Genomic DNA, 54,330 nt, shown 5'->3' with positions numbered 1-54,330 from the left:
CGGTTTAGCCGGAGTGGTCTGGTGCGTCTGGAAACTAGCGAAGCGATTCCTGCCTGCCGACCTGCCGGTTCCGCGCGCGCCTTCCGGCATGCTGTTGCTGTTTTCAATAGCTGCTCTGGTGCTGACAGGCTGGTTCATTCCGCGCAGCGGCAGCGATGCTGCCTTCGGCCTCAATCGAACGCTCGGCTGGCAGATTCTTACAGGATCGCTCGATCTTGCGAGCGATGTGGATGGCGATGGCTACGGCTTGTTTGCCATCCAGCATGACACTGCCCCCTTCGACGGCGCGCGTCACCCGCTGGCGCTGGATATTCCCGGCAATGGCGTGGACGAAGACGGCTTTGGCGGAGACTTGCAGCTCGTCGCGCTGCCTGCCGCATTGCCGGCGCTCGCGATCCCGGACGGCGCGCCGCACGTGGTGGTCGTGGTGATGGAATCGACCCGGTTCGATGTGCTGGGCAAGCGGGTCGGCGGAAAGCCCGTCGCACCCAATCTGGAACGGCTGGTAGTTGCCGGAGACGCGGTAGCCCCCGCTTACAGCCATGTCGGTTTCACGACGGAGAGCTTGAAATCTATCTTTTCGGGCCAGCTCGCTCCGCGCGAAGGCGACCCGTCGCTGTTCCGAGACCTTGATGCGGCGGATTACCGGATCGGCGTCTTTTCCGGGCAGGCGGAAGACTTCGGCGGTATTGCGGAAACCGTGGGAATGCGTGAAACCGCAGACACTTTCGTCGATGCAAAAGTGCTGCGTGAAAAGCGCGCTTTCGACTTCGCCGCAGAGGGCTCGTTGCTGGTGGACGAGGCGCATTTGCTGGATGCTTTCGACAGTAGCCTTGGCAAAAACGATTGGGACAAGCCGCATTTCGCCTATTTCAATTTCCAGAGCGCGCATTTCCCCTATCATCATGATGGCGTGGACATGCGGGTTGCCGAGACACCCGTCGCCCGCGCTGATATCCGCGCCAGCAATGCGCAAGCTGTCCGCACGACCTACTGGAATGCCGTCGCCAATGCGGATTACTGGCTCGGCGAAGTCATCGCCCGGCTCAAATCGAAGGGTGTGTGGGACGACACGGTCCTGATCGTGACCGGCGATCATGGGGAGGATCTGTTCGAAAACGGATTCCTCGGCCACGGGCATATCGTCAACCAGCGGCAATTCGGCACGTTTCTCGCCACGAACCGACCGGACAGCCTGCCCGGTGGCCCGTTGGCGCTATCCGATTACCGGGCGATCGTCGCTGCTATGCTGACGGGCTCCCGGCCGGATACCCCGGACGCGCCGCCATTCCTGCATATCGGCCCCTTGGGTGCTCCCACCGCGATCGGGCTGGCAGGGCCTGGGCGCGAACTGACGAGCTTGCGGCTCGATACGGGTGAGGCGTGTCTGCTCGAAAAAGGCCGCTGCATCCCGCATAAACAGTTGCGGGGTAAGGACGCGCAGCGGGTTGCTGCGCTTGTGGCGCGGTGGGGTTCCGAACGTTGGCGCGACCATCTTCGCGACTGACGCGGCTTTTGCTTGCTTTTCGGGTGCACGCGCCCTAATTGCCCGCGCTTCACTGACACGTGATTCCAAGAAGTCGGCCTGGCCGTTAGGGCTGCCAGGGCTGACTGGACGTGTTCCGTAACAGGAGACAAAAATGCCCAAGCTGAAGACCAAGAGCGGTGTGAAGAAACGCTTCAAACTGACCGCAACCGGCAAGGTGAAGCATGGGGTGGCCGGCAAGCGCCACCGCCTGACGCATCACCGTGCGAAATATATCCGCCAGAACCGCGGCACCGACGTGTTGGCGAAAGCCGACTGGGCTGCCGTGAAAAAGTGGGCTCCATACGGGCTCAGCTGAACTGGTAACCGGCCGCTTACGCAGCGGCCGACTTTCAAAAGGATAATTTCACATGCCACGCATCAAACGCGGCGTTACCACGCGCCAGAAACATAAACGGCTTCTCGAACAGGCCAAGGGCTATCGCGGTCGCCGCAAGAACACCATTCGCGTTGCGCGTCAGGCCGTCGAAAAGGCCGGCCAGTACGCCTATCGCGATCGCAAGATCAAGAAACGCAATTTCCGCGCCTTGTGGATCCAGCGCATCAACGCTGCGGTTCGCGCGGAAGGGCTTACCTATTCGCAGTTCATGCACGGCGTGAAGCTTGCCGGGATCGAACTCGACCGCAAGATCATGGCCGACCTCGCCATGAACGAAGAAGCGGCGTTTGCCGGTATCATCGCGCAGGCCAAGAAGGCCTTGCCCGCGTAAACCGCACGCCATAGCGACAACCGGAAAAGCGCCATTCCCGCCAGCCGGGGGTGGCGCTTTTTCTTTGTCCCCCTTAACGACCGCAGGCATCATGGCAGACGAACTTCAGACCCGCACGGACACCACCTTGGCCGACATTGCCGCCGCACCCGACGGCGAGGCGCTGGAGGCGTTGCGCGTTGCCGCTTTGGGCAAGAAGGGCTGGGTCAGCGCGCTTCTGAAAACACTTGGCGGGATGACCCCCGAACAGCGGCAGAGCGAAGGTCCGAAAATCCAGGCCGTGCGCGCTGCGGTCGCCGATGCCATCGCGGCGCGCAAGGCAGCGATCGATGCGGCAGAGCTGGATGCGCGGTTGGCGAACGAAACACTCGACCTGACACTGCCTGCACCCGAAACCCCGCGCGGCAGCGTCCATCCGGTAAGCCAGGTGATGGACGAGCTGGCGGAGATCTTCGCCGACTTGGGCTTTGCGGTTAAAACCGGCCCGGAAATCGAGGATGATTGGCACAATTTCACCGCGCTCAATATGGCCGAAAGCCATCCGGCGCGCGCGATGCACGATACGTTCTATTTCCCTGACACGGATGCAGAGGGGCGCAAGATGCTGCTCCGCACGCATACGTCGCCGGTGCAGATCCGGTCGATGATGGCGGAAGGCGCGCCGATCCGCATCATCGCGCCAGGCCGCGTCTATCGAAGCGACAGCGATGCCACCCATACGCCCATGTTCCACCAGATCGAAGGGCTGGTGATCGACCGCGACATTCACCTCGGCCACCTGAAATGGACCCTTGAGACGTTCCTGAAAGCGTTTTTCGAAACCGACGATATCGTGCTGCGGCTGCGGCCGTCCTACTTCCCTTTCACCGAACCCTCGGTCGAGGTTGATGTGGGCTTCGCTGTGAATGATGCTGGCAAACGCACTCTAGGCGGAAGCGGCGATGCGCCGGGGCACGGATGGATGGAGCTGCTCGGCAGCGGCATGGTCAACCGGCGCGTGATCGAATTCGCCGGGCTGGACGCGGACAAATATCAGGGCTTTGCCTTCGGCGTCGGCGTGGACCGGCTGGCCATGCTGAAATACGGCATGGACGATCTGCGCGCCTTCTTCGATGGTGATAATCGCTGGCTGGCGCATTACGGCTTCAACCCGCTGGCCCAGCCGACGCTTTCCGCCGGTGTAGGAGAGCGGGCATGAAGTTCTCACTCACATGGTTGAAGGACCACCTCGAAACCGACGCCAGCGCGCAGGACATTTCCGACGCGCTCAATCGTATCGGGCTGGAAGTGGAAGGGCTGGACGATCCGGCGGAGCGCCTGGACGGCTTCTGCGTCGCCGAAGTGCTGACAGCGCAAAAGCATCCCGATGCCGACAAGCTGCAAGTGCTCACCGTCGATACCGGAGAGGGCGATCCGCTGCAGGTCGTCTGCGGCGCGCCCAATGCGCGGGCCGGTATGAAGGGCGTGCTGGGCCTGCCCGGCGCGGTGGTTCCCGCCAATGGCATGGAGCTGAGGAAGAGCGCCATTCGCGGCGTGGAATCGAATGGCATGATGTGTTCCGTGCGCGAGCTGGAGCTGGGCGACGAGCATGACGGCATCATCGAATTGCCGGCCGATGCGCCTGTGGGCGAAAGTTTTGCACGATATCAGGGCACATCGCCGGTGTTCGACGTCGCGATTACGCCGAACCGGCCGGATTGCATGGGTGTGTACGGTATCGCGCGCGATCTGGCGGCGGCGGGGATTGGCAAGCTCAAGCGGATCGCCATGCCGGATTTTGCGGAAAGTGGAGAAAGCGCGCCCACCATCCGTACGGACGATCCGGAGGGCTGCCCCGCGTTTTACGGACGCACGATTACCGGCGTGCACAACGGCGCTTCACCGGACTGGTTGAAGCAGCGCTTGCTTTCGGCAGGCCAGAAACCGATCTCGCTGATCGTCGACCTCACCAATTACCTTATGCTGGCCTATGGGCGCCCAGCGCATGCCTACGATCTGGCGAAGCTAGATGGTGCGGTTGTCGCTCGGCGCGCAAAGCAGGGCGAACAGTTCACCGCGCTTAACGAGAAGACCTACACCCTCGACGACAGCATGACCGTTATTGCCGATGATCAGGGTGTTCACGATATCGCCGGGATCATGGGCGGTCTGGGTAGCGGTTGCGGGCCGGACACGACCGACGTGCTGCTGGAAATCGCCTATTTCGATCCTGAACGCATCGGCACGACCGGCCGGAAACTGGGCCTCGCCAGCGATGCGCGCACCCGGTTCGAACGCGGCGTCGATCCTGCGTTTCTCGATGATGGGATGGACCTTCTTACCGGACTGATCGTGGAGCTGGCTGGCGGAACCGCATCAGCAATCGCCCGCGCTGGATCGCCGCCCACCGCACCGATGGTCGTCGCGTTCGATCCCGCTCTCACCCAGCAATTGGGCGGGGTCACGATTGCCGAGGATGACCAGCGCCGCATCCTGACCGCGCTTGATTTCGCCGTGTCGGACGATTGGCAGGTGACCGTACCTTTGCGCCGCCACGACATCGAAGGGCCAGCCGATCTGGTGGAGGAAGTGGTCCGCATCCACGGTCTCGACAATATTGCCAGCGTGGCTTTGCCTCGCGCCGAAGGCGTTGCGCGCCCGACTGCCAGCCGCGAACAGCAGCAGGAGCGCCGGCTGCGCCGTGCCGCTGCGGCTCGCGGGTTGAACGAGGCCGTCACCTGGTCATTCCTGCCTCTATCGCAGGCGGAGCATTTCGCCGCCGACGGGCAGCACTTGTGGGTGCTGGAAAATCCGATCAGCGAAGATATGAAGGCAATGCAGCCATCGCTCATCCCCGGCCTGCTTTCCGCTGCGAAGCGCAACGCGGATCGCGGCACGGACAGCAGCCGTCTGTTCGAAATCGGGCGGCGCTATTTTCGCGCCAAGGATGGGTCGAGCAACGAAAAACCGACGCTTGGCATCGTACTGGCGGGCCATCGCAAGGCGCGCGGCTGGCAAAATGGCAAGGCGCAGGGCTTCGATGCCTATGATGCCAAGGCAGAAGCAATGGCTTTGCTGGGTGAGGCAGGCGCGCCGGTCCAGAACCTGATGGTGATGGGCGAAGCGGGCGCGCAATTCCATCCCGGCCAGTCGGGAACCTTGCGCCTTGGCCCAAAAAACGTGCTCGCTCGGTTTGGCGCGTTGCACCCCGCGACTTTGGCGGCGTTCGATATGGACGGGCCAGTCATGGCGGTGGAACTGTTCCTCGATGCAATACCGGTGCCCAAGGGCAAGTCCGGCTTCGCTCGCAGCGCCTATGCACCGCCCGCGTTGCAGCCCGTTACTCGCGATTTCGCGTTCCTGTTCGATGCGGACAAGCCAGCCGCCGACTTGCTGCGTGCAGTCAAAAGCGCTGACAAGCAGGCCATAACCGATGCGCGCATTTTTGACGTGTTCGCTGGGCAAGGCGTGGCTGACGGGAAGGTGTCCATCGCGGTGGAAGTCACACTGCAACCGGGCGAAAAAAGCTTCACCGATGACGAGTTGAAAGCGGTGTCGGACAAGATCGTCGCCGCTGCCGCGAAACAGGATGCGGAGCTGCGCGGCTGACCATGTCTGGCTCCACTGACAATTCGGTGAACAGCCGCCGTACCTTTGCGATCATTTCGCATCCCGATGCCGGTAAAACGACGCTGACGGAAAAGCTGTTGCTGCAGGGCGGCGCGATCCATCTGGCGGGCGAGGTCAAGGCGCGCGGGGCCGCGCGGCGTGCGCGGTCGGACTGGATGAAGATCGAGCAGCAGCGCGGCATCTCGGTAACGTCATCCGTCATGACGTTCGAGCGCACCGATCCGGATGGCAACACCATCACCTTCAACCTGCTCGACACGCCGGGGCACGAGGATTTCTCCGAAGACACCTACCGCACGCTGACGGCTGTCGATTCTGCAATCATGGTGCTGGACGCCGCCGCCGGGATCGAGCCGCAGACGCTGAAACTGTTCGAGGTGTGCCGGCTGCGGTCGGTCCCCATCATCACGCTCATCAACAAGATCGACCGCGAGGGGCGCGACGCGTTCGAGTTGCTGGACGAGATTGCGGAGAAACTGGCGCTGGATGTCAGCCCGATGAACTGGCCCGTCGGCATGGGCGGATTGTTCGAAGGGGTGTTCGATTTCGAGGAGAACAAGCTGCGGCTGCCCGAAGGCGACGGCAAGGAATATCGCGGCAAGGTGGTTTCCGTCGAGGGGGCGAATGACCCCAAACTGGCGGAATTCCTTTCGCCCGAAGGCGTGGCACGAGTGGCCGAGGAAGGGCTGCTGGCCCGCGAAGGCTATGCGCCGTTCGATTACGAGGCGTATCGCAATGGCGATCTGACCCCAGTGTATTTCGGCAGCGCCCTCAAGCAATTTGGCGTGACCGAGGTGATCGATGCCATCGCCAAATATGCACCCCCGCCGCGCCCGCAGCCTTCGGACGATGGTGAAATCAGCCCGGAGCGCGATGAAGTGACCGGCTTCATCTTCAAGGTGCAGGCCAATATGGACCCGAACCACCGCGACCGGATCGCCTTCATGCGGCAGGTTTCGGGCACCTTCAAACGCGGCATGAAGCTGACGCCGTCAGGCCTTGGCAAACCTATCGCGGTGCATTCGCCGATCATGTTTTTCGCGCAGGACCGGGAAATTGCCGACACAGCCCAGCCGGGCGACATCATCGGCATTCCGAACCACGGCACGCTGAGGGTTGGCGATACTCTGAGCGAGAACAACGACGTCCGCTTCACCGGTCTTCCCAACTTCGCGCCCGAAATACTGCGCCGTGTCATCCTGAAGGATCCGACCAAAACCAAGCAGCTGCGCAAGGCGTTGGACGACCTGTCCGAAGAGGGCGTGATCCAGGTGTTTTACCCCGAACTGGGCGCACAGTGGATCGTCGGTGTGGTGGGCCAGTTGCAGCTGGAAGTGCTGGTTTCGCGGCTGTCTGCGGAATACAAGGTGGAAGCCGTGCTGGAACAATCGCCGTTCTCCACCGCCCGGTGGGTGTTGGGTCCGGAAGCCCCGCTGGCCGAGTTCGAACGCTTCAACAGCGCGAACCTTGCGCGCGACCGTGACGGTGACATCGTCTTCATGGCGAAAAGCCCTTGGGACGTGAATTATCAGGCGGAAAAGCATACCGACCTGACCTTCAGCGCGACCAAGGAACGCTGATGTTGCAGGCCGCGCTGCATTGCAGCATGAAGGCCGCATGACCGGACCGACCTCCCAGACGTTTTTCTCCCAGCGCCTTCGCCTGCATTATGTCGATTGGGGCAATGCGGACAAACCGCCGCTGCTGCTGATCCATGGCGGCAAGGACCATTGCCGCAGCTGGGACTGGACAGCGGAGGCCTTGAGCAAGGACTGGCACGTCATTGCCATGGACCATCGCGGGCACGGCGATAGCGAGTGGGTGACCGACGGCATCTACGAGGCGCAGGACATGGTCTATGACGTGGCGCAGCTCGTCCATCAGCTGGGACTGGCGCCGGTTACCATCATCGCGCATTCGCTGGGCGGCAATGTCGCGCTGCGCTTTGCCGGAATATTTCCCGAACAGGTCCGCCGCATCGTGGCGATTGAAGGGCTGGGACCGTCGCCGAAGACTTTGGAGGAGCGGCAGGCGAAGCCCTATCCCGACCGCGCGCGCGAATGGATCGAGAAGAAGCGCAAGGCGGCAGGTCGGTTGACCAAACGTTATGTCTCATTGGCGGAGGCGCAGGCCCGGATGCAGGAGGCCAACAGCTATCTGACGGACGCTCAGGCTACCCATCTGACCCTGCACGGCGTCAACAGGAACGAGGACGGCACTTTCAGCTGGAAATTCGACCCGCATCTCAACGTCTGGCCATTCGAGGATACGCCCCGCGACACCATGCATGCGATCTGGGGAAACATAATCGCGCCAGCCCTGTTGTTGTACGGTGCCGATAGCTGGGCCAGCAATCCGGAAGGCGACGGGCGGATGGAACATTTCAACACCGCGAAGGTCATCGAATTCGACCGCGCCGGGCACTGGCTGCACCATGACCGGTTCGACGATTTCATCGACACCGTCACGGATTTCATCTGATGGAATTTTCGGACGCAATCGACGCCAAACACCGGGCCATGATCGAGGCGCAGCCGGTGTTCTTCGTGGCGACTGCGGCAGCGAGCGGGCGCATCAACTTGAGTCCCAAAGGTTATGATGCCTTTCGCATCCTCGGTCCGAACAGAGTGGCTTATCTGGACCTTGGCGGATCGGGCAATGAGACCCACGCCCATGCCCTCGCCAATGGGCGCATCACGGTCATGTTCTGCAACTGGCAGCAACCGGCGCTGATCCTGCGATTGTATGGCGCGGTTACGCCGGTCCTGCCGCAGGATGGCGGGTGGGACGCACTGGCTGCCCACTTCACGCTGATGCCGGGGACGCGGCAGATCTTCGATATCGAGGTGGACAGCGTACAGACCAGTTGCGGATGGGGCGTGCCGGTGATGGAGCTGGATCATGAACGCAAGACCCTGCTCAAGGCTCATGCCAATAGCGAGCCGGAGCAGTGGGCGTCCAAGATGAGCAGCCGCACATCCAGCATCGATGGACTGCCGACCCGCGCGACCGACCGATATATCGAGGGCGAATTCCCACCCGGGCTCGAATGAGCGGGGCCGTACACAGACCGCACGGATCGCACAAACCGCATGGCCCCACCGGCCGGATCCGGGTTGCAACCTACAACATCCACAAGTCCATCGGCACGGACGGGGTGTGCGATCCCATGCGGATCATTTCGGTACTGCGCGAGATGGATGCCGATATCGTCGCCTTGCAGGAAGCTGACCGCCGCTTCGGTAGTCGAGCGAGTACTCTTCCGCTTGTCGCTCTCGACGATACGCCATGGCGGCCACTCGACCTAGGGCGCAGGCCACGCAGTATCGGCTGGCACGGTAACGCCTTGCTGGTGCGGCGGGGGCTTGAAGCGAGGGCCGTGCACGCGCTCGACGTACCCACGCTGGAGCCGCGCGGTGCCGTTTCCGCCGATATTGTAACGCACGGCGGCGCGCTGCGCGTGGCGGGTATGCATTGTGACTTGTCGGGCTTCCGCCGCCGCGCGCAGTTCCGCGCTGTGCTCGACCATACCGAAGCGCAGCGGCCTAATTTGCCAACGGTCCTGATGGGTGACTTCAACCAGTGGGGCGTGGCGAGCGGAGCGATGCGCGCGTTCGGCAATGGATGGCAGGTGCTGACCCCTGGGCCCACCTTTCCCGGCCGCCGCCCCGTGGCGCAGCTCGACCGGATCGTCATTACCCGAAACCTGCATTGTGTCGCTTCAGGAGTCCATCACAGCGGGTTGGCAAGCATCGCATCGGACCACCTACCGGTCTGGGCGGATATCGAACTGCCTAACTAATAAGCTCTTGCCTAATCATTAGGCACATCTGCCAGGCTTTTTGTTGGGCCTGCGAACAAAAGCCTCCAGTTTGCGCCGATAGATGCATCTGGCACGCCCATTGCTAGGCAGTGGCTGCCGGCATCGGGATCGGCCAATCCAGCAGGGGGGATCGATGAAATTCATCATCGCCATTATCAAGCCATTCAAGCTCGACGAAGTGCGCGAGGCGCTGGCCGCCATCGGCGTTGCCGGCATGACCGTCACTGAAGTGAAGGGGTTCGGCCGCCAGAAAGGCCAGACCGAGATTTATCGCGGTGCGGAATACACCACCAACATGCTGCCCAAAGTGAAGCTGGAAATTGCCGTGGCCGAAGGGTTGGCTGCGCAGGCGGTGGAAACCATCCAGCAAACCGCCGGCACCCAGAGCATCGGGGATGGCAAGATCTTCGTGCTCGATATCGCGTCCGCAATGCGCATCCGCACCGGCGAAACGGGCGACACCGCGTTGTAAGCGCCCGTCATCGAACAGAGGGACCAAACATGCTCCAAACGACATTTCGCACAGGACTACGCAGCAGCCGCAATATCGGGGCCTTCGCTGCCACCGCATTCGCCGCGTCATCTGCGTTCGCACAGGACGTCGCCGAGGCCGCCTCTCCCATCGCCGCCCCTCCGGTGGAAGCCGCGGCCGAGGTCGCTGCGGTCGCCAATCCGGGCAACAACGCGTTCATGATGATGGCCACCATCCTCGTATTGTTGATGATCCTGCCGGGCCTCGCGCTTTTCTATGGCGGGCTGACCCGGTCCAAGAATATGCTCAGCACGTTGACACAGGTTGGCGGGGCGGCATCGCTAGCGATGCTGATTTGGGTGATGTGGGGCTATTCCACCGCATTCGGGCCGGAAGGCAATGCGTTCTTCAGTTGGGGGAACCTGTTTCTGAGCGGGGTTACACCGGACAGCACGGCGGCCACATTCAGCGATGAAGTCATCAGCGAATATGTGTTCGTCAGTTTCCAGATGACCTTCGCTGCGATTACCGCCGCGCTCGTGGTGGGCGCCACGGTGGAACGGATCAAGTTCTCTGCCGTGATGCTGTTCACCGCAATCTGGCTGACGATCGTTTATTTCCCCATTGCCCATATGGTCTGGGCCGAAGGCGGGCTGTTGTTTGACATGGGCGCGCTGGACTTTGCCGGCGGCACGGTGGTCCACATCAATGCCGGTGTATCGGCGCTGGTCCTGGCGATGTTCCTAGGCAAGCGAAAGGGCTATCCCACTGAACCCATGCCGCCGCACAGCCTGGTCATGACGATGATCGGTACGGGTCTGTTGTGGGTGGGCTGGTTCGGCTTCAACGCCGGGTCCGAACTGGAAGCGGACGGCACCGCCGGGCTCGCCATGATCAACACCTTCGTCGCCACGGCGGCGGGTGCGCTGACATGGATGCTGATGGAACGGTTCGCCGGTCATAAGGGCAGCGCGCTGGGCTTCTGCTCGGGCGTCATCGCCGGCTTGGTCGCGGTGACACCGGCTGCCGGCAACAGCGGACCGTTTGGCGCGATCGTGCTGGGTATCCTTGCCTCGGTCGTCGCCTATTTCGCGGTCGCGAAGCTCAAGGCGAAGCTTGGCTATGATGACGCGCTCGATGTGTTCGGCATCCACGGAGTGGCCGGTATCGTCGGAGCGATCGGCACCGGCATCGTCTACCAGCCGGGGCTTGGCGGACCGGGTGACGGTTCGGTCGCAATGGGCGAGCAGGTGGTGATCCAGATCATCGCCGTCGCCGTTGCCATCGCCTGGGCTGCCATCGGCACCGCCATCGTCGCGGTAATCGTGAAGGCTCTGACCGGCCTGCGCGTCAGCGAAGATGTCGAACGCGAAGGCCTCGACATCGGCGAACATGGCGAGCGGGCGTATAATTGATTTCAAGAATTGGCGGGACGGGAGCGATCCTCTCCCCGTTTCCGACCCGCCAAACCATGTTCCTCCTGCGAACAACACCTCGACCCGGAGCGCGGCACCCGCGCTCCGGGTTCTTTTATCGAAGCGCCGCGCTTACGAAATCGGCGGCACGTTCGCCGATCATGATGCTCGGCGCGTTGGTGTTGCCGCTCACCAGCCGGGGCATGATGCTGGCATCGGCCACCCATAGCCCTTCTACGCCGCGCGCCTTCAGTGTGGTGTCGACAACCGATCCGTCGTCGTTTCCCATGCGGCAGGTACCGACCGGGTGATAGACGGTGTCGGCGCGGCTGCGGATCAGATCATCCAGCGCCGCATCGTCTTCCAGATCGATCGGATAACGGTCCTTCGGGTTGTGATTGGCAAGCGGAGGGGCTTCCACGATCCGGTGGGTCAGCCGCACGCCTGCGCGCAAGGCCGCAATGTCGCGATCATCGTCGAGGAAGTTGGGATCGATGACCGGCGCGGCGCGCGCGTCCTTGCTGGATAGCGTCACCGTTCCGCGGCTTTCCGGACGCAGCACGCAGGCGTGGATGGAAAAACCATGGCCCTTCACCTTCTCGCGGCCGTGATCCTCGAGCAGACCTGGAACGAAATGCCATTGGATATCGGGCGCTGGCGCATCGGGCATGACTTTCCAGAAACCGCCGGCTTCCGCGTAGGGCGTGGTCATGATGCCGGTGCGCTTGCGGCGATGTTCGACGATCGCCTTGGCCATGGCCAGATTGCCCTTCATCGAACTGCCGATGAACTCCTTCGATTCGGTTTCGAAGCTGGAAACGTAGTCGATATGGTCCTGCAGGTTCTGGCCGACATCGGGCGCATCGACTTTTACCGAAATGCCCTGGTCCTGCAGATGCCCACCCGGACCGATCCCCGAAAGCATCAGGATTTGCGGGCTATTGAAGGCACCGGCGCTCAGCACAACGCCGCCGCGCGCTGTTACCGTGCGCTGCTTATTGCCGACACTATAGGTTACTCCGGTGACCCGTTTCGTGCCGCCGGTGTCGTCGATTTCAAGCTTCTGGACAGTCACTCCGATACGGACATCCAAGTTCTTGTTGCTGCGCAGTGGCTCGATATAGGCACGGCTGGCAGACCAGCGTTCGCCGTCTTTCTGGGTAACCTGGTAAAGGCCAAAGCCTGCCTGGTCCTCGTCGTTAAAATCGTCGGTGGTCGTCAGTTGCAGCTGCGCAGCGCTGTCGACGAATTCGCGGCTGCCCTTGAAGGCGTAATGCTGATCCGAAACGTGCAGCGGGCCGTCCGCGCCGTGATAGTTATCGCGGCCGCGTTCGTTGTTTTCGGATTTCTTGAAATACGGCAGCACATCGTCATAGGCCCATCCGTCGCAGCCCATTTCGGCCCAGTTGTCATAGTCCCAGCGATTGCCGCGAATGTACACCATCGCGTTGATGGCCGACGATCCGCCCAACCCCTTGCCGCGTGGCTGATACCCGACGCGGCCGTTCAGGCCCTTCATCGGGACGGTGTCGAACCGGTAATTCTGTTTGCCGCGCAGGAACGGCATGAAGCCCGGCGTCTTAACCAGCATATCGTTGTTGCGGCCGCCCGCTTCCAACAGGCAGACGCGCTTGCCGCGTTCGGCCAGCCGTCCTGCGACCGCGCTACCCGCGCTGCCGCCGCCGACCACGATAATGTCGAACTCGTCCCAATTGTTCTCAGCCATGCAACTCTCCCAAGTTTGTGCGGGAGGTTAGGCGGGGCGGCTCCCCTCCGCAATCGCGTTTTCGTCTGAAACCGATTCGGTCGGAGGATTGGGGCGCGAACCGGCGGACTGTCGGCTCTGCCAGCGGGCACGGATGGTACGGGAGGTTTCGCGGCTGCCATCGTGACTCCACCCGGGCTCGCGCCATACGTAGGACAGCTTGTGCCGCCACGGCGCGCGCCACACATCCTGCGCCATGCCGATCCATTCGTGGAACACCGCCCATAACAGGTTAAAACTACCCAGCTGCTTCACGATGCCATAGCGGATCGGCTCGCCATCGGTTTCTGGCTCGTATGTACCGAACATCCGGTCCCAGACGATGAAGACGCCGGCATAATTGCGGTCGAGATAGCGGGGGTTGGTGGCGTGATGCACACGGTGGTGGCTGGGTGTGTTCATCACCGCTTCGAACCAGCGCGGCATCCGCTTGATCGCTTCTGTATGGATCCAGAACTGGTAAACGAGGTTCAGCCCGCGAACGAATGCGATCATCAACGGATGGAAGCCAAGCAGCGCCAACGGCAGGGCAAAGATAAAGGATAGCGCCAATGGCCCGGTCCAGCTTTGCCGTAGCGCGGTAGAGAGATTGTAATGCTGGCTGGAATGGTGGTTCACATGGGCCGCCCAGAACCAGCGCACCCGGTGTGCGGTGCGGTGAAACCAGTAATAGGCAAAATCGTCGAGCACGAAGGCCAGCGGCCATGCCCACCACACCCAGCCGAACTCGAACACTCGCCATTCATAGAGCCACATGGCAGCCGCCAGCGTTGCCACGCCGAACACCGCGCCTGCCACCGTACTGCCCAAGCCAAATGCCAGGCTGGTCAGGGTATCGCGGGTTTCATAGGCCTGCGGATTGCGGAACTTGGCCCAGACGATTTCTGCCAGCACGAGGATGACGAATAGCGGCACGGCATAATCGGTAGGAGAGAAATCGGGCATGGATCAGGATGATAGCGCAGCGATGCGCTGTTCCCAAATGCGGGCGGCGTCCGGCGGCTCTTTCAGTGTCAACACGGCAGCACCAAACTGCGCCTCGCCGGTATGTATGGTCAGGGTTGGCCCGTCCCGGCTGACGCGGGCATTTGGGCCGAGCAGCCGGCCCGCCCATTGCGCGCCATGGAGGCGCAGCAGCATGATTCTGCCTGCATCATCCATCAGTAGCGCAGCCGTGCCGTCGAAACTGCGGGCAATGGTAACCGGTTCGAAGCCACTATCGGCCAGTCGCGCCTCCTCCATCGCGAAAGCGTCGGTTTCGAGCGTCGGCGCTGTACCCAGCCGCAAACGGTATACGCCATAAGTCAGCAGCAGGATCGCTGCGAGCGAGCCGCCGAACTGCAACGCCTGTTCTATCATCGCGCCTGATCGGTTGGCACACGCACTTCGGCACTCACTCAGCTATTCTGGGTGTTCGCGGCCAACATATCCATCATGGGCCGAATCGGAGTTACGTCGTAACCTGCATCGGCGGCTGCTTTCGCCGTTTCTGCGGGCGCATGCCCGGTTTGCGATTGCGCCAGCGACCACAGGAATGTCGACCGTGTTCCCGACCGGCAATAGCCCAGCGCCGGACCATCGGCCTCGGCGAGCGCCGCGATGAACGTGGCAATCTGCGCTTCGCTGAAGCCGGCTTGCGTGATTGGGATCGCAAGATAGTCCATCCCGGCGGCACGTGCGGCTGCTTCGATCTCGGCGCCATCGGGTTGCCCCGAATCCTCGCCATCGGGACGATTGTTCACGATCAGTGTAATGCCGCGATCCGCTGCGGCGGCGATGTCCTCCAGCCCGATCTGCGGGCTTACATACATCATGTCGGACAGGCGGCGGAAGTCGGGTTCTGTGTCGCTCATGGGAAATCCGTGCTCTAGGTTGCGTGGAAGGTAAGGCCACGTATTTGTGCTGCCGATGCGGTCTTATGGCGTGTATCTGGCAAGTCGCACACCTCGCTCGATCTGTCCTATAAGCAGCAGCAGGCGATCTAAACCTAAATTATTCGCGCATTATCTGATTTTACGCTATGCAGGGGCCTTGCCATGAAGGCGAGCGGCAAAACCGCGCCCTTCGGACCGGCGAGTCGGAGCCGTCGACGACTCGCTGAAAATATCATGCGGACGGCAACACGAAGGTTTAAGTTTCAATATGGGTTACGACAGAGGCCGGAAGGGCCGCGGGCGCGACAAGCGCGATGGGTTTGGCGAAGACAGTTTCGATCCGTTTGGCGGCCCCGGTGGCGGCGACAGTTACGGCGGCTCCGGCGGAGGCGACCGATTCGGTGGCGGCAATCGTGGCGGTGGTGACCGGTTTGGCGGCGGCGGAGGCGGCGGAGATCGTTTCGGCGGTGGTGGCGGCGGTGGTCCCCGTAGCGGTGGAGGCGGCTTCGGCGGCGGTGCAGGTGGACCTGGCGGCGCTGCTGGCGGCGGCAACCGTATGCCGGCCCAGGTTGTCGGTACCGGCAAGGGTACGGTCAAGTTCTTCAATTCCGAAAAGGGCTTCGGCTTTATCGCGCAGGAAGGCGGCGGCGAGGACGTGTTCGTCCATATCAGCGCTGTCGAGCGTGCCGGCCTGTCCGGTCTTGCCGAAGGGCAGGAGCTGGAATTCAACCTCATCGATCGCGGCGGCAAGACGTCGGCGCAGGATCTGCAGGTCGTCGGCGATGTTATCGAAGCACCGGCCAAGGCAGCGCCGCCGCAGCGCGAGCTGACCGGCGAAAAGGCGACCGGTACGGTCAAGTTCTTCAACGCCACCAAAGGCTTCGGCTTCCTGGTGCGTGATGATGGCCAGCCCGATGCCTTCGTGCACATTAGCGCCGTCGAACGGTCCGGCCTGTCGACCATCAACGAGAACGAACGCTACACGTTCGACATCGAGATGGACCGGCGCGGCAAGCATTCGGCTGTCAATCTGGTGCCTGCACAGGATTGATCGGCGCTGCTTGCATACCCTTTATTTGACCGGGTATGCACAGTCTGACATCACCATGATGGCGGCCCCATATGGGGCCGCCATTCTTGTTTCCGGTCGGCGGCAATCGCTCAATTCCGGTCCCGTTTCATACCCGCATCTATCCGAGGCCCAGCCATGTCGATTACACCCCTTATGCCCGTTTACCCCCGGTGCGGTGTGCGCCCGGTCGAAGGCGATCATTGCCACCTGATCGATGAAGACGGTACGCGCTACCTCGACTTTGCAAGTGGGATCGCGGTCAATCTGCTGGGCCATTCGCATCCCGGGCTGATCGAAGCGATCAAGGCGCAAGCTGAAAAGCTTATGCATGTCAGCAACCTGTATGGCAGCCCGCAGGGCGAGGTGCTGGCGCAGCGGTTGGTCGACCTGACCTTCGCCGACACCGTATTCTTCACCAATTCCGGGGCCGAGGCTGTCGAATGCGCCATCAAGGCGGCGCGCGCCTATCATCAGGCGAACGGCAATCCGCATCGGCACGAATTGATCACCTTTACCAACGCCTTCCACGGTCGGACCATGGCCACCATCAGTGCGTCCAACCAGGCGAAGATGCACAAGGGCTTCATGCCGCTATTGCCGGGCTTCAAATATTGCGAATTCGACGATCTTGCGGCAGCGGAAGCTTTGATCGGACCGGAAACGGCCGGTTTCCTGGTCGAACCGATACAGGGCGAGGGCGGCATCCGGCCCGCGAGCCAGGAATTCATGACGGGCTTGCGCGCATTGGCGGACAAGCATGACCTGATGCTTGTGCTGGACGAGGTGCAATGCGGCGTGGCGCGGACCGGCAAGATGTACGCCCACGAACATTACGGTATCGATCCCGACATTCTTGCCAGTGCCAAGGGCATCGGTGGCGGCTTCCCCTTCGGAGCCTGCCTGGCCACGGAAAAGGGCGCCCGCGGGATGACCTTCGGCACCCATGGCAGCACTTATGGCGGTAACCCGCTCGCGATGGCGGCAGGTATGGCCGTGCTGGATGCGGTTGGAAACGATGAATTTCTCGCGGAAGTGACCGAGAAGGGTGAGCGGATTCGCGGCCGGTTGGAACAGTTCATTGGAAATTACCCGGACCTGTTCGAACTGGTTCGCGGCAAGGGTCTGATGCTGGGTATCAAGATGAAGGTCGAAAGCCGTCCGTTCTTCGTCCATCTGCGCGAAAACCATGATCTGCTTACCGTCGCGGCTGGCGACAACACGCTGCGCGTGCTTCCTCCGCTGGTGATCGGCGATGCGGAAATCGACGAATTTTTCGACAAGCTGTCGGCCGGAGCGGCCAGCTACACCATTCCCGAAGCTGCCTGATGGCTGCCGGCACCGTGCGGCGCTTTCTGGATTTGTCCGATGCGGGCGGCGATGCGCTTGCTGCGATGCTTTCGGACGCGCAGGACCGCAAGACTGCCAGAGATGGATGGCCGAAGGGACGCGCGGATGCCGACAGGCCGCTCGCCGATCACACTCTTGCCATGGTGTTCGAAAAGAGCTCGACACGCACCCGGGTAAGTTTCGACATGGCAATGCGTCAATTGGGGGGCGGCGCTTTGATCCTTGACGCAGGCACAACCCAGCTGGGCCGGGGTGAAAGCATCGCCGACACCGCTCGCGTACTCAGCCGGATGGCCGATGCCGTCATGTTGCGTACAGACGATCACGCCAAGATCGAGGAATTCGCTCACTACGCCAGCGTACCTGTTATCAATGGCCTGACGGACAAATCGCACCCGTGCCAGATCGTAGCCGATCTGCTGACAATCGTGGAGCGCGGGAAGCCTTTGCCCGGACTTGAAGTGGCCTGGTTCGGGGATGGCAACAACGTGTTGCATTCGATCCTCGAGGCGGCCGGCATCTTCAAATTTAATGTCCGTGTTGCGACGCCCGCCGGGTTCGAGCCCGATCCAGGCTTCGTCGAACAAGCTCGCGCAGCAGGCGCCACAATCACTCTGACCCGGTCGGCTGGGGAGGCAGCGCAAGGAGCCGACGCGCTGATTACGGATACCTGGGTTTCTATGGGACAGGCCGAAGCCCAATCCAAGCTAACCGCGATGGAACCATATCGGGTGGACGACGCCCTGCTGGCACAGGCCAAGCCGGACGCGATCGTCCTGCATTGCCTGCCTGCCCATGTCGGGGACGAGATTTCGCAAAGCGTGTTCGAGGGCTCGCAATCGGTGGTCTTCGACGAAGCGGAGAACCGCCTGCATGCTCAAAAGTCCATCCTGCTATGGGCGTTTGGCCGGCTGTAGCGGTTGCATCTTGGGTTTGTGCCGCCCGCTTCCCATATGGTCGCCATGACAGATACAAGACGCAAGGCAGCGCCGGACGGCAATCCACCTGCGCCCGGTACCGCCGCGCGAGTGGAAGACGAAACCTATGCCGACCAACTGCTGGGCTTTACCATTCCGTCGCGCAATGTTCGCGGGCGCACGGTGAGGCTGGATCGGACGATCGACACCATATTGTCGGCGCATGACTACCCTCCGGCCATTACGCACCTGCTGGCAGAGGCGCTCGTGCTGACTGCGCTCATTGGCGGCCTGCTAAAGGATGCAGGCGATCAGATGACCATACAGGCGCAGACCGATGGCGGTGTCGTCCGACTGTTGGCTTGCGATTACAAGGATGGGGATATCAGGGGTTACGTCGATTTCGACGACAAGGCGCTGGCCTTGCTCGGGGCAAATCCGTCGCTCGATGCGCTGTTCGACAAGGCGTATCTGGCCATCACATTCGATCGACCGGAAAGCGGTGGCCGCTATCAGGGGATTGTCCCGCTGGAAGGGGCATCTCTATCCGCTGCTTGCGAGGCGTATTTTGTGCAGTCGGAACAGGTGCCGACGCTGTTGCGCGTTGCGATTTCATCCGGGAAGGACGGTTGCTTGGCCGCGGGCCTGCTCCTTCAATATTTGCCGGAGGGCGAGGACGGGCGAGAGCGGTTGCATGTACGGCTCGATCATCCCGAGTGGGAGCACGTCGCCATCATGGGCGGATCGATCCGTCATGAAGAACTGCTTGATCGCGATCTGTCGATGGAGGCGCTGGTGTGGCGGCTGTTCCACGAGGAAGATGAGGTTCGGGTAGAGCGCGGCTCACACCTTGCCCGTGGTTGCAGGTGCAGTGTGGCCCACTATGCCGATGTAATTGGCCGGTTTCCGGAAGTCGAACGTGCTGAAATGCGCGACGACGATGGACTTATCCGCGTCGATTGCGCGTTCTGCTCCAAAGTTTTCGAGATCGCGCGCTAACCAGGCCATCCTCGTTAGGGAACCATTCACCGGCGAAAGCTTATTATCACATAGCCGAATTTGAAGGACTTACCGCGATGGCTACTCGCCAGACCATCACTATATCTGCCGCACTGTTTCTCGGTACACTTGGCGTATCAGGGATTGCGATGCCCGCGTTTGCGCAGAAGACGGCAGCCACAGTTCTGAACGGGCTGGACAAGGGCATGTGGACGATCCGATTCCGCGATGGAACTCCCTCGCGCAGGATTTGCGTGAAGCAAGGCTCCGATCTCATCCAGCTGCGCCATCGAGGCTCGAATTGCCGCCGTTATGTGGTTGAGAATTCGGGAAATGTCGCCTCGGTACAATATAGTTGTCCTGGCAACGGCTTCGGGCGAACCAGTGTTCGGCGGGAAAGCAGCTCGCTGGTACAGCTTGAGAGTCAGGGAATTGCTGGCGGACAGCCATTCGAATTTACCGCAGAAGCGCGCCGGACCGGACCCTGCGGTTGACCTGAAGCTGCACTGCTCGCGCAATCGCATTGCGGGCAACACCCAAGGGCGGTAGCCCGGATACATGACGAATCTTCAAAGTAACGGACAGCCTAAGGCTGTCGTTTTGCTGTCTGGCGGCCTCGATTCGATGGTTACGGCGGGGATTGCTCGTGAGCGGGGTTTTGCCCTTTATGCCCTGTCCATCGATTACGGTCAGCGACACCGGCGCGAACTTCTTGCAGCTTCCAAGATTGCAGAACTTTTGGGGGCGGATCGGCACGTCGTCTTGCCGCTCGACTTGCGTGCTTTCGGCGGCTCCGCATTGACCGACGATATCGCGGTTCCAAAAGGCGGTGTCGGTAACGACATACCTGTCACTTACGTGCCGGCGCGCAATTTGATCTTTCTGGCTTTGACCACGGCGTTTGCGGAAAGTTGCGATGCACGCGACATTTTCATCGGCGTCAACGCACTCGACTATTCCGGCTATCCCGATTGCCGCCCCGAATTTATCGATAGCTTTGCAGAAACAGCCCGTCTGGGAACAAAGGCAGGTATCGAGGGGGCACCATTCGTAATCCATGCACCGTTGCAGATGTTGGGTAAGGCAGAAATCGCTCAGGAAGCTGACCGAATGGGTCTCGATTCCGGGCTGAGCTGGTCCTGCTACGATCCAAGACCTGACGGGCTGGCATGCGGTGGATGCGACTCTTGCCGCTTGCGCCGTCAAGGCTTTGCCGATGCAGGGCTGGTTGACGGAGCCGCATATCCGGTCAACAGTCCGCCGATCCGGGGAGAGACAGCTTGAGCGACAACCAGACGGCGGCAGTTACGGCCGAAGCGACCACACCGCCCGACGATCAGCCGGTCCCCGCATATAGCTGGTACGCGCTTGGCGTGCTGGTTCTGGTCTATATTCTGAACTTCATCGACCGTCAGATTCTTTCGATCCTAGCGAACGATATCAAGGCCGACCTTGGGGTCGACGATGCTTATCTGGGATTCCTCTACGGTACTGCTTTCGCGATATTTTATGCGCTCTTCGGAATTCCGCTTGGGAAACTGGCTGACAGTTGGAAGCGCGTCCGCCTGATGACGATCGGCCTGGCGGTATGGTCAGGCATGACAGCCCTGTCCGGGTTCGCGAAGAACGGCACGATGCTGACTTTCGCACGCGTCGGTGTGGGTGTCGGGGAAGCCACTGCAAGCCCGTCGGCATACTCGCTAATATCGGATTGGTTTCCAGCCAGGCTCCGGGCGACTGCGCTCGCCATTTATTCCAGTGGATTGTATATCGGCGGCGGCATCTCGCTGCTTATCGGCGGACTGATCGTCGAAAACTGGAATGCCGCCTATCCAGATGGTGGCCCGCTGGGGCTGGCAGGCTGGCAGGCAGCCTTCATATCTGTTGGTTTACCCGGACTGCTGCTGGCCTTGTGGGTGATGACTCTACGAGAGCCGATACGCGGCGCTATCGATGGAATGCCGACCCGGGAAGATCCGGCTCCGTTTCGGGGATTTGTGCAGGAATTGATGACGGTCATACCGCCATTCACCCTGATCGGTGCGGCCAAGCGCGGTATGCCTGCCTTGTTTGTGAACATTGCGGTTCTAATCGCTGCATTCGTGGCCGCGTATTTTATTACGGGCCTCCTCGATAGTGGTGAAGGCGCTATTTATGGTCCAATTTCGGACCAATGGTTTTTCCTAGCAATAGGCTATTATGCGATTTTCTGCTGGGCCACTGCGCTTCGAACTAGAGACGCACCAACCTTCGCATTGACCTGGGGTTCGCCAGCGTTTCTCTGCACAATTCTTGGATATGGCTGTGTCGCATTCATAGCCTACGCCGCATCGTACTGGACCGCGCCCTATGCCGAACGCGTGTTCGAGGTGAACAAGGCGGCGCTTGGCTGGTGGATCGGCGCGCCGAGCGCGGTTGCCGGGTTCTTGGGTGTCATTACCGGGGGGCGTGTGGCTGACATACTATTCAGGCGCTACGCAGCAGGCCGGTTGTTCGTTGTATTGTTCGGATTGATAGCGCCGATCCCGATCGTGCTTATTCAGTTCACCACGGATAATCTGGTGCTGTTCTACGTCTTGGCATTTGTAGCTCAGCTGTTCACATCATCGGCTCTAGGTGCGGCTGCAGCGTCGAGCCAAGCGCTCGTCCTTCCCAGAATGCGAGGTATCGCTACAGCTACATTCTTCCTGGCAACCACTTTGGTTGGTTTGGCCTTAGGGCCATATCTAGCGGGGTATATTTCATCCAAGACCGACGGTGATCTTGGATTGGGTGTGATGAGCACATTGGGAATCGCACCGATCGGCTTTGTTCTGCTGGCGGCTGCGATTAAACTGGTACCGCGCGCGCAAGCCGGTTTGCTGGCGAAGGCTCGTGCAGCTGGAGAGCAGCAGTAGGCGTCGATCCAAACGCGACAATGTCTAGCGTTGCGGAGCAGCTATTACTCCGCAAGCGATTCGTGAACCCGCCGCGCCGGACGGATCGGTGCGATAATCGTCGGCTTTTGCATGGATCACGACGGAAGTTCCGTCGCTATCGAATATCGCGGTCGTAACATCGGCGCGCGGACCGTCGAGGCCGCTTGCGATGGAGCCAGTACCGTCCGCGGAAACCTCGAGATTCGTTAGATCGCCCAGGTGTGCTCCGTCAGGACTTTCCAGTCCGTGCGATGCCCCGAATGGGTTCAAATGTCCGCCAGCCGATTGAAAATCGGGAGCGCGGCACTGGCTGGTCTCATGAAGGTGGAAGCCGTGTAGTCCCGGCGCAAGGCCAGACACAGTCGCTGTGATACTTACCGTATCGCCAATGGCGAGCAGCCGGGCAGACCCGATCTTCTCACCGTTGGCGTCGAGGATAGCTGCTGAACCGAGGTTCTGTACCGACTGGCTAGTTGTCGTAGTGCAGGCACACACGGCTAGCGCCATGCCCGAAGCGAAAATGATCTTTGCAGCATTCATTGTGGTCTCCAAGCTACCGGTCTGACCACATAACGAGCAGGCATCAAAAAAGGGGCCGGATTTCTCCAGCCCCTTCTCGAAGTGTTCGCTTTCGCGAAGCTTACATGCCCGAACCCGGACCGTAGGTGATTTCCACCCGACGGTTCTGCAATTCGCGCACACCGTCCGCAGTCGGAACACGTGGACGCGATTCGCCGAAACCTTCGCTGGCAATCCGAGTGGCCGGAATGCCGCGGCTGCTAAGGTAGGACTGCACCGATGCGTTACGACGCTCGGACAGCGGGATGTTGTAGCTCTGCGGGCCGGAACGGTCAGCGTGACCGGCGAGCATGACAGATGCGGTACCGCAATTGCGATAGGCCGAAACTGCCTGATTGAGCGTATTGGCCGCTTCAGGAGTGATATCGGACTGATCCCACTCGAAGAAGACGATGTACGGCCCCTGGTTACACTGCACCACTGGCGGCGGAGTAGGCGCTGGTGGTGGCGGTGGAGGAGGGGGTGGTGGCGGTGGGGGCGGAGGAGGCGGTGCAGGAAGCACAGGCTCTTCGCCACCGAAGTTGAACGTCAGCGTTCCGAGTAGGGAGTGCGACGTGAAGTCCGAGTTCAGATCACGACCGGCAATGTCAATGAAATCCGAATTAGGACCGTTGAAGTAACGATACTTTACACCGACATCGATTGCGTCAGTCAGAGGCGCGCGCACACCGGCGAGCAGCTGCCATGCAAGACCCGTATCGGAATCGTCCAGCGATTCGCCGATCCGTGTGTTGACAATAAAGTCATTGTTGATGCGAGCGATACCAAGACCGCCACCGAAGAAACCCTGGATGCCATCATCGTCACCGAAATCGGCAAGTGCATTGACCATGAAGCTGAGAGCGCTGGTTTCACCATTTGCCACCAGCGAACCGGCGCCGCCTACCGTTGTGCCGGACGTAGCAATACGGCCGGTTTCAACGATAACCTGATCGATTTCCTGTTCACGATAACTGGCTTCAGCTTCAAGGCGAGCCGGACCGAAGTCGTAGCCAACGATGCCGCCAAAATCATATCCGTAGTTTTCATAATCGAAAACGAAAGTATCGACGCTATTGTCGCCGTTTGTTTCGAATTCCGAATCTTCGGCGATCATCACACCGCCATCGACTTCGACGTAAAAAGCACCGTCGCGCGCGAGAGCAGGAGATGCGAGGGCCGTCGAGGCCATCGCCATTCCTATCACGAGTTTCCGCATTACTGTATTCCCCTTATAGCGAAAAAAAGCCACCGAGTGGCGAGTTTTCTAAACTTTCCCGACATGCGAGGCAAGTCACATGTTAGGTCAAACTGTTGCAAGAATGCCTCGTTTCGACCTTACCGTCGTATAAAACCGAGTTCGATCGTTCTTGAATAGCGACAAACGTCGCAACCGTATTTCTGTTCCCGTAAATTATCCCAGGATTCCCGCGCTTTTCAATACATTTACAATGTTTTCCAGTCCGGCGCGTGCTTCCACGTCTATTGTATTGCCGCCAGAAGGAGCTGCAGGAGCATCGAAGGACTGCCAGCCATTCGCGAATTGGACGAAGCGGCGTTCATCGATCCGGTATATACGCGTCCCTTCTGAAGGGGCGACAAAATTCCATTCACCAGCCTGCCACGCTGCGAGTTCTGCGTCATGGCCCGCCCATTCCGAGGTTGCGGCACTGCCCACGAGCCAGGTCTCACCCGGTTCAGGAGTGGCCGGCGGCGCTGATGCTTCGCCCGAGACAGCTGGGTGCAGCAAGGTATCGATGCGTGCCAACGCCTCGTTCACGAAAAACTCTTTCTGAGCTTGGCCGACAAAGAGGAATGGCAAAGAATAGCGCGGGCTGGCTGAAATAAAACTGAGAGGGGTGGTCATTACATTATCTCCGGAAGAGCGGATTGAGTCAGGATATGTTATGCAGGAGCAGCGGCTGAGACTGGGCAAAGTCTCCGATCTGGCGAACCCATATCCCGCTTCCGCCAAAGCGGTCACGGATATCGATAACGGTTGCAGGATCTAGGGACAGGCGCGGCTCACCAACAGTCCACTCGAGGGTAGGCGAGTTGAGCGGTCCGATCCCGACACGATACTTCTCTGCCTGCTCGACAAGCGGCGTTTCAACCTCGTCCAGCCAACGATACTGGCCGCGCGCCCGCCGTGTCCAACATAGCTCCAGCCCTCCGTCGGGCGTCGCGGAGGTTTGCGGGTGGACCGGTACCAGTGGTCTCAGCGATTGTCCGGCATTGCCGAGCGCCGCCGTGACCGGCGCATTGTCGCCCGCGCCGATTGCGGCGATTGTCGTACCGGTTGCTGAAGGCACTTCGGCAGGGTCGAGTGGTAGCAAAGCGTCATCGATGAGAATGACCGCCGTGCCCGCCGCGTGACCAGACAAGGCAGTTGGTTCGGTTCCGCCCCGGCCCCGCAATAGGCCGGAAAGATGCCAGCGACGCGATCCTGTTTGGATTGCTGATGCGAACTGCACGATCTCCCCGCCGACAAAAAGCCGGTTGGCTCCCGCAGCGATGGCGCCGATGCTTGCTGGCGCAAAACCCAAATCGTCGGCCAGCAGTTCTACTGTAAGCACCGCTGCCTCTTCCAGCATAATGGCCGGCGACGGGCCAAGCGGTTCTATTAGGGAACCCATTATACTGCGAGCCCTGCCGCTGCCACCGAGGTCGATCAGTTCGCCGGCCCGCTCGACGAATAGCGCGCTCCCGCCCCACTCGCTGCGCTCGGCAGAGACGGCAGCATAGATTCTGGGGGCACTACTCGACCCGGTGCCATCCCAGGGCAGTTCCAGCAGGTTCAACTGAGTTTCCCAACTACCGAAATCAGGCGGTAGCACGGGCGCGCCTGACGAACCGGAGGGACTGGGAGCGGTATGCGGCGCAATACGCTCCAGTTCGAGTTCGATACCGCGATCCCGCCATTCCCATCCTGTAACGCGCCACTGTCCTGAATAGCCCGGTGCAGTAACCTTGGAACCCGGGCGAAGCTCCGGCTGCAATTCGGCCAGCCTCCAGCTAAGCGTCTCTCGCCGCCAGCTTGCCCGCTGTGCAGCACCGTCGGCCAGCGTTCTCGCACTGTCGGCTGACAGCGCGCCGGGAAAGCTGATCGTACGGTCGCGCCCGGGTTCCGATTGTCCTTCCGCACGCTGCGTCCCGGGTTGGTAATCGCGCCCGGTATCGTAATAGCGCAAGGCTGCCGGCCGACTGCGAGCAATATTGCCGCGGCTTGCAAGCTGCCCTGATGCGGTTCCAAAATCCGTTTCGTCGACGCCGGGCACCGGCTCGCTCAGCATGATCGGAATAGCAGGATCGTCCGGCTGACCCGTCGTGACCGTAAGCATCCCGGCCCCGGCATCAAGCGTAAGCGGGTAGACTGGATCGATCGAAGCCAGATTGGCAGCGATGGTGCTGCCTTCGTGTGAATACCCTTCCAGCCCGGCAAAGCTTCCGGCACCGTCGATCCGGCTTTGCGGCACTGAATCGCCAATCAAATCCTGCACGCCGATGGCCGCGTTATCCGCGATGATTTCAAAGGTAAGGGCAGGGATGCGGTTGCCGAATTCGGCCAGCTGCAAATCCTCGAACACAACATAGGCCGTGCCGCGATGGGCGGAGCATTCGTTGCCAAGTGCGGCCGACAGCAAGGGATCGACCGGTTGATCCCGATGGCCGTGATAGATTCGTATCGAGCCGCCGGTTTTCAGAGTACCGGACTGGCCGCGTAGCAAATTACCGTCAGCCCAGATGCGACCGATGTCCTGGATCGGACGGCTGGCAATGGCGACTGCGAAGGAGATGCTGTAATTGTAGGCAACAGTGGACGGACGCCCCTTGCCATTGCCGCTTTTTTCGCGACTTTCGATCAGGTCGGTCGACCAAATGATGGAACCGGGAACGCGCATCCGGCCGAAATGGCGCGGGATCGGCTGGCCGTAGCTTGACGTGGTAATCGCCAGTTCTTTCAGCCTTGGCCCTTCCGAGGGGCCGGGACCGAACACTTCTCCGTCGATCCGCTGTCCGATCGCACCCCCGATCAGGGCGCCGATGGGACCTCCGACGATCGAGCCTAAAGTTGTAAAGACCATGGTTGCCATTGTCAGGACTCCGATGCGGCGGACATCCGCCATTGGATTTGAATTGGCCAGTCAAGCGGTCTTCGGCAGGACACCACACGGCGCAAACCGGCATGGGCGTGTACGACCCGCCATTGGTCCAGCATGACAACCAGATGATGTTGGGCGGGGCCGGGGCAAACCAGCAGTATGTCGCCGCGACGAATTGCAGCTTCGCTTCCGATGAACTGCTGAAGACCGGCAGCTTTCGCGAAAGGTAGCAACGCCTCGATATTGAGGTTGCGAAGGCCGTAATTGCGGGGGGCTTCTACTGGAAGGCCGACCGTGTTGAAGCTGGCCGCAATCAGACCGACGCAGTCGATCCCGAAACGGGGATCGCGCCCGTGCAGGCGAAACGGCGTGCCGACGAGCGCTTCTGCTGCGGCCGCAAATTGCGAAGCCTTGTTCTGGCTTGGGACACTCATGGCTTGGGGCTCATTGGGCGAAAGGGGTGCGGGTCAGCAGGTCGTTACCCGGCAGGAACGGTTCGCCCTGGAAGTTGATGGCATTGCCGAACCGGTCTGCGCATGTCGCGAGGGTATGATCGCATCCCTGGCGGAGCCGTACCCGGGCGTTGGCTGGAGTATTGATTGCAGGAGGTCGTTCGAGGATCAGCAAGTCCTCGTCATTCTGCAGAATACGCACGGAAAGGCCCACTTGCGGGCCGTCCAACCATGTCAGCGTTCCGTAAGCATAAAGTGAGCTGTTAATACTAGCGGCGGTAATCGTACTGGCGTCGGCATCGAAAGTGGTGACAGTCGCTTCCACCGTGAACCGAGCAGGCGACAGGGTACAACCCGGACCACAGAAACGCGCGCGGCAGGTCGGGCTGGTTCGAGGTACAGGGTCCGTATCCAGCGCAGCCTTGGCAGATTGCAATTGCGCTGCGTATCGGCCCGCCTCCCCGCTCACGGTACCGATCGCACCGCGATACAGGATCGCATTCTCCAGCGTTTCCCAATCGACTGCGCCGACGGCCACTTGAGCCCCGTCATACCGGCCGTCGGCCAGATCCTGCTGAGTAATGGTGTCGTGCGAAAGCGCACCTTCCATCTCGGCGCTGTCCTGCGAAAGATCGCTGCTACGGCGGATGGCGGAAGGTAGCATTCCTGGCGCGGCGCGGTGCAGCACTCCGTCGAACCGCAGATCGCGATCATGCCTGGAAAAGCCGAGCGTGACTCCGTCGCGTCGCTCGATTCGCCAGAAAGTAGCCACACCTTCCAGTTCTGAAGCGAAGAAGGTCCGGCTCATACCGCCTCACGGATTTCGACGAGCGGTATGCTGGGGGCTTCACCGGCGGTGAACGCAGCCCCCGTGATGTCGATACGGTCTTCGGCGAAGCGTACGGGCACATCGAACAAGAATCCCGCTCTGATGATCGCGCCTTCGGCTGGAGCGTTGCTGAAAGTAACAAGACCGCCCGAATCGAGCATCCAATCGGTGTTGGCGACGCCGTCGACACTGATGGCCACCGTTTCAATCCGCGCCCGGGTGATAGGCCGGATTTGCGGCTCGGTACCGGCATCTTCGCCATAATGTTTTACGAGCGCGTAGCTTGCCCGCAATCCGTCTCCGATACCGATCTGCTGGTCCAGCATGGTCGGGGAACCGGTCATTCCGTTCGAGCTGAAATCGAACGGATCGGCTAACCGGAACCCACGCGCCGCACCGCGTCGGGCTCGGAAGAATGAGATCAGGGTGCCAAGTTCGTCCTGGCTGCGAATACCTGGCCCGACATCGAAGCGCAGCCGCGCATCAGACCAGAGAGAATTGCGGCGCTCGTGGCCTGAAGCGGTCACGACCACGCTGGTTGAGAATTCCGGGCTGACGCCGGCATCGCGGCCCAGCGCGAGCGGGTAGAGAACATCGTCGAAAGCTTGCACCTGATCCTCCTGTGATGCAGCGAGCCGGGTGTAACCGTCCCGCGAAATCTGCGGCAGCGCCCATACGAAGCGCCGCGTGATGCCGCGCGATGCGGCTTCGTCCAGCCCGGCATCGATGCGCAGCCAGTATTCGTCGGCGTCGCTTTCCTTCAGCACGAAGCCGGAAAGGTAGTCTTGTTTGTCCAGGGGGTAGCCAAGCCGTGCATCGACGGTTTCATAAGCTGTCCGGCGCAAGGCATCGGCCCCGGCTGTCAACCAGTCGTAATCCTCCAGTTGAAGCCGGTCGAAGGCCGGGTAAGCCCAGGCCTCGGGCAGGTTGGCGCGGCGAAGTTCCGGTACGGCAGGATCCAGGACGGTCGGCGTAAACGCCAGCAACAGCACCTCGGTGTCCGGCCCACCTTCGGCGCGGACAACATCCGCCAGCGCGAGGGTAGAATCGGCAAGAACCGACCCTGCGAAATCCAGGTAATCCTGTTCCTCGCTCGTTTTCGGCCCGCGAATGTCGGTGATCAAAGGCACGCTGCCGCCAGCCAGTTGTTTTACGAAATAATCGTAGATGCAGGGCTTGCACGTGTTCGGCGTAACCCACCACCACGGTTCGCCGATCTGGAACCTTACAGGCAGGTCTGATGCCTTCATCAAGTTCACGAAATTCTTCGCGACCGCTTGCAGCCAGTCGTTCACCTGTGTTCGGGCGGGGGTCAGCAGGGCCGAAGGCGGAACCCAGCCGGTGCGCGCTTGTTCGCCGTCGAAAGCAAGCTGCTGCCAGCTGTGATGACAATCCGCGGCGAACAATTCGTAGGACAGCGACGCAATCGCCTCGAAGCCCAAGGTCTTGCACTCGGCGAAGAACGCTGCGTGCCAGGATATTGCAGGTGTGCATAATGTGCCGTCGATGGCAGCCAGTAGCTTACCTTGGTAGTCGGGCGCGAGCCGGTAGAAATGGCTCATGCCGACATAATGCAACACGCTGCCGCGATAGCCCAAGGCGCGGATAATGCGGAGCAGGCGCTGTGGTGTCTGGTTCAGAGCGTCGTCATAGGCGGTCGCTATCTGTTCGCCATGCGGTGGCAACATGACGTCGCCGATCGACAGCATGGGGCGGTCCCCCTCGCAAACAATATTCGACAGCGTGACCGAAGCGTCGGTGCGTGCAGGTAGGCGGTCCGTACCTCCTGCCTCATATCCCGGCGGCGCAAGGCTGATGAACATCCGGTCGATGCTGGATGGGACGACGGCTTCGCCCGGGAGGGTGTAGCCGCTTTGCAGCTCGGAGAAAGGCAGCGTAACCGTTGCCGATACCGGTGAACCCACAGCGTAATTCCAAAGCCGCACATACCAGCTACGTGAAGCCCCGGTTTCGTCGCGCCCTTCTATGGTCAGCGTGGGACCATTCGGCTGGTCCAGCGGCACCAGACCCGATGACTGCCAGTCGAAGCGCAGAACCGTGCGCGAGTAATCCTTGTCGGTAACGTACGCCAGCAACGGGTGGTCCAGCGTATCCTCGCTTTCCCAGATCAAACCAGCCAGCTCGCCTTCGTGATGGAACTCGCAATCCACTCTCAGCGCATCCGGCCCGGTGGTCACCACCGAAGCCATCATCGGGCGAGGAAAATTTACCGTCCAGAACCTGGGATCGAAACGCTGGATGAAATCGGTCGTCTGCCCACGCGGATCGCGGGCCAGCCAGAAAGCCATGGCGTGGTTCCTTTGTCGGTATAAGCTAGAAGAGGATACATCTTGCGCAGCACGCGCGTCGCGCAATGCGGTATCAGTCGTTGAAAGCCCGCCGGACAGCGCTGGCCATCTGGCGGGAAGATCGCTGCATAGCAGCCGGGGCGGAGGTCCCGCGCGGGGCATTCAGGTTGATCGCTACGCGCACATCGCGCCCGCCCCCAGCTAAATTGCCACCGTCCATCGTTTCTACCCTGCCGGAGCTTGTCGGGACGAACATTTCCGGTCCTCGCTCACCCACCAGATAGCCGCGACCTGGCGATACCGGTCCGCCGGTCGCGCGTCCGGGCAATCCCAGCAACGAGCCGAACGCTCCGGTAACCAGAGTGCCGAGACCGCCAAGCAGGCCGCCGCCGGCAGCCCCTGCGCCCGCCGAGCCAGCGCCGCTCAGGGATCGCGCCATTTGTTCGGCAATTTCACCCAGCGCCTGGAATGCAACCCGCTTCAAATCGTCGAAGCCGAGGCTACCGCGCTTGATGGCTGACATCAGCCCGCGTTCAAGCACGTTTCCGGCATCACGGAAGCCATCCACCAGCGTGCTGTCGAACGTGCCGCGCATGGCCGCGATATCTTGCGCGAAACCCTGTGTGCTGGCGCGAATATCGATTACCAGCTCGTCCAGTCCGTCATCCATTTCAAATCATCCTGTGTCTTGTTGCAGCAGCCGCTCGAGATCGGCGCGGCTGATGAAATCCGGCGCGCTTTGCATGGGTGCGATTGCGGTCAGGAGCTCAGCTGGGGTGGCCTGCCAGAATTCTGCTGGGCGCCAGCCGAGCGCCCGGGCGGCCAGACCAGCCAGCCGCAGAGTGCCGGGCGCGAAGCGGTCGCTGTATTCGGCAGAGTCCGCCGGCGCTGTTTCGGTGGTCACCCGGCGCCTTGCAGAATCTGGCCCAGCAGCAGGCGTAGCGGCTTCGCGCTTCCTGCCAGGCCCGCTTCCAATACCGCCTCACCGACAAGTTCGCGGGTCAGGCCTTCCTGCTCGGCCAGACAGTGCCAGAATAAAGCGGCCATTTCAGTTAGGCGGAGCTTGCCTTCGCCAGCCCGCTCGACGAGTGCGAAAAGCGGACCCAGCTCCTCCTCCGCTGCGACCAGCGCGGTAAAACTCGGTCGCAGCAGTCGCGGCCGGCCAGTGACCATCAGGATCGCTTCACCGCGTAAGACATTTGCGACCGGTTGGGGCAGGACGGTCATGCAGGCAGCACCGCGCCGGAGCTTTCCAGCTGCAGTGTGTAATTGCGTTCACCATTGAAATCGCCCGCGTAATCGAGCCGCTGAACGAGGAACCGGCCGCGCAAGCGCTCGCCATCCTCGAACGACAATTCGTATTCGGCAATAGTACCGGCCAGCGCGTGTCCGCGCACCGATGCTTCGGCGGTGCTGCCAAGGAAAATGCCGCTGGCAGATACCGAAACCGAGCGCGTTCCCGCGCCCGACAACAGGTCGCGCCAACCTTGCGATTCCTTGTGGGTCACAACTACGATGTCGCCATTGACGGACATTTGCGTGGTGCGGAGGCCGGCGACGGTTTCGTAAGCAGGCGGCTGTGCGCCGTCGCCGATTTTGAGCAGGAAGGCAGAACCTTTTTGGGCGGTCATGGGCGGATACTCCGTATAATAATGGGGTCGGTGGATCGGATCAGGCAGCAGGATGCGAAAGCGTGCGGAAGCGGTATTCCAGCAGGGTCGATCGCATGTTCCTTGCGCGGCGTTCGGTGCGCGCGCGCAGGAACTGAATGCCGGCTACGGCGAAGTCTGGCTGTGCCGCAGGCAAGTTTTCGATGCGCTGCGAAATGGACGTCAACAGCGCGGCATCGCCCGCAGTCCGGTCGCCGCGCGTCGTCAGTTCGAGCGCAATACGGATTTCGCGTCCGCTATGCGTTTTCGTGCTCCAGTCGGTGGATGCGCTTGCGGCGATGCCCAGCCATGGCGCGGTGGCGGTAACCGGCGCTTCCTCTTCGATCGCGTTGAGCTCGTCATCTACGGTCGGATCACCGGCGAGCCATTGGATGAGAGCCGCGCGAAGCCGAGCTTCGATCATGGCAAATCTCCTGTAAAGTCAGGCCAGAGCAATTGCGCCTTGCGCCACCGCCTTGCGTCACCTCGCCGTGAAGCCATTGCCAACTCGGCGCTTGCTTTGGCGCGGCGGGCAACACGGGCAGCAAGAATTTGAGCGAGGGTTTCGAATGCCGTGCGCGGGATGGCGGAAATCATGCCAGCCGCATCCGGCGCCAGGGATGCCACAATGCAGCGACAGCGGCGGGAGGGATGCCGGCCGGACCATCTTCCCGCTCACGCCAGGAATGTACTGCAAGACGAATGACACCGCTCCGCAAGGCATCGGGCAACGCCTCCCAAACCGGGGCCAGCCCGGTTACGTACCGGACTACGACGCGTCCTGCCGCACCTTGCCGGATGACACGGATGCGGCCGGTACCGTCCGCGTCCAGCTCGATATCGTAGGCGTCGCTGGCAAGAGCGAAGCGCGCGCCTTCGGTTGGCAGAACTTCGACGCCGGTAATCGCTTGCACTGGCCGCGCGGCTAGCGATTGCCATTGCGCGGTCGCGGCCACGGTTTCCTCGGCCGTCACCTGCAACGGCATGATCCCGGTATAGGCTTCGCACATGTCGATACTGGCGCGCAGCACCGAAACCAGCGCCGCGTCATGCGTAACGACCGTAATGGCGAGCCATTGTTTCAGCTCGATGAGTGCCGCCCCTGCAAGGTCTGCAGGCACGATGATAGCCCGCTTCATGGGCGGTCTCCTGATGATGATGTCTGGTATCCGCGCCGCCGGGTAAGGGGGCCCCCGGCGGCGCGGAAAGGGTTCGAAGTCGCAATGGTCCGGTGGCGCTCAGGCCACCGGAGCGGTCACAACTCGATTTTCAGGAGCTTGATCGCGGCGCTGTCCAGCACCTGCCCGCCGACACGTTTGGTGGCGTAGAAGTGCACGAACGGCTTGTTGGTGTACGGATCGCGCAGCACCTGTGTGGCACTGCGTTCGGCGATCAGATAGCCATGACGGAAATTGCCGAATGCGATCGGATAGGCGCCGTTTGCAATGTCGGGCATGTCCTCCGCTTCCACCACTGGATAGCCCAGCAGGCGGTCGGGCTGGCCGTCGACCATGCCCGGCTGCCACAGGAATGCGCCATCGGCGGTTTTCAGCTTGCGCACTTCGGCCAGCGTGGTGGAATTCATCACGAAGCTGGCGCCCTGACGGTGGCCCGACTTCATCGTATGGATGAGATCGATCAGGCGGTCGTCGGGATCGATACCGAGGCCCGCATCGTCGCCGGTACCGACATATTGCAGCGTGCCGAATGTACGCACATCGTCGCCGGCCGTGCCGACAGGCGCCTGCAGGAACCCTTCGGGCATGTTGATGCCGGTCCCATTGACGAAGGCCGCGCCTTCGGCCCGGGCGAACTCCATGGCAATTTCACTGGCGAGCCAGCTTTCCAGGTCGAACCCGGCATCGTCCAGCATAGCCTGACTGGCAGCGGGATTGGCATACAGTTCGCCTGTCGGCGGGGCGATTTCGGCAAAATTGGGAGCGTCCGTTTCCGGGCGACCCGCCGTTTCGGAAACCCAGCCCGATGCAGTACCGCCGGTAGCGACCAGCTTGCGGTAACCAGCAGTACCGGTCTGGACGACTTGCGCCAGGGAGCGGATCGGGCTGATTTCCTGCAATTCGCGGGCGATCATGGCATCGATGGTGCGCGGTACGGCATAACCGCCATCCGATGGAACCTGGCCGCTGATGGACTTGATTTCGGCGGTTGAGCCGCGGCGTAGATACCCGTCGACGAAGCCTTTTACTTCGGCGCCGCTGTCGCTGGCCCCGGAAATGGCGGGGCGGGTGGCGGCACGGCCCATCTTGTCCATGCGTGCCTTTACTTCGTCCACATCGGTGCGCAGCGTATCGACGCGAGCCTCGACCTTGTCCTGGCGCGCGACGATGTCGAAGCTCTGCTCCGCGGTGTCGCCTGTGCGGAGCGGGTTTGCCGGGATGGCGGCGCCGGTCAGGGTCTGGTTGGGGATGGAAATATCCATAGGGTAGTCACCTTTCATTGAGGGTATTCGTGAGTTGGTCGTGGGGGTAAAATCGGTCGTCATTCCGGTTCGATGAAATGCACCCGCGCCTCATGCTGGAGCGGGTGAGTCACTAGGCTGACTTCGAAAATCTCGACCTCGTCGAGCGCGCGCCCGCGTTCATCGCGTCGGAAGGCACGCGCCCGGTAGCCGAAGCTCAATCCATCGATCGCGCGTTGGCGCAGGAGAAGGGCCGCGCGACTGTCGGGGTTGTCGATATTGGCGACGATCCTGAGACCGCGCGCGTCCTCGCTGGCATGTTCGACCCAGCCGATGCGCTGTTCGGGATGATGTTGCCAAAACAGGGGAAGGGGATCGATCCGTTCGCCCAGGCTACGGCGGAAAGCACCGATGTGGATGGTATCACGCGCGCCGTCGGGCACACCGAACAGGGCGGCATATCCTGCAATCTTCATCGCAGCAGCCCCGGCACGCCCAGCCTGACCGCAATGCCGATCAGCAACAGCGCGCATAGTCCGCGCACGATCCATTCCACGGCGGCTTTCCAGGCGCTGGCTTTCGCGTTTCGCCAGGCACCCAGCAATTCGCGCAGCTCGTCGAGATCGTCCTGCGCCTGCGGATCGGCGAGGCCGAGGCGGCCGAGCACGCGGTTCGCACCAAGCTCGCTCGATTCTTCCACGATAGCCCGCAGCGTGATCAGTTCCGCGCCAGCCCCGGCTGCCTGCGATAGCAAGCGCGCGAGCATGTCTTCGCGGTTCATGGCGTTTCTCCCTTACCCTGCGCGGGTTCGAGTCCGAGCAGCTCGCGTTTTTCGGTATCGGTAAGGAAATTGGCGGCACTGACCTGCGACCAGAGCTTCTCGCGGTCGTCCGCAAGGGCCGGTACTTTATCAAGGTCGATTGCGAGCTTTGCGCCTGTGAACCACGGCTCCAGCCCCTCGGACAGGCCGGACAGGATCTTGCCTGCCAGAGGCAGCAGCGTCAGTCGCCACAGCGCGCGATTGGCCTCGCGGTAATTGGCATAAGTGTTGTCGCCCGGCAGGCCGAGCAGCATCGGCGGCACACCGAAAGCCAGTGCGATATCGCGAGCAGCAGCAGCTTTCAGCGTCGCGAAGTCCATGTCCGCCGGGCTCATCGACATGCCCTGCCATTTCAGGCCGCCTTCCAGCAGCATCGGACGTCCGGCATTGGCGTGTCCGGAATAAGCGGACGTCAACTCGTCCTTCAGCCGGTCGAATTGCTGGGTCGTCAGTCCGGCGCTGTCGGGATGGTCGTAAACCAATGCACCCGAAGGGCGGGCTGCGTTTTCAAGCAACGCCCGGTTCCAAACGCTGGCCGCATTGTGGATCGCAACAGCCTGTTCGGCAGCTGCCAAACCGCCGGCCCCATAATGATCGTCTGCCGGGTGGAAGCTTTTCAGATGAATGATGTTGGGCCAGCCACCCTCGTCTTCCACTGGGATGGTCAGCGTCTTTTCAGCCAGTCGGTAGGCATAGGCACGCGGCCAGCCATCATCGCCCGGCACCACCGAAACCCGTTCGGGGCGCAGCGCGAACAGTTCAAGCGGCCGGCCCGCGCCATCCTTCAGGATCTGCACATAGCCATTGCCATGCAGCAGCAGATGCGCGGCCAGCGTCTCGAGCAGCGATTGCCCTGCGCTGGTGGCGTTGACGAGCCGTTGCAGCGCTGCGCTGTCGCCGACCTGCGAAGTGGGCGGCGAGAGCGACGCAAGCGGCGCCCCGCCAACTCCCTCGGCAACCACGCGAACGGCGCGCTGGGCAACCGGGTTTTCGATAAAGGCGCGGCGCACGCTGCGCGAATACTCGTAGGAGCTTGCAGCGCCTGCGCCGCCCGCAACGGACGTACCGCCGTCGAAGGCGACCGCCCAGGGGGATACGAACCCACGCGCAATCGGCACGCGGGCGTCGCTCCCGCCCTTGAAGGCGGAAGCGAGATTTTCGAAAAATGACATGGCAATTCCTTTGTCCGCCAATGCCCCTGCGAAGGGGTGCACCGGCGAATTGTCTTGCGGTTTTCAGATTGTCTGCACGCGTGGCTGGCTGCGGCTGCCCAGCATCAGTTCGGTCAGCGCCCAGACCAGCGCGTCTGCTCTGTCGGGGCTGCGGCCAGGTCCTTCGTAAGTGCCGCCTGCCATCAGGCCGCACAGTTCGTCTTCCAGTTTGGCGAACATGGCCGAATGGCGCACCCGCCCGGCTTCATACAATGCCGCCACGGGTTCAGCCCGCGCCACCTTGCCGCGGCTGGCATGGACCAGTTTTACAGGCAGGGCGATATCGGCGGCGCGCAACACGCTTTCCACCATCGCGCCGCCCTGATTTGCTTCGGCAATGACGCGATCGACGTTCCAGGCCTTTGCTGCCCTAGCGACCGCACGAGCCCATTTTTCGGGACTGGCCTTTTGTACGGAAGCATCGGCGAGCACGGTGGCGACGCCGCTGTCTCCGATCCCTGTGACGATGATACCGCAGGCGTCTCCCTTTGCCGACGCCGGTGGATCGACGCCGATCACGATCCGCGATGATGCTTCCGGCAGGGCGGTTTCGCGGCACCGTTCCAGCAGGGCGCGGGTCCACAGCGCACCTTCCACATCGGCCAGAATTTCGCCGTCCAGCTCCTGCCGACCGAGCGCCGTCTTGCCGAAACTTCGCTTCATTTGCCGCACGAACCGTTCGGGCAGATTGGTAGCATTATCGTATGTGGATCCGCGCGAGACGATCACATCGCCCGCATCCGCCTCGGCGAGCAGACGGCGGACCAGTGGCACGGCGCGCGGTGTAGTCGTGGCGAGGATGCGCGGATCTTCACCGAGGCGCATACCCATCAGGAGATTATCCCAGGCGCTGATGGCGCGCTGCGATGCGTTTTCCCATTTGCCGATTTCGTCGCACCACGCGGCGCTATGTTGCGGGCCGCGCAATCCTTCGGGCTCGGCTGCGGAATAGAGAAACGCCTGCGCACCGTTGGGCCAGGTCAGCCGTTTCAGCGAAGGTTCGAACTGCGGCGCACGATCCGGTGGGGAGATCGCGAGCAAACCGCTTTCTCCCTCCACCATGACCGCGCGCACTTCAGAAATGGACGAGCCTACCAATGCGACGCGGGCGTCGGGATCGCGCTTGGCCACTGCGCGCACCCATTCTGCGCCCGCACGGGTTTTGCCAAAACCGCGTCCGGCGCAAATCATCCAGATGCGCCAGTCGCCCGGTGGCGGCAGTTGCTCCTTGCGCGCCCAAAGCCGCCAATGTTGGCGGAATTCCTCCTTTTCGGGACGGCTGAAGTTGCCCAGGCGCACCATGGTTTCGGTAGGTTCGAGGCTTAGCAGGTAGCGGAGCAACCCGGCGCGGTGGGTCAATTCTCAGCCGCTCCGCCGCCGACATAATAGGTATCTCCATTGTCCTTCAGCATATCCTGCACCGCTTTGTCGCGCTGGCGCATGGCTTCCAGTTTGCGGTCGATCGAATCGAGGATAGCGTCTTCATCCTCATTGCTGCGAATAGCTTTTTGCCTGCCGACTGCGTCGCGGTGGGCGGTCAGCAGGCGGAAGGATATGGCGTTGTCGAACTTGCGCCGAGCCTTGGTCTTACCGCCTTCCAACTCGCCTTCGCGGAGCCGGTGCAGCAGGTCCATTTCCAAATTATCATATCCTTCGGCGAGCGCGTCCTGCCATTCGCGGGCAAATTCCGGCTCGTTGCGCCGGGCCTTGTAAACCTTGGCAGTGTTGACGCCGGCTTTGCGCGCGGCGCCTTTTACGTTCGACGTCTCGGCCAGCGCGGCAAGGAAGTCGTCCCGCCAATCGTCGGCTGTAGATTTGATTTCGAAAGCTGGAGTTAGTGTAGCCTTGATGGGTGTCGTGCCGGGCCTGTCCGATGCACCATCGGCAGTGCCCGGCGAAGAGAACTTCGCCGTGGTCATGGTCGTGCAATCCTGAAGCTTGAGGCGATACGGTCTGGTCCGGGAGGCGTCCCGTCCGACTCGGTCTATCGCGATGTTCCGTTTCTCTAACCAAACAGTGTGACGATGTCAATACAAAAGTGCCAAATAGGTTATAATAGGATGTTTGCGTACGCGCGTGCGATTGCCTAAACGGCTCGCAAAGCCCGCATGGTCGCGGCGTCGGGAGCAACGCCATGCTGCGTAGTCTGTACAATTGGGTTCTGGACAAGGCAGCGCATCCGCACGCCGAATGGTGGCTGGCGTTTTTCTGCTTCCTCGAATCGAGTGTATTCCCGATCCCCCCGCATCCGCTGCTCGGCCTGATGTGCCTTGCCGAACCGGGCAAGGCGATCCGGTTTGCGTTGATTGCGACTGTGTCTTCGGTCCTTGGCGCGCTGGTCGGCTATGCCATTGGCTGGGGGCTTTATGCCTCTATCGGGCAGCAGCTTATTGCCGGGCTCGGTCTGACCGATGCGTTTCCCGTGGCGGCGTGCACCTTGCGGGAGTTCGGGGCTGAAGCGGTGATCTTTGCTGCGATGACGCCGGTGCCCTACAAATTGCTCACGATTACGGCCGGCTTCATCGAGATGAACCTTGTCACGTTCATTGTCGCCAGCATCGTGGGGCGTGCGATGATCTTCATGACGGTCGGTGTTCTGTTCCGCGTTTTCGGTGCGCCGATCAAACGCGTGATCGATAAGTATCTCGGGTTGCTGACAACAGTGTTCGCGGTTCTGATCGTCGGCGGCATTCTGGCTGTTACGCAACTGGGCGGCGATGACAGCGCAAACGGCGAACCCCTGACGGGCTGCGAAGCGGCGACGATCGATACGCTCTGAAAAAAGACCGGGCGGGATCGCGCCCGCCCGGCCGTGTCCCGGTTCTACTCTGGATCGAAAGTGCCCTGCCCATCGAATACCGGGGCTTAACGGATATCGAGCGTAATCGATGTGTCGAGCAATTTGGAAATCGGGCAATTCTCTTTCGCCTTGTTTGCCAGTTCCTCGAACTTCGCGCGGTCGACCTCTTGCACGTCGCCGTTCAGGGTCAGGGCGGACCGGGTCACAGTGAACCCGTCGCCATCCTTCTCCAACGTGACTTCGCACGAAGTTTCGAGAGTGCCCTTGTCATACCCGGCATCGCCCAGCTGAAAGCTTAAAGCCATGGTGAAGCAGCTGGCATGAGCGGCCGCGATCAGTTCTTCGGGATTGGTGCCTGCCGCATCTTCGAACCGCGTATTAAACCCGTATGGCTGGTTATCGAGCGCGCCCGATCCCGTCGAAACATGGCCCTTGCCAGCCTTGCCAAGGCCATCATATTTCGCGCTGCCTGTGTTGGTCGTCTTCATATTTATTCTCCTTCACACACAGGATCTGACGCTGAAAGCAACGTTCTTGTGGTGATATTTTCTATAAACCGAAACTTGCGCGGCCTGCCTTACCGAAACAGTAGGCAGGCCGCACAAAGTCGTAGTCCAGCGCCGAAGCGCGATTGGAAGGGCCGTCAGCTAGTCCGCGACCTGGGATAGCGGACGTAGTACGTCTCGCTGACTTCGCCTGTAACATTATGGCGAGCAGCATATGTTTCCGCCGCTTCGCCATAAACGACCTTGTCGTCATGGATTTCAAGTGGCTCGACAGATGCCAGGCGGCCGTCGTCCAGCCTGATTGCGATAACGCGCTTTTCATCCTTGTCGATCAACAACTCGTCGATCGTGCCATAGGTATGGCCGTTGGGGGACACCAAAGGCCGTCCGCGAATATCCTGCTCGCCGTGTTCGACTTTCCAGTCGCCGGCAGCTTCGAGGGTTTCGAAACGTTGATCGTGTTTCATGGTTCTTACCTTATTCCTGGGCCGCGGCCGTCATCAGCTCGGTCGCATAGATGTATTTTTCGGTCCCGGCGGGGATATCGGCGGTGACGCCCGTTGGTAGCGCATCGGAAGCGCTTCGTACGGTGCCCTCGATATCCACAATCGATCCGGCGTTGATGTCGAAACGGCCTTCCGTAGCCGTGTTGGCGGTGCGCTGTTGATCGAACAGGACCAGCATTGGCTCGCCGTCCACATCGATGGTAAAGGCCATATCGCCGGTCGCTTCGATGACGCGTACGCCATCCAGATCGACATTGTCGCCGATCGCATAAGTAGCCATCCCGGCAGTTGCTGCCGTGGCAGCCGGATCGAGCGGCTCCGTAATTGCCGTTTCGTCCATGGCCGGATCGACGGTCGCGACATCAGCGTCGTTATCTGCGGCTGCAAGCAACCACCACAGCAGTGCAGCTATGCCGAGCAGCAGCAACAGCCACCATAGCCACGCCATGCTCGATTTCTTTTCTACAGGAATTTCAGCCATCCAAGCCTCCGTTATGCAGGTTCGCCCCAATACGGGGCCGAATGCATAATCAATGAAGGCCACTTAGATAATGTTCCGAAAGATCTGCACCAGGATGCCGTAGCGGCAATTCGATCAGATAATTCCCACCATCTTGCCCGCACGTTCGAACATGCCGAGGATGGTTTCGACTTCCTCTTCGCTATGTTCCGCACATAACGAGCAGCGTAGCAAGGTCATGTTGGCCGGGGTCGCGGGTGGGCGTGCGAGGTTCACGTAGAGCCCTTCATGCAAGAGCGCCTCCCACATGGTCGCGCCTTGCGTGAGGTCGGGCATGATGACTGCCACGATGGCGCTTTGCGGGGTATCGGTGCCCAATTGGAACCCCAACGCTTTCAGCCCGGCGTGCAACCGCTTGGAATTTTCCCACAGATGCGCGCGTTTTTCGCTGCCATGCATCAGTTTGCGAATGCTGGCTTCCGCCGTGGCGACAACCGATGGCGGCAGGCTGGCTGTGAAGACATACGGCCGACAGACCAGCCGCATGATTTCGAATTTCGGATGGTTGGACACGCAGAAGCCGCCCACCGTACCGACGGATTTCGAGAACGTGCCGATGATGAAGTCTACATCGTCCTCGACGCCCGCATCCTCGACCACGCCGCGTCCGTTGTCGCCGATGAAGCCCATGGAATGCGCCTCGTCCACCAGCACCATCGCGCCGTTTTCTTTGGCGATGCGCACCATTTCCTTCAGCGGGGCGACGTCGCCCAGCATGGAATAGACACCTTCCAGGATAACCAGCTTGCCGGCACCTTCGGGAATGCGCTTGAGGCGTTTCTCCATCGCTTCGATATCGTTGTGCTTGAACGGTACGATTTCGGCGTCGCCCAGCTTGCAACCATCCCAGATACTGGCGTGGCTATCGATATCGAGGACAATATAATCACCTTTGCCCGCAAGCGTGCTGATGATCCCCAGATTGGCCTGGTACCCGGTGGAAAAGACCATCGCGTGGTCCATTCCGTAAAATTCCTTGAGCGCGTCTTCGCATTCCTTGTGGCCCTGATAAGTACCGTTGAGCACACGGCTGCCGGTGGTGCCGGTGCCGAAATCCGCCAGCGCCTGCTTGCCCGCATCGACCACATCCGGATCGAACGTCATGCCCATATAATTATAAGTGCCGAGCAGGATCGTGTCGCGCCCGTTGCAGATGGCGCGAGTAGGGCTGAGAACCTTTTCCATCACCAGGCTGAACGGATCGGTTATCCCGCCATCGAGCAGACCCTGCCGCATCGCGATCAGGTCATCGAACTTGCTGAACAGGTCGGTCTCGCCGCCAACGACTGTGTCCGGCTTGTCGGCCTGCATGATACCTTCGCTCATGCTGCGGCCTGCATCTTGGCGACAGCATCGACCAGCTGGCCGAAATTTTCGATTTCCGCCTGCTGGTTCATGCTGATGATGATGTCGAATTCGTCTTCGATCGCGGCGACGAAGTCCATCACGGTCAGGCTGTCGAATTCGAGGTCGCCAGCAAAGGTCGTCTCGTCCTTCACGATTACGTCCTTCTTGTTGAAGGGGGCAATCAACTCACGAATTTTGATGTCGACGAGGGAACGGTCCATTGGCCTTACGGCTCCTGCATAAAGGGTGCGGACGCTATAGCGTCCGGACATGAACGGGTGGGAAAGCGGTTCGGCACCCGCCTTGTCAAGCCGGGCGTCAAGCGGGGGGTCGAGCAGGGCGTCAAGCAGGGGCCATTTCGAGCAACCGGTTTACCGCCTGCGTGAACGGCCCGATTGAGACCGGCTTGGAAAGGTAATCGCGTGCGCCGGCATCGCGAATTTTCGCCTCGTCTCCCTTGCCGGCATAGGCTGTCACCGCCAGCACGGGTGTGCCCTGCAGGGCCGTATCGGCGGCGATGGCGGCAATCAGGTCGATTCCCGAGACACTGCCAAGCTGGATGTCCATGATTACCAGATCAGGCGCGAATGCACGCGCGGCGTTCATGACCAGCTCGCCATCGGCTACCGGCTCCACCTCATGCCCACCTGCCCGCAATACATCGCAGAACAATTTTCGATTAAGGTCGTTATCCTCGACAACAAGGATGCGCTTTGCCACGTGATCAATTCCCCCCAATGTGCCCCCGGCGTGCGCATCGCGCGCGCCCAACCAGCAGGATAGCGCCAATTCCTCTTTCATCCAAACCCCATCATTCACCAAAGGATGCCGACGCGCTGGCACTGGCGGCGCTGGGCTGGCTGCTGACCGATCAGGATCGGGCGGAGCGACTGTTGTCGTTGACCGGTCTCACACCTGAAATCCTGCGCGATGGCTTGACCGATCCAGCGGTTTTAGCGGCCGTGATGGAGTTCCTGGCGAATCACGAACCCGATCTGGTGAAGGCAGCCGATGCGCTGGACGTTACCCCGGAAACCCTTATTGCCGTCCACAGAAAGCTTTCTGCATGAACGCCCAGACCCCGATCCCGAATCCGCGACCATTGGTCATTTCCGACTGTGACGAGGTGCTGTTGCACATGGTCAGCCATTTCAAGAACTGGCTGGGCGAAACGCAGGAAGTCAGTTTCGAGCTGGAAGGAAATAATTTCGCCACGGCCATGCGCTGGACTGCGAGCGGTGAACAAGTGCCGGAAAAAGACATCTGGCGGCTGCTAGGCGCGTTTTTCGATACCGAGATGGGGCGGCAAGACGCCATTCCGGGTGCGATCGAGGCGATGCACGCCATTGCGGAAAAGGCCGATGTCGTCATTCTGACCAATCTGGTGGACAAGAGGCGCGACGACCGTGCGGCGCAATTGCGCGCTCTTGGCCTGGATATAAAGGTGTTCACCAATCAGGGTCCCAAGGGGCCGGCGATTGCCGCCATCCTGAAAGAATACCAGCCGAGCATGGCGATATTTATCGATGATCTGGCGCAGCATCACGCATCCGCCAAGGAAACGGTACCGCACGTTACGCGCCTGCATCTATGCGGCGAACCGTCGATTGCGGGGCACATCACCTGCGGGCATGCAACGGGTCACGCCCATGCCCGGATCGACAGTTGGGACAAGGCGCTCCCATGGATCATGGACCGGATCGAGGAGGACGCGATATGACGATTACTGCACGTTTGAAGGAACTGGGCATTACTCTGCCCGACGCCGCCGCGCCTGTGGCAAGCTATGTCCCGGTAGTAGTAAGCGGCGGTTTCGCCCATGTCAGCGGCCAGCTACCTTTCATCGATGGCAAGCTGGTCACCGGGCGGCTGGGCGAGGATGTGTCGCTGGATGACGGGACTGCCGCGGCGCGCGCCTGCGGGCTGATGATCCTTGCTCAGTTGACCAGCGCGCTAATTCCGCTCGACCGGGTCGAACGGATCGTGAAATTGGGCGCATTCGTAAATTCGACAGCAGACTTTACCGATCAGCCCAAGGTGGCAAACGGCGCATCGGAACTGATGTTCGACGTGTTTGGCGAAATCGGCCGCCATGCCCGCGCTGCTGTCGGGGTGCCTGCTTTGCCATTGGGTGCTGCAGTGGAAGTGGATGCAATCATTGCCATCGCTGCCGACTGATATTTCTGTTCCCACTACACCGGCCACTACACCGGCAACTGCAATGATGGACATCACATGGCTGGGGGAGGGGACCTATGCCCATCGCGGGCTTCATGGTGGCGGCGCAGAAGGCTTGCCGATCGAAAATAGCCGCAGTGCGTTCGCAGCTGCGATTGCGCGCGGGCTGGGCATCGAATGCGATGTGCAGATCAGCCAGGATGGTGAGGCCATGGTCTTTCACGATTGGCAGCTGGAACGACTGACCGGCCGCGCCGGATCGGTGCGCGCGCGTAATGCGGCGGAACTGCGGGCATTTACGCTCAAGGAAAGCACCGACCGGATTCAGTCGCTGCCCGAATTGCTTGACCAGATCGATGGCGCCGTGCCGCTACTGGTCGAAATTAAGTCGCGTCGTGACCGACCCTTCGTGCCGATTTGCGCAGCGGTTGAGCGGGCGGTGTCCTCCTATGGCGGGCATGTCGCGATCATGAGCTTCGACCCGCGCATTTCCAACTGGTTCTGGCGCAACGCCGCGCATGTCGTTCGGGGGCTGGTGGTCACAGAAGAAGGCAGGCGCGGTGTGTGGGGATTTTTCGGTCGCCACGCAGCCCTGCGCCATGCGCGTCCGCATTTCCTGGCTTATGATATTCGCGATCTGCCCAGCGGTTTCGCTTCGCGGCAGCGTGAGCAGGGATTGCCGGTACTGACATGGACGGTCAATACGCCGGAACTCCGTCAACTGGCGGCGCAATATGCCGATGCTCCGATCGCGGAAGGCGCAGGATTGCCATGAAAGGGCTGGCGTGAGTGATGCGGCACCGGCGCTGACGGCACGGATCAGGGATGGTGTGGGCGCCATCCCGCCAGCCGAATGGGACCGGCTGGCCGGCACCGACAATCCTTTCGTCGGGCACGCATTCCTGACCGCGCTCGAAGATTCCGGCAGTGTCGGATCGGGCACCGGGTGGCAATCGCTGCCAATTACGGTGGAAGATGCCGCGGGTCATCTGGTCGGTGCGATGCCAGCCTATGCCAAGGGTCACAGCCAGGGCGAATACGTGTTCGACCACGCATGGGCCGATGCATTCGAACGGGCCGGTGGCAACTACTACCCCAAGCTCCAGATCGCGGTTCCGTTTACGCCCGCGACTGGGCCGCGTCTGCTTGTGGAAGACGAAAGCCATGCCGCCGCGCTGTTGCGCGCAGCTGAAGCGTTGTGCGTCCAGAACGGGTTCTCCAGCGCTCACGCCACTTTCATCGAACCTGCCCAACAAGCTTTGTTTGCAGATAATGGCTGGCTGCTGCGGAGCGACATTCAGTTTCACTGGACCAATCGCGGTTACGCCAGTTTTGACGAATTTCTGGCCGTCCTGACATCGCGCAAACGTAAGGATTTGCGCAAGGAACGCGCCGCGGCGCAGGATGGAATAACCATCCGCCATCTGGTGGGTGACGCCATTCAGCCGAAACATTGGGATGCGTTCTGGCTGTTCTACCAGGATACCGGAATGCGCAAATGGGGTACGCCCTATCTTACGCGCGCCGCCTTCGATCTGATGGGTGAACGGCTGGGGGATCGGCTGTTGCTGATCATGGCGTTCGAGGATGGGGAGGCTATTGCCGGCGCGCTGAACGTGATTGGTGGATCGGCGCTGTATGGCCGGTATTGGGGCTGCATCCGGAACAAGCCCTTCCTGCATTTCGAGCTTTGCTATTACCAGGCGATTGACGCTGCCATCGCGCGCGGGCTGGGCCGGGTGGAAGCGGGCGCACAAGGCGGGCACAAAATGGCGCGCGGTTACGAACCTGTAGAAACAGTCTCAGCCCACTATCTCGTCGATCCGGGCTTTCGCCAGGCAGTGGCGGATTTCCTCGATGCGGAACGGCGCGGTGTTGCCGCCGACCGGGAATTGCTGGCCGGACGCACGCCTTTCAAGCTTGGCGATAGGTAAATTCGGTCAACTCGTTCAGGCAGCGTCGCGACCGGTTGAGCTGAGCCATTCGCGGGCCTGACGCTGGGCTTCGGCAATTTCGCGGGCGGTCATCTCGTCCGACACATCGGCACGGCACCAGGCAGCTTCTTCATGCCCCTTGGCGGCGGCCAGATTGAACCACTTATGGGCTTCGACAAGGTCGCAGATTATGCCGTGGCTACCTGTCGAATACGCTACTCCCAGATCATAATACGCGCCAATATCGCCCTCGATCGCCGCAGCGAGGCAATTGGCTACGGCCAAATCGTCACGTTCGATACTGGCCGGAATTCGTGCAGTATCCTTGATAGCTGTCATTTGCATCGTTCAGGTCCCCCCTTGGTCAGCGGCCAACCTGCCGTCTGCTCTGGAGTCCGTTCAAAACGTTTATGGTCAATAAATAGTTAACAAGGCCGTCCGATTGGATCGTGCAAATGGCTTATGTTGTTCTTGGCAAACGTAACTCTTGCGGCTGGCTGACCGCAAACGTATAGGCCCGCCAATTGGCTGCCGGATAAGCGGAAGACCGCTATCAGCACTCCATCCTGTCGACTTAAGCAATTGGGAAGAAACGGGTCAGATGCCAGACAAGATGCCACCGGACACCTCGGACGAGATCGATATTCTCGAACATGCGCGCCGGTCTGTGGCCGCCGGGCAGGGCGATGAAAGCGACTATGTTCCGACAATTTCGGAAACATACATGTCGGATGCGCAGCGCGATTATTTTCGCCGCCTGCTCATAGAATGGAAGGCTTCGATCCATGATGCCGCCAATGCGACCCTCCAATCCTTGCAGAACGGACCGATCCGTGAGGCCGATGCCAACGACCGCGCTTCCAGCGAAACGGATTGGGGTATCGAACTGCGCACCCGTGATCGCCAGCGCAAGCTGATTTCCAAGATCGACGCCGCACTCCGCCGGATCGACGATGGCGACTATGGATATTGCGAAAAAACCGGCGATCCGATCGGCTTGGCGCGGCTGCTCGCGAGGCCCGTCGCGACTATGACGGTCGAGGCGCAGGAAGCGCATGAGCGACGTGAGAAGGTTTCGCGCGAAGTCTGACTGCCAGGTTTTTCGAGGTACCCCCCGTCGAACGATTCCGGCGTTTAAGGTTATTTTATCGATTGCCCAGCTAACAGGTCGGGGTCGCCGCAAGCGGTGATGCAACGATAAACTGGGGTTCTTGTTTAGCCATGTCAGCGGTCGATACTCGTTCACTTTCGCGCGACAGCCTGTTTATGATGGCAAACGTGCGTTTTGACGGGTCCGACGACACATATCGCGTCAAAATTCGCAACCTTTCGTCCGGCGGCATGATGGCCGAAGGCGATTTGCAGGTGGTTCGCGGGGCCAAGCTGGAAATTGAACTGCGCAATGTCGGCAAGGTCGATGGCAGTGTGGCATGGGTGCAGGACAACCGCTTCGGGATCGCCTTTGCAAATGAGATCGATGCGAAGGAAGTCCGCGCGCCCGTGACCAGTTCGGAAACGGTTGCCCCACGGTTCGTACGAACCCCGATAGCGCATCCGGCATCCGATGCCGATAAATTGAAAAACATACGCAAACTCTAATTTTAACCCGTTATTGCCGCAGGTCGGCTATTTTCTTCGACGACCATTGCGACACGTCCCATTGCGGAGCGCAGGTTCGCCACCTACTCCCATTTCATGCCGCGCACCTTTCCCCAGATCCTGATCCTGATCGCGGGCGCGCTGTTGGTATCGTGCGATAGTGCTGCGGAGGATGCGGCTCTCAATGTTGCTTTCGTAGGCGCAGCCGAAGCGCCCTTCCAGGCTGGCCTGCGCATCGGCCAACCGGCCCAACATGTGCGGGCCGCCACGAGCGAAGGCCTGGTAGCGCTCGACGCAGCGGGCGCGACAGTGCCTGCCCTGGCGGAAAGCTGGATCGTGACCGACGATGGCCTCAGCTATTTCTTCCGTCTGCGAAACACCGAATGGCCGGACGAGCGCAAGCTGACGGCTGACGATGTGCGGGCAGGGCTGATGCGCAGCATGTCCGCGTTGCAAGGAACATCGCTCGGCCTGGATCTTGCCCAGTTAGACGAAATCCGCGCGATGACGCAGCGGGTGGTCGAAATACGTCTGACCAGTCCGATGCCCGATTTCCTGCATTTGCTGGCTCAGCCCGAACTGGGCCTCGTGCGCGAACAGGCCGGCGCTGGGCCGATGATGTTTGCTGCACGAGGCCCTACGGCAGGTAATAACCAGCAAGCTTCCCGCGCGGACATGGTTCGCGAACTCGTTCTCCTGCCGCCTGAACGCCGCGGTCTGCCCGAAATCGAGGATTGGCGGGAACTGGTCCGCCCGGTTGCGATATCGGGAATGGACGCGCGCTCCGCGATCGACGCGTTCGGCGAAGGCGGCGTCGATCTGGTGCTTGGCGGACGCCTTGCCAGCCTGCCGCTGGTGGACACCGGACCACTTGCGCGAGGCACGGTGCGCTTGGATCCGGCAATCGGCCTGTTCGGGCTGCGCGTGCAACGCGCCGACGGGCTGCTGTCCGATCCGGCGCGGCGTGAGGCGATTGCAATGGCGATCGACCGCGAGACCTTGCTCGAACCGTTCAATATCGACGGCTGGGTGGCTTCCACCAGGCTGGTACCGGACGGGCTGGATCCGGACGGCATTTCTGTCACGCAGCGGTGGGACGGCCTTTCGCTGGAGCAAAGGCAGGCTGAGGCCGCGCGCCGTGTCGCAATCTACGATGATGGCACTGGCGGACGCCCCAGGCTGACCCTGCAAATGCCCGCCGGACCCGGAACTGATATTCTCCTGCGAGAGCTGGCATCCGATCTCGATGAAATCGGTATCGACCTTATTGCGGCTGACGAAAGTTCGCGGCCCGACCTCGTTCTGGTCGACCGGACGGCGCGTTACGGCGATGCACGCTGGTTTCTCAACCAGTTTCACTGTTCGTTGGGCCGCGGGCTGTGCTCGCCCGAAGCCGACCTGCTGGTGCAGCAAAGTCTTGCCATTCCGGACCTCGCGGCCAGTAACGATCTCATGGCGCGGGCCGAGACGGTCCTGTTGGAGGATGGCGGCTTCATTCCATTGGGCGCACCAATCCGCTGGTCGCTGGTGCGCAGTACGGTGGACGGGTTCGTCGAGAACCGCTGGAGCTTCCATCCCTTGCCGCCCCTTGCGCTGCGCCCCATCTAGAACGCCGAGGAGACGCGCGTGACCGACCCCAAGTTGACCCCGTACCGGCAAACCGATGCCCGGCAGGCGCAGCAGATGCGGCTGGAAATTCCAACGGGCAACGATCCTGTCTCGGTGCGCAAGCGGGTGGAGGCGATGGAGAAACTGCTCGAACGCAGCATGACCATTCCGGGTACGAATTATCCGATCGGCCTTGATTCCATCGTGGGTTTGATACCTGTTGTCGGCGATCTTCTGACCGCCGCGATGGGTGCCTATATCGTGTGGGAGGCCCGTAATCTGGGTATGCCTAAGTGGAAATTATGGCGTATGGCCGGCAATATCGCGATCGATACGGCCGTTGGCGCGGTGCCATTGGTGGGCGACGCGGCGGATCTCGTGTTCCGGTCCAACACCCGCAATCTGCGTATCATCCGCAAGCATCTCGATAAGCACCATCCGGAAACGCGCATTATCGAAGGCTGAGCCGCGCCGGTTCCACTGGACGCGCATTTGCGCCTATAGGCTCAGACCATGCCTTCCGACATAACCTACGCTTCCTATCTCGATCTCGACCGGCTGCTGGCGGCGCAGCATCCGCTGTCGGACGCGCATGACGAAATGCTGTTCGTCATCGTCCATCAGGCGAGCGAGCTGTGGCTGAAGCTGTGCCTGCACGAACTGGAAGCAGCGCGCGCGCAGATCGTGGCAGATGATCTGCGCCCTGCCTTCAAGATGCTTTCGCGTGTGGCGCGGGCACAGGGGCAGTTGATTGCCAGCTGGGATGTGTTGAGCACGATGACGCCGCACGATTACTCGCTCGTGCGCCCGCATCTTGGCCAATCCTCCGGCTTCCAGTCGGCGCAGTATCGCCTGATGGAATTCGTGTTGGGCGGACGCAATCCCGATATGGTGACGATGCACGAAGCTACGCCCGATGTGGCGGAAGGTTTGCGCAAGGAACTGGCCCGGCCCAGCCTGTATGACGAGGCGGCCCGGCTGCTTTCGCGGCGCGGGTTCGACATTGCACAGCATGCGATGGAGCGCGACCTGTCGGCACCGTGGCAGCACGAACCCACACTGGAAGCGGCATGGGCAAAAATCTACCGCACTCCGGACCAGCATTGGGACCTGTACGAACTTGCCGAAAAGCTGGTCGATCTGGAATACCATTTCCAGCGCTGGCGGTTCGGGCATCTGAAGACGGTGGAGCGGATTATCGGCTTCAAACGCGGCACCGGCGGCAGCGCGGGCGTGCCCTATCTGGCCAAGGTGCTGGAGCAGGTATTCTTTCCCGAACTGCTTTCGGTCAGGACAGCACTATGAGGAACATGGCGTGAGCGCGATTACCGACGACAAACGCCGCATCTGGGATATTTCTCAGCGGCTGCGCCCCGGTTTGCCGGTATGGCCGGGTGATACCAAATGGGCGCAGGAGCGGACCTGGCTGATGGAGGATGGCAGCCCCGTCAATGTCTCGAAACTCACCATGACCACGCATTCGGGCAGCCATGCCGACGCGCCGCTGCACTATGCGGCGGACGGTATCGATGCCGCCGCGATGGACCTCGCGCCGTTTATTGGCGAATGTCTGGTAGTCGATGCGCGCGGTGCCGGCAGCGAAGTGGGCGTGGGCGACCTGCCGCATATCGAAAGCGCGGATCGCGTGTTGTTCCGCACGTTCGACTCCTTTCCGCATGAGGAATGGGGCAGCAATTTTACCGCCATCGCGCCCGAAACCATCGAATGGCTGGCCTTGCAGGGCGTGCGCCTGATCGGCACCGATGCGCCGTCGGTCGATCCGCAGGACAGCAAGAGCATCGCCGCGCACAAGGCCGTATTGGAAGCCGACATGCGGATCCTGGAAGGGCTGGTGCTGGATGACGTGCCGGAAGGCCGGTACGAGCTGATTGCGCTGCCCCTGAAAGTGGTCGGCGGCGACGCCGCGCCGTGCCGAGCAATCCTGCGGGAATTGCCATGACCGATCTTGTACGGGCACGGGAACTCGATGCGGCGGACCCCCTGCGCCACGCGCGCGACTTGTTCGACCTGCCTGAAGGGGTGGTCTATCTCGACGGCAATTCGCTGGGCGCGCTGCCCAAGGCGACGCCGGGGCGGATGGAACAGGTGGTGCGGCAGGAATGGGGCGAGGGGCTGATCCGCAGTTGGAATACGGCGGACTGGTTCACCCTCTCGCAACGCGTCGGCGCGAAACTCGCACCACTGATTGGGGCAGCGCAGGATGAGGTCATCGCCTGCGACACTACCTCGGTGAACATTTTCAAGCTGATCTCGGCAGCACTTGCCGCTCGGCCCGGGCGCAAGGTGATCCTGTCCGAACCAGGCAATTTCCCAACCGACATCTACATGATTGCAGGTCTCGAAGCGCAGGGGCTGGCACGGCGGCGGCTGGCCGATGTGGACGCGATCATGGCGGCGTTGGATGATGATGTCGCGCTGCTGATGCTGACCCACGTGCATTACAAGACCGGGCGGATGCTCGATATGCAGCGGCTGACCAAGGCTGCACATGATGCGGGCGCACTGGTCCTTTGGGATCTGTCGCACAGCACGGGCGGCGTGCCGGTAGACCTGGGTGGCTGCAACGCGGATTTTGCGGTCGGTTGCGGGTATAAATATCTGAACGGTGGGCCGGGCGCGCCGGCTTTTGCCTACGTCGCCCAGCGCCATCAGGCAGGCTTGCAGCAGCCACTGACCGGCTGGTTCGGCCACCGCGCCCCGTTCGAATTTTCCGACGATTACGACCCAGCGCCCGGTGTGGACAGGCTGCTGGCCGGAACGCCTGCGATTCTCGGACTGGCCGCGCTGGAAGTGGGCGTCGATCTGATCGCGGAGCTGGGCATGGGCGCACTGGTCGCCAAATCGCGGGCGTTGAGCGAGTTTGCAAGCGGCGCCATCGCGGAACGGCTATCCGATCTCGAACTGGCCAGCCCTCACAACCCCGTGCAGCGCGGCAGCCAGCTCTCCTATCGTCACGAACACGCCTACCCCATCTGCCAGGCCCTGATCGCGCGCGGCATCATCGGAGACTTCCGCGCTCCAGACATACTGCGCTTCGGCTTCGCACCTGCTTATCTGCGATACGAAGACGTTTATAATGCGGTTGAAGCGCTGGCGGAGATAGTAACTACCGGCGCGTGGAATACACCCGAATTTCGCAAGCGCGCGGCAGTGACATGACAAAATCCGGTTCGCGCCTTGTTCTTATTGCCGTCAGCATTGCGTGGCTGATCGGCCTCGTCGCATCGGGGTGGGACCCGTATGACCGTGCGACATGGTGGATGGAGGTGGCACCAGTCCTTATTGCAATACCGATCCTGTGGCTGACAGCGCAGCGTTTTCCGCTCACTGTGTTGGCCGTAGCTTTGATCGGACTGCATGGCCTCGTCCTGCTGCTTGGCGGCGCATATACTTATGCCCGCGTCCCGATAGGTTTTGAGGTGCAGGATTGGCTCGGACTGGCGCGCAATCCCTACGACCGCTTCGGGCACTTTATACAGGGGTTCGTCCCTGCGATCGTGCTACGCGAATTGCTGGTACGATGGGGCGGGCTGCGCCCCGGCGCGTTATTGGCTGTGCTGGTAACCGCTAGTTGCCTGGCTGTGAGTGCTACCTACGAACTGCTGGAATTCGGTGCAGCGATGGCGCTGGGACAAGGTGCGGACGAATTTCTGGGCACGCAAGGCGATCAGTGGGACACACAGTGGGATATGCTGATGTGCGTGATCGGTGCAATCACCGCGTTGCTGACGCTATCGGGGCTTCACAACCGCCGGATGGCCGAACTGGAGCGCGCTGCGACGTAGCAGCTCAAGCCTCCAGCTCGACATCCCAATACAACCAGTCCCGCCAAGTTTCATGCAAGTGCCCGGGCGGGTAGCTGCGACCGCGTTGCTGCAATTGCCAGCTGGTCGGGCGGATCGGTTTCAGAGCGGGGTGCATCTTCGCCTTGTCGGGGGAGCGCCCGCCTTTCTTCATGTTGCACGGCGCGCAGGCGGCGACGATGTTTTCCCATGTCGTTTTCCCGCCAAGGCGGCGCGGGACGACATGGTCGAACGTCAAGTGGTCCGGACTGCCGCAATATTGGCAGGCGAACCGGTCGCGCAGGAACAGGTTGAAGCGGGTGAAGGCGGGAAATTCGCTCGGTTTGACGTATTGCCGCAGCGCGATCACGCTGGGCACCTGCATGTCCAGCGTGGGCGAATGCACTTCCCGGTCATAGCATTCCACGATATCCACCCGGTCGAGGAAGACTGCCTTGATCGCGGTCTGCCACGGCCACAGGCTCAAGGGATAATAGGACAACGGCGTGTAATCCGCGTTCAGAACCAGCGCCGGGCAGGCTGCCAGGTTACGGGTCGGATCGCCCGTTGCGCTACGCATCGCGGTGGCGCTGTCGATAAGGTCGGCCTTGAACATGCCGGTATATGTCTCCTCCTTCACCGAACGCAGCATTTGCACCAAATGGCGTCAACCCTGTTACACAGGCTCATGCACAGCGCAGACAACCCCCCA

The 54,330-nt window shown here is 61.1% G+C and carries 64 protein-coding genes (2 of these 64 cut by a window edge); 33 read left to right on the top strand and 31 right to left on the bottom strand.

Annotation, left to right across the window (positions count from 1 at the left end; translation table 11 throughout):
* From HME9302_RS11145 to HME9302_RS11095, 11 genes are all read left to right on the top strand, one after another.
* A protein-coding gene (locus tag HME9302_RS11145) for a sulfatase-like hydrolase/transferase (RefSeq protein ID WP_147270813.1) crosses the window boundary here: on the top strand, nt 1–1,507 show its 3' portion. It extends 524 nt beyond the left edge of the window; only the last 1,507 of its 2,031 coding nucleotides appear in the window; its start codon lies off the left edge, out of view; it ends in the stop codon at nt 1,505–1,507.
* A 133-nt stretch (nt 1,508–1,640) separates the two neighbouring features.
* Nucleotides 1,641–1,844: a 50S ribosomal protein L35 gene (rpmI, locus tag HME9302_RS11140; protein ID WP_115367075.1), complete on the top strand. Its 204-nt coding sequence runs from the start codon at nt 1,641–1,643 to the stop codon at nt 1,842–1,844.
* Nucleotides 1,845–1,896: 52 nt separating this feature from the next.
* The gene (gene rplT / locus HME9302_RS11135) at nt 1,897–2,256 is read left to right on the top strand and encodes a 50S ribosomal protein L20 (protein WP_115367074.1); all 360 of its coding nucleotides are present in this window, start codon (nt 1,897–1,899) and stop codon (nt 2,254–2,256) included.
* A 91-nt stretch (nt 2,257–2,347) separates the two neighbouring features.
* Nucleotides 2,348–3,454, top strand: coding sequence for a phenylalanine--tRNA ligase subunit alpha (pheS, locus tag HME9302_RS11130; RefSeq protein WP_115367073.1), 1,107 nt, complete (start codon nt 2,348–2,350; stop codon nt 3,452–3,454).
* A complete protein-coding gene (pheT, locus tag HME9302_RS11125; protein WP_115367072.1) occupies nt 3,451–5,844 on the top strand; it encodes a phenylalanine--tRNA ligase subunit beta in 2,394 nt (797 codons plus the stop codon). Before pheS ends, pheT begins: the two co-directional genes overlap by 4 nt.
* A gap of 2 nt (nt 5,845–5,846) precedes the next feature.
* Nucleotides 5,847–7,445 (top strand): peptide chain release factor 3, encoded by a 1,599-nt coding sequence (locus HME9302_RS11120; RefSeq protein ID WP_115367071.1) that lies wholly within the window; start codon nt 5,847–5,849, stop codon nt 7,443–7,445.
* A 37-nt stretch (nt 7,446–7,482) separates the two neighbouring features.
* Entirely contained in the window at nt 7,483–8,346 is an 864-nt protein-coding gene (locus tag HME9302_RS11115; protein WP_115367070.1) for an alpha/beta fold hydrolase, read from the top strand.
* Nucleotides 8,346–8,918, top strand: a complete 573-nt coding sequence (locus tag HME9302_RS11110; RefSeq protein WP_407641325.1) for a pyridoxamine 5'-phosphate oxidase family protein — start codon at nt 8,346–8,348, stop codon at nt 8,916–8,918. The genes HME9302_RS11115 and HME9302_RS11110 overlap by 1 nt, the downstream gene beginning before the upstream one ends.
* Complete coding sequence (locus tag HME9302_RS11105; protein ID WP_115367068.1) at nt 8,915–9,667, top strand: endonuclease/exonuclease/phosphatase family protein; 753 nt, start codon at nt 8,915–8,917, stop codon at nt 9,665–9,667. Before HME9302_RS11110 ends, HME9302_RS11105 begins: the two co-directional genes overlap by 4 nt.
* Nucleotides 9,668–9,821: 154 nt before the next feature.
* Entirely contained in the window at nt 9,822–10,160 is a 339-nt protein-coding gene (locus tag HME9302_RS11100; RefSeq protein ID WP_115367067.1) for a P-II family nitrogen regulator, read from the top strand.
* Between the two features lie 29 nt (nt 10,161–10,189).
* A complete protein-coding gene (locus HME9302_RS11095) occupies nt 10,190–11,575 on the top strand; it encodes an ammonium transporter (protein ID WP_115367066.1) in 1,386 nt (461 codons plus the stop codon).
* Between the two features lie 115 nt (nt 11,576–11,690).
* On the opposite strand, the gene HME9302_RS11090 is transcribed toward HME9302_RS11095, so the two are convergent.
* Genes HME9302_RS11090 through HME9302_RS11075 form a run of 4 tightly spaced genes read right to left on the bottom strand, consistent with a single transcriptional unit; the run spans nt 11,691 to nt 15,193 of the window.
* Nucleotides 11,691–13,301: a GMC family oxidoreductase gene (locus HME9302_RS11090; RefSeq protein ID WP_115367065.1), complete on the bottom strand. Its 1,611-nt coding sequence runs from the start codon at nt 13,299–13,301 to the stop codon at nt 11,691–11,693.
* A gap of 27 nt (nt 13,302–13,328) precedes the next feature.
* Complete coding sequence (locus tag HME9302_RS11085; protein ID WP_115367064.1) at nt 13,329–14,285, bottom strand: sterol desaturase family protein; 957 nt, start codon at nt 14,283–14,285, stop codon at nt 13,329–13,331.
* 3 nt (nt 14,286–14,288) lie between these two features.
* Nucleotides 14,289–14,699 carry a hypothetical protein gene (locus HME9302_RS11080; RefSeq protein WP_115367063.1) on the bottom strand — a complete coding sequence of 137 codons (411 nt, stop codon included), beginning with the start codon at nt 14,697–14,699 and terminating at the stop codon, nt 14,289–14,291.
* A 38-nt stretch (nt 14,700–14,737) separates the two neighbouring features.
* Entirely contained in the window at nt 14,738–15,193 is a 456-nt protein-coding gene (locus HME9302_RS11075; protein ID WP_115367062.1) for a protein tyrosine phosphatase family protein, read from the bottom strand.
* A gap of 289 nt (nt 15,194–15,482) precedes the next feature.
* On the opposite strand from HME9302_RS11075, the gene HME9302_RS13575 reads away from it, so the two are divergent.
* From HME9302_RS13575 to HME9302_RS11040, 7 genes are all read left to right on the top strand, one after another.
* Nucleotides 15,483–16,265, top strand: coding sequence for a cold-shock protein (locus tag HME9302_RS13575; RefSeq protein WP_115367061.1), 783 nt, complete (start codon nt 15,483–15,485; stop codon nt 16,263–16,265).
* Between the two features lie 156 nt (nt 16,266–16,421).
* Nucleotides 16,422–17,612: an aspartate aminotransferase family protein gene (locus HME9302_RS11065; RefSeq protein WP_115367060.1), complete on the top strand. Its 1,191-nt coding sequence runs from the start codon at nt 16,422–16,424 to the stop codon at nt 17,610–17,612.
* Nucleotides 17,612–18,550, top strand: a complete 939-nt coding sequence (gene argF / locus HME9302_RS11060) for an ornithine carbamoyltransferase (protein ID WP_115367059.1) — start codon at nt 17,612–17,614, stop codon at nt 18,548–18,550. The genes HME9302_RS11065 and argF overlap by 1 nt, the downstream gene beginning before the upstream one ends.
* Nucleotides 18,551–18,595: 45 nt before the next feature.
* Nucleotides 18,596–19,549, top strand: coding sequence for an Hsp33 family molecular chaperone HslO (gene hslO, locus HME9302_RS11055; protein ID WP_115367700.1), 954 nt, complete (start codon nt 18,596–18,598; stop codon nt 19,547–19,549).
* A 77-nt stretch (nt 19,550–19,626) separates the two neighbouring features.
* Nucleotides 19,627–20,043 (top strand): DUF3617 domain-containing protein, encoded by a 417-nt coding sequence (locus HME9302_RS11050; RefSeq protein WP_115367058.1) that lies wholly within the window; start codon nt 19,627–19,629, stop codon nt 20,041–20,043.
* A 64-nt stretch (nt 20,044–20,107) separates the two neighbouring features.
* Nucleotides 20,108–20,833 (top strand): 7-cyano-7-deazaguanine synthase QueC, encoded by a 726-nt coding sequence (queC, locus tag HME9302_RS11045; RefSeq protein ID WP_115367057.1) that lies wholly within the window; start codon nt 20,108–20,110, stop codon nt 20,831–20,833.
* Nucleotides 20,830–22,446 carry a spinster family MFS transporter gene (locus HME9302_RS11040; RefSeq protein WP_115367056.1) on the top strand — a complete coding sequence of 539 codons (1,617 nt, stop codon included), beginning with the start codon at nt 20,830–20,832 and terminating at the stop codon, nt 22,444–22,446. The genes queC and HME9302_RS11040 overlap by 4 nt, the downstream gene beginning before the upstream one ends.
* Nucleotides 22,447–22,470: 24 nt before the next feature.
* Here the strand turns inward: HME9302_RS11040 and HME9302_RS11035 are convergent, their stop codons facing one another.
* The 19 genes from HME9302_RS11035 to HME9302_RS10945 all read right to left on the bottom strand — a co-directional run bounded on the left by HME9302_RS11035 (nt 22,471) and on the right by HME9302_RS10945 (nt 38,736).
* Nucleotides 22,471–23,007 (bottom strand): superoxide dismutase family protein, encoded by a 537-nt coding sequence (locus HME9302_RS11035; RefSeq protein WP_115367055.1) that lies wholly within the window; start codon nt 23,005–23,007, stop codon nt 22,471–22,473.
* Between the two features lie 100 nt (nt 23,008–23,107).
* Entirely contained in the window at nt 23,108–24,244 is a 1,137-nt protein-coding gene (locus HME9302_RS11030) for an OmpA family protein (protein ID WP_115367054.1), read from the bottom strand.
* Nucleotides 24,245–24,439: 195 nt separating this feature from the next.
* Entirely contained in the window at nt 24,440–24,892 is a 453-nt protein-coding gene (locus HME9302_RS11025; protein ID WP_115367053.1) for a DUF2793 domain-containing protein, read from the bottom strand.
* 28 nt (nt 24,893–24,920) lie between these two features.
* Nucleotides 24,921–27,119, bottom strand: coding sequence for a phage tail protein (locus tag HME9302_RS11020; protein ID WP_181815755.1), 2,199 nt, complete (start codon nt 27,117–27,119; stop codon nt 24,921–24,923).
* Between the two features lie 2 nt (nt 27,120–27,121).
* On the bottom strand, nt 27,122–27,562 hold the full coding sequence (locus HME9302_RS11015; RefSeq protein WP_115367051.1) for an NlpC/P60 family protein: 441 nt from the start codon (nt 27,560–27,562) through the stop codon (nt 27,122–27,124).
* 10 nt (nt 27,563–27,572) lie between these two features.
* Nucleotides 27,573–28,388 (bottom strand): DUF2163 domain-containing protein, encoded by an 816-nt coding sequence (locus HME9302_RS11010; protein ID WP_115367050.1) that lies wholly within the window; start codon nt 28,386–28,388, stop codon nt 27,573–27,575.
* Nucleotides 28,385–30,718, bottom strand: a complete 2,334-nt coding sequence (locus HME9302_RS11005) for a DUF2460 domain-containing protein (protein ID WP_115367049.1) — start codon at nt 30,716–30,718, stop codon at nt 28,385–28,387. Before HME9302_RS11005 ends, HME9302_RS11010 begins: the two co-directional genes overlap by 4 nt.
* Before the next feature lie 73 nt (nt 30,719–30,791).
* Nucleotides 30,792–31,388, bottom strand: a complete 597-nt coding sequence (locus tag HME9302_RS11000; protein WP_115367048.1) for a tail tape measure protein — start codon at nt 31,386–31,388, stop codon at nt 30,792–30,794.
* A gap of 6 nt (nt 31,389–31,394) precedes the next feature.
* Nucleotides 31,395–31,622, bottom strand: a complete 228-nt coding sequence (locus HME9302_RS10995; protein WP_115367047.1) for a phage tail assembly chaperone — start codon at nt 31,620–31,622, stop codon at nt 31,395–31,397.
* Entirely contained in the window at nt 31,619–31,945 is a 327-nt protein-coding gene (locus HME9302_RS10990; protein WP_115367046.1) for a gene transfer agent family protein, read from the bottom strand. Before HME9302_RS10990 ends, HME9302_RS10995 begins: the two co-directional genes overlap by 4 nt.
* Nucleotides 31,942–32,349, bottom strand: a complete 408-nt coding sequence (locus tag HME9302_RS10985; RefSeq protein WP_115367045.1) for a phage major tail protein, TP901-1 family — start codon at nt 32,347–32,349, stop codon at nt 31,942–31,944. The genes HME9302_RS10990 and HME9302_RS10985 overlap by 4 nt, the downstream gene beginning before the upstream one ends.
* 40 nt (nt 32,350–32,389) lie before the next feature.
* Complete coding sequence (gp17, locus tag HME9302_RS10980; protein WP_326833169.1) at nt 32,390–32,791, bottom strand: tail completion protein gp17; 402 nt, start codon at nt 32,789–32,791, stop codon at nt 32,390–32,392.
* Between the two features lie 169 nt (nt 32,792–32,960).
* On the bottom strand, nt 32,961–33,506 hold the full coding sequence (locus HME9302_RS10975; RefSeq protein WP_115367044.1) for a head-tail connector protein: 546 nt from the start codon (nt 33,504–33,506) through the stop codon (nt 32,961–32,963).
* A 116-nt stretch (nt 33,507–33,622) separates the two neighbouring features.
* Nucleotides 33,623–34,807, bottom strand: a complete 1,185-nt coding sequence (locus tag HME9302_RS10970) for a phage major capsid protein (protein ID WP_115367698.1) — start codon at nt 34,805–34,807, stop codon at nt 33,623–33,625.
* Nucleotides 34,808–34,866: 59 nt separating this feature from the next.
* Nucleotides 34,867–35,262 (bottom strand): HK97 family phage prohead protease, encoded by a 396-nt coding sequence (locus tag HME9302_RS10965; protein ID WP_115367043.1) that lies wholly within the window; start codon nt 35,260–35,262, stop codon nt 34,867–34,869.
* Nucleotides 35,259–35,567 (bottom strand): DUF6127 family protein, encoded by a 309-nt coding sequence (locus HME9302_RS10960; RefSeq protein ID WP_115367042.1) that lies wholly within the window; start codon nt 35,565–35,567, stop codon nt 35,259–35,261. Before HME9302_RS10960 ends, HME9302_RS10965 begins: the two co-directional genes overlap by 4 nt.
* Nucleotides 35,564–36,778 (bottom strand): phage portal protein, encoded by a 1,215-nt coding sequence (locus HME9302_RS10955; RefSeq protein WP_115367697.1) that lies wholly within the window; start codon nt 36,776–36,778, stop codon nt 35,564–35,566. The genes HME9302_RS10960 and HME9302_RS10955 overlap by 4 nt, the downstream gene beginning before the upstream one ends.
* Before the next feature lie 63 nt (nt 36,779–36,841).
* On the bottom strand, nt 36,842–38,119 hold the full coding sequence (locus tag HME9302_RS10950; protein WP_115367696.1) for a DNA-packaging protein: 1,278 nt from the start codon (nt 38,117–38,119) through the stop codon (nt 36,842–36,844).
* 53 nt (nt 38,120–38,172) lie between these two features.
* Nucleotides 38,173–38,736 (bottom strand): hypothetical protein, encoded by a 564-nt coding sequence (locus HME9302_RS10945; RefSeq protein WP_181815754.1) that lies wholly within the window; start codon nt 38,734–38,736, stop codon nt 38,173–38,175.
* Nucleotides 38,737–38,951: 215 nt separating this feature from the next.
* Between HME9302_RS10945 and HME9302_RS10940 the strand changes: the two genes are divergently transcribed.
* On the top strand, nt 38,952–39,596 hold the full coding sequence (locus tag HME9302_RS10940) for a YqaA family protein (RefSeq protein WP_115367041.1): 645 nt from the start codon (nt 38,952–38,954) through the stop codon (nt 39,594–39,596).
* 86 nt (nt 39,597–39,682) lie between these two features.
* Here the strand turns inward: HME9302_RS10940 and HME9302_RS10935 are convergent, their stop codons facing one another.
* The 6 genes from HME9302_RS10935 to HME9302_RS10910 all read right to left on the bottom strand — a co-directional run bounded on the left by HME9302_RS10935 (nt 39,683) and on the right by HME9302_RS10910 (nt 43,216).
* Nucleotides 39,683–40,105 carry an OsmC family protein gene (locus tag HME9302_RS10935; protein WP_115367040.1) on the bottom strand — a complete coding sequence of 141 codons (423 nt, stop codon included), beginning with the start codon at nt 40,103–40,105 and terminating at the stop codon, nt 39,683–39,685.
* A gap of 155 nt (nt 40,106–40,260) precedes the next feature.
* Nucleotides 40,261–40,590 (bottom strand): PRC-barrel domain-containing protein, encoded by a 330-nt coding sequence (locus tag HME9302_RS10930; protein ID WP_115367039.1) that lies wholly within the window; start codon nt 40,588–40,590, stop codon nt 40,261–40,263.
* Nucleotides 40,591–40,600: 10 nt separating this feature from the next.
* Nucleotides 40,601–41,110 carry a hypothetical protein gene (locus HME9302_RS10925; RefSeq protein ID WP_115367038.1) on the bottom strand — a complete coding sequence of 170 codons (510 nt, stop codon included), beginning with the start codon at nt 41,108–41,110 and terminating at the stop codon, nt 40,601–40,603.
* Between the two features lie 114 nt (nt 41,111–41,224).
* Nucleotides 41,225–42,475, bottom strand: coding sequence for a serine palmitoyltransferase (spt, locus tag HME9302_RS10920; RefSeq protein ID WP_115367037.1), 1,251 nt, complete (start codon nt 42,473–42,475; stop codon nt 41,225–41,227).
* Complete coding sequence (locus HME9302_RS10915; RefSeq protein ID WP_115367036.1) at nt 42,472–42,717, bottom strand: acyl carrier protein; 246 nt, start codon at nt 42,715–42,717, stop codon at nt 42,472–42,474. Before HME9302_RS10915 ends, spt begins: the two co-directional genes overlap by 4 nt.
* 121 nt (nt 42,718–42,838) lie before the next feature.
* Nucleotides 42,839–43,216: a response regulator gene (locus tag HME9302_RS10910; RefSeq protein ID WP_115367035.1), complete on the bottom strand. Its 378-nt coding sequence runs from the start codon at nt 43,214–43,216 to the stop codon at nt 42,839–42,841.
* A gap of 17 nt (nt 43,217–43,233) precedes the next feature.
* On the opposite strand from HME9302_RS10910, the gene HME9302_RS10905 reads away from it, so the two are divergent.
* From HME9302_RS10905 to HME9302_RS10885, 5 genes are read left to right on the top strand one after another with little or no spacing between them, the layout of a single operon-like run.
* Nucleotides 43,234–43,566, top strand: coding sequence for a DUF3572 family protein (locus HME9302_RS10905; protein ID WP_115367034.1), 333 nt, complete (start codon nt 43,234–43,236; stop codon nt 43,564–43,566).
* Nucleotides 43,563–44,216, top strand: a complete 654-nt coding sequence (locus tag HME9302_RS10900) for an HAD family hydrolase (protein WP_115367033.1) — start codon at nt 43,563–43,565, stop codon at nt 44,214–44,216. Before HME9302_RS10905 ends, HME9302_RS10900 begins: the two co-directional genes overlap by 4 nt.
* On the top strand, nt 44,213–44,674 hold the full coding sequence (locus HME9302_RS10895; protein ID WP_115367032.1) for a RidA family protein: 462 nt from the start codon (nt 44,213–44,215) through the stop codon (nt 44,672–44,674). The genes HME9302_RS10900 and HME9302_RS10895 overlap by 4 nt, the downstream gene beginning before the upstream one ends.
* A 43-nt stretch (nt 44,675–44,717) precedes the next feature.
* Nucleotides 44,718–45,449: a glycerophosphodiester phosphodiesterase family protein gene (locus HME9302_RS10890; RefSeq protein ID WP_115367031.1), complete on the top strand. Its 732-nt coding sequence runs from the start codon at nt 44,718–44,720 to the stop codon at nt 45,447–45,449.
* 10 nt (nt 45,450–45,459) lie between these two features.
* Complete coding sequence (locus HME9302_RS10885; RefSeq protein ID WP_230079977.1) at nt 45,460–46,608, top strand: GNAT family N-acetyltransferase; 1,149 nt, start codon at nt 45,460–45,462, stop codon at nt 46,606–46,608.
* Between the two features lie 15 nt (nt 46,609–46,623).
* Here the strand turns inward: HME9302_RS10885 and HME9302_RS10880 are convergent, their stop codons facing one another.
* The gene (locus HME9302_RS10880; protein ID WP_115367030.1) at nt 46,624–46,953 is read right to left on the bottom strand and encodes an SEL1-like repeat protein; all 330 of its coding nucleotides are present in this window, start codon (nt 46,951–46,953) and stop codon (nt 46,624–46,626) included.
* A gap of 256 nt (nt 46,954–47,209) precedes the next feature.
* Between HME9302_RS10880 and dksA the strand changes: the two genes are divergently transcribed.
* From dksA to HME9302_RS10840, 8 genes are all read left to right on the top strand, one after another.
* Complete coding sequence (gene dksA / locus HME9302_RS10875) at nt 47,210–47,698, top strand: RNA polymerase-binding protein DksA (protein WP_230079976.1); 489 nt, start codon at nt 47,210–47,212, stop codon at nt 47,696–47,698.
* A 179-nt stretch (nt 47,699–47,877) separates the two neighbouring features.
* Complete coding sequence (locus HME9302_RS10870; RefSeq protein ID WP_230079975.1) at nt 47,878–48,207, top strand: PilZ domain-containing protein; 330 nt, start codon at nt 47,878–47,880, stop codon at nt 48,205–48,207.
* A gap of 96 nt (nt 48,208–48,303) precedes the next feature.
* Nucleotides 48,304–49,815, top strand: a complete 1,512-nt coding sequence (locus tag HME9302_RS10865; protein ID WP_230079974.1) for an ABC transporter substrate-binding protein — start codon at nt 48,304–48,306, stop codon at nt 49,813–49,815.
* A gap of 75 nt (nt 49,816–49,890) precedes the next feature.
* Nucleotides 49,891–50,280, top strand: coding sequence for a DUF4112 domain-containing protein (locus HME9302_RS10860; RefSeq protein ID WP_115367692.1), 390 nt, complete (start codon nt 49,891–49,893; stop codon nt 50,278–50,280).
* 48 nt (nt 50,281–50,328) lie between these two features.
* The gene (locus HME9302_RS10855; RefSeq protein WP_115367028.1) at nt 50,329–51,120 is read left to right on the top strand and encodes a tryptophan 2,3-dioxygenase; all 792 of its coding nucleotides are present in this window, start codon (nt 50,329–50,331) and stop codon (nt 51,118–51,120) included.
* A 10-nt stretch (nt 51,121–51,130) separates the two neighbouring features.
* Nucleotides 51,131–51,775 (top strand): arylformamidase, encoded by a 645-nt coding sequence (kynB, locus tag HME9302_RS10850; RefSeq protein WP_326833168.1) that lies wholly within the window; start codon nt 51,131–51,133, stop codon nt 51,773–51,775.
* Nucleotides 51,772–52,995, top strand: coding sequence for a kynureninase (gene kynU, locus HME9302_RS10845; protein WP_115367027.1), 1,224 nt, complete (start codon nt 51,772–51,774; stop codon nt 52,993–52,995). Before kynB ends, kynU begins: the two co-directional genes overlap by 4 nt.
* On the top strand, nt 52,992–53,621 hold the full coding sequence (locus tag HME9302_RS10840; RefSeq protein WP_115367026.1) for a DUF2238 domain-containing protein: 630 nt from the start codon (nt 52,992–52,994) through the stop codon (nt 53,619–53,621). The genes kynU and HME9302_RS10840 overlap by 4 nt, the downstream gene beginning before the upstream one ends.
* A gap of 4 nt (nt 53,622–53,625) precedes the next feature.
* Here HME9302_RS10840 and HME9302_RS10835 read toward each other — a convergent pair whose 3' ends face one another.
* Nucleotides 53,626–54,234: an HNH endonuclease gene (locus HME9302_RS10835; protein ID WP_115367690.1), complete on the bottom strand. Its 609-nt coding sequence runs from the start codon at nt 54,232–54,234 to the stop codon at nt 53,626–53,628.
* A gap of 45 nt (nt 54,235–54,279) precedes the next feature.
* Between HME9302_RS10835 and gluQRS the strand changes: the two genes are divergently transcribed.
* Nucleotides 54,280–54,330: the beginning of a tRNA glutamyl-Q(34) synthetase GluQRS gene (gene gluQRS / locus HME9302_RS10830; RefSeq protein WP_230079973.1), read on the top strand. It continues 822 nt past the right edge of the window; only the first 51 of its 873 coding nucleotides appear in the window; its start codon is at nt 54,280–54,282; the stop codon falls past the right edge of the window.

It is taken from the genome of Alteripontixanthobacter maritimus (assembly GCF_003340475.1).
Lineage (GTDB): Bacteria > Pseudomonadota > Alphaproteobacteria > Sphingomonadales > Sphingomonadaceae > Alteripontixanthobacter > Alteripontixanthobacter maritimus.
This window is presented reverse-complemented; position numbering and strand designations above follow the sequence as displayed.

What these genes read in the sequence shown, in the direction of transcription:
- HME9302_RS10895 (WP_115367032.1), top strand. Translation starts at nt 44,213, where the DNA reads ATGACGATTACTGCACGTTTGAAGGAACTGGGCATTACTCTGCCCGAC.
- HME9302_RS10935 (WP_115367040.1), bottom strand. Translation starts at nt 40,105, where the DNA reads ATGAAGACGACCAACACAGGCAGCGCGAAATATGATGGCCTTGGCAAG.
- HME9302_RS11035 (WP_115367055.1), bottom strand. Translation starts at nt 23,007, where the DNA reads ATGAATGCTGCAAAGATCATTTTCGCTTCGGGCATGGCGCTAGCCGTG.
- spt (WP_115367037.1), bottom strand. Translation starts at nt 42,475, where the DNA reads ATGAGCGAAGGTATCATGCAGGCCGACAAGCCGGACACAGTCGTTGGC.
- dksA (WP_230079976.1), top strand. Translation starts at nt 47,210, where the DNA reads ATGCCAGACAAGATGCCACCGGACACCTCGGACGAGATCGATATTCTC.
- HME9302_RS10860 (WP_115367692.1), top strand. Translation starts at nt 49,891, where the DNA reads ATGCGGCTGGAAATTCCAACGGGCAACGATCCTGTCTCGGTGCGCAAG.
- HME9302_RS10990 (WP_115367046.1), bottom strand. Translation starts at nt 31,945, where the DNA reads ATGACCGTCCTGCCCCAACCGGTCGCAAATGTCTTACGCGGTGAAGCG.
- HME9302_RS11050 (WP_115367058.1), top strand. Translation starts at nt 19,627, where the DNA reads ATGGCTACTCGCCAGACCATCACTATATCTGCCGCACTGTTTCTCGGT.
- HME9302_RS11000 (WP_115367048.1), bottom strand. Translation starts at nt 31,388, where the DNA reads ATGGATGACGGACTGGACGAGCTGGTAATCGATATTCGCGCCAGCACA.
- HME9302_RS10960 (WP_115367042.1), bottom strand. Translation starts at nt 35,567, where the DNA reads ATGAACCGCGAAGACATGCTCGCGCGCTTGCTATCGCAGGCAGCCGGG.
- HME9302_RS10970 (WP_115367698.1), bottom strand. Translation starts at nt 34,807, where the DNA reads ATGGATATTTCCATCCCCAACCAGACCCTGACCGGCGCCGCCATCCCG.
- HME9302_RS11100 (WP_115367067.1), top strand. Translation starts at nt 9,822, where the DNA reads ATGAAATTCATCATCGCCATTATCAAGCCATTCAAGCTCGACGAAGTG.
- HME9302_RS10900 (WP_115367033.1), top strand. Translation starts at nt 43,563, where the DNA reads ATGAACGCCCAGACCCCGATCCCGAATCCGCGACCATTGGTCATTTCC.
- HME9302_RS10965 (WP_115367043.1), bottom strand. Translation starts at nt 35,262, where the DNA reads ATGAAGATTGCAGGATATGCCGCCCTGTTCGGTGTGCCCGACGGCGCG.
- HME9302_RS10915 (WP_115367036.1), bottom strand. Translation starts at nt 42,717, where the DNA reads ATGGACCGTTCCCTCGTCGACATCAAAATTCGTGAGTTGATTGCCCCC.
- HME9302_RS10880 (WP_115367030.1), bottom strand. Translation starts at nt 46,953, where the DNA reads ATGCAAATGACAGCTATCAAGGATACTGCACGAATTCCGGCCAGTATC.
- HME9302_RS11105 (WP_115367068.1), top strand. Translation starts at nt 8,915, where the DNA reads ATGAGCGGGGCCGTACACAGACCGCACGGATCGCACAAACCGCATGGC.
- hslO (WP_115367700.1), top strand. Translation starts at nt 18,596, where the DNA reads ATGACAGATACAAGACGCAAGGCAGCGCCGGACGGCAATCCACCTGCG.
- HME9302_RS10890 (WP_115367031.1), top strand. Translation starts at nt 44,718, where the DNA reads ATGATGGACATCACATGGCTGGGGGAGGGGACCTATGCCCATCGCGGG.
- HME9302_RS10855 (WP_115367028.1), top strand. Translation starts at nt 50,329, where the DNA reads ATGCCTTCCGACATAACCTACGCTTCCTATCTCGATCTCGACCGGCTG.
- HME9302_RS10840 (WP_115367026.1), top strand. Translation starts at nt 52,992, where the DNA reads ATGACAAAATCCGGTTCGCGCCTTGTTCTTATTGCCGTCAGCATTGCG.
- HME9302_RS10975 (WP_115367044.1), bottom strand. Translation starts at nt 33,506, where the DNA reads ATGAAGCGGGCTATCATCGTGCCTGCAGACCTTGCAGGGGCGGCACTC.
- HME9302_RS10945 (WP_181815754.1), bottom strand. Translation starts at nt 38,736, where the DNA reads ATGACCACGGCGAAGTTCTCTTCGCCGGGCACTGCCGATGGTGCATCG.
- HME9302_RS11075 (WP_115367062.1), bottom strand. Translation starts at nt 15,193, where the DNA reads ATGAGCGACACAGAACCCGACTTCCGCCGCCTGTCCGACATGATGTAT.
- HME9302_RS11015 (WP_115367051.1), bottom strand. Translation starts at nt 27,562, where the DNA reads ATGAGTGTCCCAAGCCAGAACAAGGCTTCGCAATTTGCGGCCGCAGCA.
- HME9302_RS11090 (WP_115367065.1), bottom strand. Translation starts at nt 13,301, where the DNA reads ATGGCTGAGAACAATTGGGACGAGTTCGACATTATCGTGGTCGGCGGC.
- HME9302_RS11085 (WP_115367064.1), bottom strand. Translation starts at nt 14,285, where the DNA reads ATGCCCGATTTCTCTCCTACCGATTATGCCGTGCCGCTATTCGTCATC.
- pheT (WP_115367072.1), top strand. Translation starts at nt 3,451, where the DNA reads ATGAAGTTCTCACTCACATGGTTGAAGGACCACCTCGAAACCGACGCC.
- HME9302_RS10925 (WP_115367038.1), bottom strand. Translation starts at nt 41,110, where the DNA reads ATGGCTGAAATTCCTGTAGAAAAGAAATCGAGCATGGCGTGGCTATGG.
- HME9302_RS11115 (WP_115367070.1), top strand. Translation starts at nt 7,483, where the DNA reads ATGACCGGACCGACCTCCCAGACGTTTTTCTCCCAGCGCCTTCGCCTG.
- HME9302_RS10905 (WP_115367034.1), top strand. Translation starts at nt 43,234, where the DNA reads ATGTGCCCCCGGCGTGCGCATCGCGCGCGCCCAACCAGCAGGATAGCG.
- pheS (WP_115367073.1), top strand. Translation starts at nt 2,348, where the DNA reads ATGGCAGACGAACTTCAGACCCGCACGGACACCACCTTGGCCGACATT.
- HME9302_RS10985 (WP_115367045.1), bottom strand. Translation starts at nt 32,349, where the DNA reads ATGACCGCCCAAAAAGGTTCTGCCTTCCTGCTCAAAATCGGCGACGGC.
- HME9302_RS11030 (WP_115367054.1), bottom strand. Translation starts at nt 24,244, where the DNA reads ATGCGGAAACTCGTGATAGGAATGGCGATGGCCTCGACGGCCCTCGCA.
- HME9302_RS10950 (WP_115367696.1), bottom strand. Translation starts at nt 38,119, where the DNA reads ATGGTGCGCCTGGGCAACTTCAGCCGTCCCGAAAAGGAGGAATTCCGC.
- HME9302_RS11120 (WP_115367071.1), top strand. Translation starts at nt 5,847, where the DNA reads ATGTCTGGCTCCACTGACAATTCGGTGAACAGCCGCCGTACCTTTGCG.
- queC (WP_115367057.1), top strand. Translation starts at nt 20,108, where the DNA reads ATGACGAATCTTCAAAGTAACGGACAGCCTAAGGCTGTCGTTTTGCTG.
- HME9302_RS10955 (WP_115367697.1), bottom strand. Translation starts at nt 36,778, where the DNA reads ATGTCATTTTTCGAAAATCTCGCTTCCGCCTTCAAGGGCGGGAGCGAC.
- kynU (WP_115367027.1), top strand. Translation starts at nt 51,772, where the DNA reads ATGACCGATCTTGTACGGGCACGGGAACTCGATGCGGCGGACCCCCTG.
- HME9302_RS11010 (WP_115367050.1), bottom strand. Translation starts at nt 28,388, where the DNA reads ATGAGCCGGACCTTCTTCGCTTCAGAACTGGAAGGTGTGGCTACTTTC.
- argF (WP_115367059.1), top strand. Translation starts at nt 17,612, where the DNA reads ATGGCTGCCGGCACCGTGCGGCGCTTTCTGGATTTGTCCGATGCGGGC.
- gp17 (WP_326833169.1), bottom strand. Translation starts at nt 32,791, where the DNA reads ATGATCGAAGCTCGGCTTCGCGCGGCTCTCATCCAATGGCTCGCCGGT.
- rplT (WP_115367074.1), top strand. Translation starts at nt 1,897, where the DNA reads ATGCCACGCATCAAACGCGGCGTTACCACGCGCCAGAAACATAAACGG.
- HME9302_RS11020 (WP_181815755.1), bottom strand. Translation starts at nt 27,119, where the DNA reads ATGGCAACCATGGTCTTTACAACTTTAGGCTCGATCGTCGGAGGTCCC.
- HME9302_RS10835 (WP_115367690.1), bottom strand. Translation starts at nt 54,234, where the DNA reads ATGTTCAAGGCCGACCTTATCGACAGCGCCACCGCGATGCGTAGCGCA.
- HME9302_RS11080 (WP_115367063.1), bottom strand. Translation starts at nt 14,699, where the DNA reads ATGATAGAACAGGCGTTGCAGTTCGGCGGCTCGCTCGCAGCGATCCTG.
- rpmI (WP_115367075.1), top strand. Translation starts at nt 1,641, where the DNA reads ATGCCCAAGCTGAAGACCAAGAGCGGTGTGAAGAAACGCTTCAAACTG.
- HME9302_RS10865 (WP_230079974.1), top strand. Translation starts at nt 48,304, where the DNA reads ATGCCGCGCACCTTTCCCCAGATCCTGATCCTGATCGCGGGCGCGCTG.
- HME9302_RS10940 (WP_115367041.1), top strand. Translation starts at nt 38,952, where the DNA reads ATGCTGCGTAGTCTGTACAATTGGGTTCTGGACAAGGCAGCGCATCCG.
- HME9302_RS10870 (WP_230079975.1), top strand. Translation starts at nt 47,878, where the DNA reads ATGGCAAACGTGCGTTTTGACGGGTCCGACGACACATATCGCGTCAAA.
- HME9302_RS11025 (WP_115367053.1), bottom strand. Translation starts at nt 24,892, where the DNA reads ATGACCACCCCTCTCAGTTTTATTTCAGCCAGCCCGCGCTATTCTTTG.
- HME9302_RS11065 (WP_115367060.1), top strand. Translation starts at nt 16,422, where the DNA reads ATGTCGATTACACCCCTTATGCCCGTTTACCCCCGGTGCGGTGTGCGC.
- HME9302_RS11095 (WP_115367066.1), top strand. Translation starts at nt 10,190, where the DNA reads ATGCTCCAAACGACATTTCGCACAGGACTACGCAGCAGCCGCAATATC.
- HME9302_RS13575 (WP_115367061.1), top strand. Translation starts at nt 15,483, where the DNA reads ATGGGTTACGACAGAGGCCGGAAGGGCCGCGGGCGCGACAAGCGCGAT.
- HME9302_RS11005 (WP_115367049.1), bottom strand. Translation starts at nt 30,718, where the DNA reads ATGGCTTTCTGGCTGGCCCGCGATCCGCGTGGGCAGACGACCGATTTC.
- HME9302_RS10930 (WP_115367039.1), bottom strand. Translation starts at nt 40,590, where the DNA reads ATGAAACACGATCAACGTTTCGAAACCCTCGAAGCTGCCGGCGACTGG.
- HME9302_RS11110 (WP_407641325.1), top strand. Translation starts at nt 8,346, where the DNA reads ATGGAATTTTCGGACGCAATCGACGCCAAACACCGGGCCATGATCGAG.